Raw genomic sequence first — 57,671 nt, 5'->3', positions numbered from 1 at the left:
GCTGGGTCATCTGGCAGCGGGTATGGCCCATGAAATCAACAACCCCATTGCCGTGGTGTATTCCAACATTGCCACGCTGAGTGAATACCTGACCGAATTGATTGCACTGGCTGACCAGTACCGCACCGCCGAAGGCGGCATTGCCGACAAGGCACTGGCACAGGCGCTGATCCAGATGCGTACGGCCATTGATCTGGATTTTGTCCGTGACGATGCGCCGGATCTGGTGCGTACCTCCAAACAGAGCCTGGAACGGGTCCGTAATATTGTCAGTGAGCTGCGTACCTTTGCCATCAGCGAAAATCAGCAGAAAGAAACCGCTTCGCTGGATGAGTTAATGCAACAGGCCATGGCCGAGCAGAACATCAGCCAGCGTGACGACTTGCGCGTATACAGCCATCTGCAACAGCTGCCGTTGGTGCCCTGTATTCCAGAGCAGGTGCGGCTGGTGTTCAACAACATTCTGCATAACGCTGCCGACGCCATGCCCAGTGGCGGCACCGTTGAAATTGCCGGTGACATGCAGGACGAATGGGTGGCGATCATGGTAAAAGACTCCGGCACCGGCATGAACGAAGAAGACCTGAGCTGCGCGATTAACCCATTCTTTACCCGCAAAGAAATCGGTCAGGGTACCGGCCTGGGTCTGACCGTTGCCTATAACGTGATGGTGAATCACGGCGGTGAGCTGTTAATCGACAGTTCTCCGGGCAAGGGCACCGTCGTTACCCTGCGTTTCCCGCGCCACTGATTCTTTATTTGCTTTTCACCAACGTCTTTTCATGCCGTTCTTATGCCTCGGCCATGCGCTGAGGCTCATCCATCGTCACCAGCTCCTGCAGTAATTCCCGTAACCAGCGGTGTGCCTGATCGCGCTCGCGGCTTTGATGCCAGATCAGCTGTAACGCTACCGGCGGGCAGGCAAAGGGCAGCGGAGCCATTTGCAGTTGCTGCTGCCATGGGCTGTGTCTGACCAGCCGCTCCGGCACCACCGCAATAAGATCGGTACTGGCAACCACCGGCGGAATCGACACAAAACTGCTGACCCAGAGCTGCACCTGGCGTGGCAGATCTTTATGCCCCAGCAGTTGCTCAATCGGTGTGCCCTGACGGTTGCGCGGTGACAGGCTGACATGTTGCAGGGCGATAAAATCGTCGTAGCTGAGATCGGGGCGGAACTGCGGATGGATACGGGCGGCAATCACCACCAACGATTCCTGCAGCAGCGGCGCATGGCACAGCCCAGGTTGCGGCTGATCAACATAATCGATCGCCAGATCGAGGCGGCCATCCTGCAGGCGCTGCACGATCTCCGGGCTCTGATCGGTTTCTATCTGCAACGCCACACCCGGTGCGCGCTGCCGCAGTTGCTGCATTAGCCAGGGCGCGGCCAGATATTCCACCGCACCATTGGCGCATAAGCGAAAATGGCAGCGACTGGTGGCGGCATCGAAGCTTTGCTGGTCGGCCCAGCCCTGTTCAATCAGTTCCAGCCCGTCACGGACTTTGGCATACAGCTGTATCGCGCGCGGAGTCGGTTTCAGGCCGCTGGCGGTGCGCACAAATAAATCGTCACCCAGTTGCAGACGCAGACGTTTCAGGGCGTTACTGACCGCCGGCTGGCTGAGGTGCAGGCGTTCAGCCGCGCGGGTCAGATGCTGTTCTTCCATTAATGCAGCAAACAGCGGCAGCAGATTCAGATCGAGGGAACGCAGGCTCATGGCTTTCTCACGCATTATTCATAATGGTGATAATACATTTTTTAATTATTGATTGGCCTTTATTTATCGGGCGGCGATAGAGTGGTGGCAGCTTAAAAATAATAACAACAGATATACGACAGGAGATGCTTATGGCCTTTGATCATCTGGCCTTCCGCGCCCGTTACCGTGCCTCTATTGCCAGCTTTTATTCCGGCGGTCTGCATGCGCTGGTGGTCGCGGCTACCGGACTGGCTGTCATCATTTACAGCTTCAGTCAGGTGGAACAGGGCACTGTCGGCGAGTGGCTGTTACTGCCGCTGACTATGGTGCTGGTGAATTTCGGCGAATACGCCACCCACCGCTGGCTCGGACACCATAAAACCGGCATTGGCCGGCTGTTTTATTCGCGCCATACCGGCGACCACCACAGCTTTTTTATTGAATCGGCCATGCCCTTTGAAAGCGTGCGCGACTGGCGTGTGGTGCTGTTTCCGGCCTGGCTGATTTATGTGTTTTTAATATTTCTGATTATTCCCGGTACTTTGCTGCTGCAATGGCTGTGGTCGGATAACGCCGGCTGGATTTATGCCGCCGCGGCGCTGTGCGGTTATCTGTTTTACGAGGTGATGCACTTCAGTTATCACCTCCCGGCAGGCAGTTTTGTTGAGCGCACGCCGATCTGGTGGCGGTTGCGGCATCTGCATCAGTTACACCATGAACGCGAGCGTATGGCGCAGTGCAATTTCAATATCACCCTGCCGTTATTTGACTGGTTACTGGGCACGCTGTACTGGCGTGCGCCAGCGAAAGCCGGGGAGAAAAACTAATGAAACACACACTGTTTGGCCTGGCCGTGATTCTCGGCGCGCTCTATATCCTGCTGTGGCCGTTGCACCCGTACCCGCTCAGCTATGCCCTGAAAGCCAGCCCGCTATTGCTGCTGGCGGGTATTGTCTGGCAGCAATATAAACATGCCGGTCTTAGCCTGCGTGCAGCGCTTTTGTACAGTCTGGCGATGCTGACTTCAGCGGCCGGGGATGTGTTTCTCGACTTTGACCGCAGCCTGTATTTAAAGCAGGCGCTGGCGGCGTTTTTACTGGCGCAGCTGAGTTATATTGCGCTGCTGTGGCCATTGCGTCAGAGCCGCCGTGGGGATGCGCTGCGGGCCGGCTTGCCGGCGCTGTTTGCGGCCTTTCTGCTGTGGCAGTTTTACCCCAATACCGGCGCGCTGTGGTGGCCAGTCGTGGTGTATGTGCTGTGTTTATGGGGCATGGCAGTACTGGCGTTACGCAGCGGCAACCGCTGGATTGCCGCCGGCGGTGTGTTATTTATGCTGGCCGACAGCCTGATTGGCGTGAATCGCTTCTGGCTGCCGTTTGAGCACTCTACACCGGTGATTGTCAGTATCTATATCAGCGCTCAGTTACTGCTGGGGTATGGCCTGTTGCTGGCGGCGGATTCACCTCTGCTGAAAGCAGCAACAGGCAGGCAGAAAAGCATGGCGGAATCCGCTCCGGCAAGCTGAAATCCGTGATTGCGTCAGGGCGGTGGATGGTTTAGTTTGCCGCTTCTTTACGGTCATTATTGGCCAGTTCTGTCGCATAGCAGTGTGAGTGTTCCCATGGCAAAAAAATCTTCTTCCGGTGGTCTGGTGTATTCAACCGAGTTTGGCCGTGCCTGTCCTGAGTGTCGCGAACCTCAGGATCAGTGCCGTTGCGGCGAACCAGAAGTACCCGCCGGAGATGGTATTGTGCGCGTCAGCCGCGAGAGCAAAGGCCGTGGCGGCAAAGTGGTAACCATTGTCAGCGGTGTGCCTTTGGCAGGCGCCGAGCTGAAGACGCTGGCCAAAGAACTGAAGCAGAAATGCGGCGTGGGTGGCGCATTAAAAGACGGACTGATTGAAATTCAGGGCGATCAGCGTGACCTGCTGGTCAGCGAGCTGAGCAAGCGCGGTTTTACCGTTAAAAAAGCAGGTGGCTGAGATGCAGGCAACCTCTGCTGGCACTCAGGCCGATTTACCGGCACCACGTGCGCTGATCGTTTACGCCCATCCCCAGCATCAGCATTCCTACGGCAACCGCGAATTACTGGCGGCTGTGCAGGGGCTGGAGCAGGTCACCGTGCATGATCTGTATGAAGAGTATCCCGATTTTCATATCGACGTGGCGCGCGAGCAGGCGCTGCTGCTGGCCCACGATCTGATTATTTTTCAGTTTCCGCTGTACTGGTACAGCGCCCCGGCCTTACTGAAAGAATGGCAGGACCGGGTGTTCGACTTTGGCTTTGCCTATGGTCAGAACGTACAGCAGGAACAGCAATCTCAGGCGCTGGCGGGTAAGGCGTTGTGGCTGGTGATTACCGCCGGTGGGCCGGTGAATTCATTCCGCGACGAAGGCATTAACCGCCGTCCGCTGAACGATTATCTGCTGCCCTTTGAGCAGAGTGCGGCGCTGTGCGATATGCGTTATCTGGAGCCGTTTGCCGTGTACCGTATCCGCAAGCTGACCAAACCTTATCTGCAGGAACGCGCCGAAGAATACCGTGCCGCGCTGTTGCAGCATCTGCGCGATCTGGATGCTCCTCACCCCCATCCCCAGGAGAATGCCGATGCATGACAGCGGCTTAATGCAGCAGGCTTTTGTCTTTCTGCTGTCGGCGGTAGTGGCGGTGCCCGTGGCCAAGCGTCTTGGTCTGGGCTCGGTACTGGGGTATCTCTGTGCCGGTGCGGTAATCGGCCCCTTTGCGCTGGGCTTGATCGGTAACGACGTTGAAGGCGTGATGGCCTTTGCCGAATTCGGCGTGGTGATGATGCTGTTTCTGGTCGGCCTCGAACTCGACCCGTCGCTGTTATGGCGTATGCGCGTGCCTATTTTAGGGCTCGGAGGCCTGCAGGTGGTGGTCACCAGTGTGCTGATTCTGCTGGTCGGCGTGCAGCTGGGTTTTCCCTGGCAGCAGAGTCTGGCGGTGGGCATGATTCTGGCGATGTCATCGACCGCCATCGTGTTACAGACCCTGAATGAAAAATCACTGCTGAAAACCGAAGCCGGGCAATCGGCCTTTGCCGTGCTGCTGTTTCAGGATATTGCCGTGATTCCGATGCTGGCGATTCTGCCGCTGCTGGCACTGGACAGCTCGCTGGTGGCTGCGGCTTCACATACCGGTTTGTCCGGCTGGCAGAAAACCCTGCTGGTACTGGCGGTGGTGGCCTCCATTGTGATTGTTGGCCGCTGGGTCAGCCGTCATCTGTTCCGCATTATTGCCAACACCCGTATGCGCGAAACCTTTACCGCCACCGCACTGGCGCTGGTGGTGGGTATTGCGCTGCTGATGGAGCTGGTCGGGTTGTCACCGGCACTGGGCACCTTCGTTGCCGGGGTGGTATTGGCCAACAGTGAATACCGCCACGAGCTGGAAGCGGAGATTGAGCCGTTTAAAGGCCTGTTGCTGGCGCTGTTCTTTATTTCCGTCGGTGCCAGCATCGACTTCGCCTTGCTGGCGGCCAAACCCTGGCTGGTGCTGGAGCTGGTGCTGGGGCTGATCATCATCAAAATGCTGGTGCTGATTGTGCTGGCGCGGCTGTTTGGTCTGTCGGCGCAGAGCAACGGTATCTTTACCTTTGCCCTCGCCCAGGGCGGTGAGTTTGCCTTTGTGCTGTTCACCTTTGCCGGTAATAACCAGATTCTGCCAGCGACGATGATTGAGCCGCTGGTGCTGGTGGTCGCGCTGAGCATGGCCGCCACACCGCTGCTGATTATCCTTAACGAGCGCCTGATTCTGCCGCGCCTGTCGGGCAATAACAGCAAGCGTCCGCACGATCAGATCGAATCGGAAGAAGCGCGGGCCATTGTGGTCGGCTTCGGTCGCTTCGGCCAGATTGTTGGCCGTCTGCTGCGAATGAACGGCTTTGCCATTACGGTTCTGGAACACGATGCAACTCAGGTGGATACCGTGCGCCGTTTTGGTCATAAGGTCTTTTACGGCGATGCCGCGCGCCTCGATCTGCTCGAAGCTGCCGGACTGGCTGACGCCGAACTCTTGGTCGTCGCCATCGATGATCACGAACGCTGTCTGCAAATCGTCGAAGTGGTACGCCGCCATTACCCGCAGCTGCGCATTATTGCCCGCGCCCGTGGTCGTCGTCAGGCGGCGGAAATGCTGCGTGCCGGAGCTGATCATGTGGAGCGAGAAACCTTTAACTCAGCGCTGGCGCTGGGCCGTGAAGCATTGCGTTCGCTTGGCTTTCGCGCCTATCAGGCACAGCGTGCGGCGGAGCTGTTCCGTCACCACGATGAACTGAATGTACGCTCGCTGGGAGAAGTGCTGGACGACGAATCGGCCTTTATTAACCGCGCGCGTCAGCATGCGGTCGATCTGGAACAGGTGCTGAAAAACGACCAGAAGGTTGATGCCGAAAGTGGTGATCAGGCCTGGGACCGGGACTAGCTGGTATCCCAGGCGGTAGCCGAATGAGGCGATAGAACAGGCACTTACAGCGCCTGTAAGTGCTCGCTCAGCTGGGCACGGATAGGCTCCGGAATCGTCACTGATTGCTTGGCGTCGTGATCAAAATGCACCATCACCGCCGAGCCGCGGGCACCCATTCGGCCTTCCTGCCAGGCTTCGTGGGCAATCACCATCGAGCTGTTGCCCAGTTTGGTGAGGTAAGTGCGGATCTCCACATCTTTGCCGTAAAACAGTTCACCAACAAATTCGACTTCGATTTTGGCGATGATCAGATGCCAGTTGTTGATATCCAGATCCGGGGTAAACAGCCGGAACAGCGGCGTGCGGGCATCTTCAAACCAGACCGGTAAAACGGTGTTGTTGATATGACCCAGGGCATCGGTTTCCACAAAGCGCGGGCTCAGGTGGTGCGTCCACATAATATTATTCCTGTTATTAGTAGGTCACTGATTGTACCTGCTGAATCTGTCAGCGGTACTGGCAAAGAGTATAAAATGACAATGAGTATACAATGGCAAAGAGTATAAAATGCCCGGCGCCCTGAGCCATCCATTCACGATTTCAGTCAGATAATACGAGGCCACTTTGCCAGATTCCGCGACGCACATCAGTAACGACGAGCAGGGCATGCAGCTGGCACTGGCCGAAGCGCAGCGCGCCTACGATGCCGGTGAAGTGCCGGTGGGCGCAGTGGTGGTGCTGGATGGCAAAGTGATCGGCCGTGGGTTTAATCAGCCGATTACCAGCCTTGATCCCAGTGCTCATGCTGAGATGGTTGCCGTTCGTGATGCCGCCAGAAATATCGGTAATTACCGCCTGCCGGGGGCCACGCTGTATGTCACCGTGGAGCCCTGTACCATGTGTACCGGTTTATTAATTCACAGTCGCATTGCACGGCTGGTTTATGGCGCGACCGAACCAAAAGCCGGTGCGGTGGAAAGCGCGCTGCAGTTACCGGCACAGCCTTTTTATAATCATGTGATGGAAATTGAGGGCGGGGTGCTTGCTGAGCAGTGCTCCGCTATGATGTCATCCTTCTTTGCCATGCGCCGCGAAGCGAAAAAGCGTCTGAAGCAGGCGGTGCCTCCGGCGGCAGACTGACCGTCTGGGCAAAAAAATAATAAAAAGTAAGAACAAAAATAATAAAAAAACGACCAACCATTCCTACTCACGACGACCCGTACCAAACATAAAAAACAACCAAAACAATTAAAAACGCTTACCGGGAATACGTTTATGCCTGTTTTACGTTCAGTGCTTCTGGCACTGCTGTCACTGCAATTACTCGCCTGCGCCAAAATGCAGGACACCCTCTTTGAAACCGGCCTGAAAGCCGAGCGCGCGCTGTCGGCGCTTAACCGCCATGAGCTGAACGTGGCGGGTCATCACTGGGTGTATCTCGATTCAGAAACCGCCGATGCGCCGGTGCTGCTGATGCTGCACGGCTTTGCCGTCGATAAAGACAACTGGCTGCGTTTTGCCCGCCATTTTAAAGATTACCGGGTGATCGCGCCGGATTTACCCGGCCACGGTGAAAGCTCTTACAACCCGCAGCTGACCTACGATTTTGCCGCCCAGGCCGGTTGGCTGGCGGAGTTTGTTGACGCGCTCAGGCTCACTCAGCCCGTACACATACTGGGGAATTCTATGGGCGGTGGTATTGCGCTGCTGTACAGCGCCGCGCATCCGCAGCAAGTGGCTTCCATTACGCTGATTGACGCTGCTGGTGTGTATCCGCCGCAGCTGAGCGAATTCCAACAGATTATTGATAACGGCGGACGCAATCCTCTGGTGGTGAAAACCGCTGAGGATTACGACGCGCTGCGCAACTTTGCCATGGTGCAGCAGCCGTTCCTGCCGTGGCCTGCACCGGCTGTGCTGGCGCGCCGCGCGATGGCACGCAATGCGATTAATACCGACATCTTTGCCGATATTCATACAGTGGCCGAAGCGGCACGCCACAACGACGATAACCTGCGTCTGCTGGAGCAGATTCAGCAACCGGTTCTGATTCTCTGGGGTGAGCAGGATCGCGTGCTTGATGTCAGTTCAGTGGGCGTGTTTGAGCAGCATCTGGCGCACAGTCAGAGTCATATTTTTGCCAATGTGGGTCATGCGCCAATGCTGGAGGTGCCGGATGACAGTGCCGAAGTGGTGCGTACATTCCTGCAGGAATTGCCGCCTCAGCAGCAACTCCTGCAACCGTCGCAGACGGCTCAGAACGGGGAATAAAAAAAGCGGATAAAAACTTATCCGCGAAACTCACTATTGCTATAGGAGTGGAGGAATAACGGTAATCAGTGATGATGACAGCATCAGAGCATTTTCGTCATCGCTGAATGTTTGACTCTGCTCTTCGTTCCAGACCAGAACATCGTAGTAACGGCGGATATTCTGCACGTAATCAACCGGCTCCTGGCCACGGGCAAAACCGTGGCGGGTGTGGCGGTAGTAACGTTTCTGGCTCAGCAGTGGCAGGGCGTCTTTAACGTCCAGCCATAAATTCGGATTGCCGCCCATCTGTTCGGTAATTTTGCGCGCATCGCGCAGGTGGCCGAAGCCCACGTTATAAGCGGCCAGTGCCAGCCAGGTACGGTCCGGTTCCTGTACTTCTTCACCCAGACGCTCACGCAGCTTGGCCAGATAACGGCTGCCACCAAAAATACTCTGCTTAGGGTCGAGGCGATTTTTTACGCCCAGTTCGCGTGCGGTGTTGCGCGTCAGCATCATCAGGCCACGGACACCGGTAAAGCTTTTGGCGGTCGGGTTCCAGTGGCTTTCCTGATAACCCACCGCAGCCAGCAGACGCCAGTCAAAACCGTGATCAGCACCGGCTTTCTCAAAATGCGGCTTGTAGGTATCCAGCTTGCGGCTGGTCTGACGCAGGAAGCGTTTGGCACCAACATAGTCGAGTTTATCCAGATGGCCGTAGTAGCGTTCTTCCAGACCAGCCAACAGGGCGGCATTTTCTTTATTGCCGAAAAATTCATTCGCGGCCTGATGCAGGCTGTCGTCGCGGCTGTGACTGAACGCCCAGGCAATGTTTTGCTGCTCGCTTAAATCAAAGGCGATGGCGAGGTTAGGGAAGTAAGCCTGCAGCACATCAAACTCGTTGGAATCGACCACGGTAAAGTCGATATTGCCGCTGGCCACCATCTGCAGCATATCGGCCACTTCCAGATCGGGGGTTTCGCTCCAGGTCAGCTCAGGAATCTGGCTGTGTTGCAGCGCGCGCAGGCGTTCTGCATGGCTGGAGCCGGAAGCAACGATTAACTGACCGCTGGCCAGATCGGTCACTTCACGCGGGCGCAATGCCCCACGGCGGTAGATAACCTGCTCGGTTACCTGCATATAAGGCTGCGAGAAGCGGAACCAGCGTTCACGCTCGGCGGTATGAGTGAGACCGGCGGCCGCGAAGACCGCCTTTCCTGTCTCGAGGGTGCTGAAAATGTCATTCAGATTATCGGCCACCACAACGTTAAGGGTAACGCCGAGATGGTCGGCAAAGGCGCGGGCCAGTTCGAATTCGTAGCCAGCCGGGCCGCTGCGGTCTTCATAAAAGCTGGTCGGGCTGTTACGCGTTACCATGACAATCTCACCATGCATCCGCACCTGTTCCAGGTTGTTCGGACGCACGCTGCCGGTCAGTGCGGTTAAGCACAGGGCTGCCATCGAGATGGTTGTAAGTAGACGAGTTATGCCAGATCGCATTCAAATATCCCGTAATTATGCACTATTTTAGTGCATTTCGTGAAATCTTGGCTCATTGTAGCGTGGTGATCGCTTAAAAAACAACCGACCGGCGGGTGATGTTTGCAAAATGATGACTATTTCGTGTCGTTATAGTGACCTAACCCGTTGAAACGCTTCTGTTTTTTCTGTAGGCCTCAGCCGTTTGGGTTGGTCAGCAACGCACTGTTGCTGATTTTGCAACGATGATCCGCTTTTAACGCTGGCTTCTCCGTTTGTTGCAACCAGAGCAGACAAGTGAAGCAGGTTGCAGCCAGGTGCTGGCAGATTACTGCCACAGGCCTGGCTGAAGACCGCACAAATCTGGTGTGAACAGGCACTCTCCGGTATCATTCGCGCTCATTTTGACCCACCTCCTTACGTTGGAGTTTTCCCCCGATGCTCGAGCTGCGTGGCGCACCGGCGCTTTCCGAATTCCGTCAGAACAAAGTCCTGAACAAACTGCAGCAAGTGCTGCCACAGGTCAGCGGCGTGTATGCCGAATTTATGCACTTTGCCGAGCTGCACGACGCTCTGGCCGATAACGAGCTGGCGGTACTGCAGCGTATCCTGCGTTACGGCCCTAAAGCCGAGGTAAAAGAAGGTAAGGGCGAACTCTTTCTGGTGGTGCCGCGTTTCGGCACCATCTCACCGTGGTCTTCCAAGGCCACCGACATCGCCCATAACTGTGGCCTGAACAAGGTACAGCGTCTGGAGCGTGGTATTGCTTACTATGTAGAAGGTATCAGTGCAGCTGAGCGTGCAGCGGCTGCGGCTGTGCTGCACGACCGCATGGTAGAGGTGGTGCTGGAAAACAGCGCCGCGGCTGCTGACCTGTTCTCCCACGCAGAACCTGCGCCACTGAGCACCGTCGATATTCTGAGCGGTGGCCGTGATGCGCTGATCGAAGCTGATAAGAACCTGGGCCTGGCACTGGCCGACGACGAAGTGGATTACCTGGTCGAGAACTACAACATTCTGGGCCGTAACCCGACCGACGTTGAGCTGATGATGTTCGCTCAGGCGAACTCCGAGCATTGCCGCCACAAAATCTTTAACGCCACCTGGACGCTGGATGGCGAGGAGCAGGACAAGTCCCTGTTCCAGATGATCAAAAACACCTACGAGTGTTACAACGAAAATATTCTGTCGGCCTATAAAGACAACGCCTCGGTGATTGTTGGCCCGCATGCCGGTCGTTTCTTCCCGAACCCTGACAGTCGTGCCTACACCTACCATCAGGAAGATATGCACATCCTGATGAAGGTCGAAACCCACAACCACCCGACCGCCATTGCACCACACTCCGGTGCGGCTACCGGCTCCGGTGGTGAGATCCGTGATGAAGGTGCGACAGGCCGTGGCTCCAAGCCAAAAGCCGGCTTAACTGGTTTTACCGTATCCGACCTGAAAATTCCTGGCTTCGAGCAGCCATGGGAAAGCCAGTACGGCAAGCCAGACCGCATTGTGTCGGCCCTCGATATCATGATCGACGGCCCGCTGGGCGGCGCTGCCTTTAACAACGAATTCGGCCGTCCGAACCTGTGCGGTTACTTCCGTACTTTCGAACTGCAGCACGATGGTGAAGTTCGTGGTTACCACAAGCCCATCATGATTGCCGGTGGTTACGGCAACATCCGTGGCGAACACGTGCAGAAGGGCGACATCCCGGTGGGTGCCAGTCTGATCGTACTGGGTGGCCCGGCCATGCAGATTGGTCTGGGTGGTGGTGCGGCCTCTTCTATGGCCTCTGGCCAGTCGAATGCCGACCTGGACTTTGCTTCTGTGCAGCGTGAAAACCCGGAAATGGAACGCCGCTGTCAGGAAGTGATCGACCGCTGCTGGCAGCTGGGCGATAAAAACCCGATTGCCTTTATTCACGACGTCGGCGCGGGCGGTATTTCCAACGCCTTCCCGGAGCTGGTGAACGACGGCGGCCGTGGCGGTAAGTTTGAACTGCGCAACGTGCCAAACGACGAGCCGGGCATGAGCCCGCTGGCGATCTGGTCGAACGAATCCCAGGAACGCTACGTGATGGCAGTGGCGCAGGAAGATATGGCGGCGTTTGATGCCATCTGTGCCCGTGAGCGCGCGCCTTATGCCGTCGTGGGTTATGCCACCGAAGAGCCGCATTTAACCGTAACCGACAGCCACTTCGACAATAAGCCGGTTGATCTGCCGTTGCAGGTTCTGCTCGGTAAGCCACCGCGTATGCACCGCGAAGCCAGTCGCCGTAACGCCGCCGGCGATGCCTTTAATGGCGCCGGTGTCGATCTGGCCGATGCCGCTGCACGCGTGCTTAAGCTGCCAACCGTGGCGAGCAAATCTTTCCTGATCACCATTGGCGACCGTTCTATTACCGGTACCGTGGCGCGTGATCAGTTTGTTGGCCCATGGCAGGTGCCGGTGGCTGACGTTGCCGTAACCACCTCTTCTTATGACACCTACGCCGGCGAAGCCATGGCGATGGGTGAGCGTACGCCGGTCGCCTTGCTGGATGCGCCGGCTTCCGGTCGTCTGGCGGTGGCCGAAGCCATTACCAACCTGGCGGCAGCGCCGATTGCCAAACTGGCTGACATTAAACTGTCGGCTAACTGGATGTGCGCGGCAGGCCACGACGGTGAAGATGAAAAACTCTACGCCACGGTAAAAGCCGTAGGTATGGAACTCTGCCCTGAGCTGCAGGTGACCATTCCGGTGGGGAAAGACTCGATGTCGATGAAAACCCGCTGGACCGATGTTGATGAAAACGGGAATGGCACCGATAAAACCGTTACCTCGCCCATGTCGCTGGTGATTACCGGCTTTGCTCCGGTAACCGATGCCCGTGGTGTACTGACGCCGCAGCTGAAACTGGATAGTGGTGAAACAGACCTGATTCTGGTTGACCTTGGCCGTGGCCAGAACCGTATTGGTGCTTCCTGCTTTGCCCAGGTATTCGGCAAAGTGGCTGATGTACCGGCTGACCTCGACGACGCCGAAGACCTGAAAGCCTTCTTCGCCGTGGTGCAGGGCTTAAACAGCGACAATAAACTGCTGGCCTACCACGACCGTGCCGACGGTGGTCTGTTCGCCACCCTGACCGAAATGGCCTTTGCTGCGCATTGCGGTGTGGATATCTCCATGGATCTGCTGGCCGATGACGAAGCCGGTCTGGCCGCTGCACTGTTCGCCGAAGAACTGGGTGCGGTGCTGCAGGTTCGCCGCGACGATCTGGAAGAAGTGCTGACCCAGTTTGAAGCCGCCGGTCTGGGCGATTGCACCGCCGTAATCGGTAAGCCGAACTTCGACGACCAGATTACCTTCAGCTTCCAGGATGAAGAATTCCTCAGTGAAAGCCGTGTGAACTGGCAGCGTCTGTGGAGCCAGACCAGCTACGAAATGCAGGCGCTGCGTGATAACGCCGACTGCGCCAAGCAGGAATTCGACACCCTGCTGGATGCTGAAAACCCGGGCCTGCACGCTGAGCTGACCTTCGATATTAATGATGACATCACCGCCGATTTACCGGCTTCCGGTTCTGAAAACAGCCCGAAAGTCGCGATTCTGCGTGAACAGGGTGTGAACGGTCAGATCGAAATGGCAGCCGCCTTTGACCGCGCCGGTTTCACCTCGGTTGACGTGCACATGAGCGACATTCTGTCGGGCAGCGTAACCCTGGAAGGCTTCCGCGGTTTAGTTGCCTGTGGTGGTTTCTCCTACGGTGACGTACTGGGCGCCGGTGAAGGCTGGGCCAAGTCCATTCTGTTTAACGACCAGGCGCGCAGCCAGTTTGAAGCCTTCTTCAAACGTGAAGACACCTTCGCCCTCGGCGTGTGTAACGGCTGTCAGATGCTGTCAAACCTGCACGAACTCATTCCGGGTGCCGAACACTGGCCGCACTTTGTACGTAACATGAGCGAGCAGTTTGAAGCCCGTGTTGCCATGGTCGAAGTGCAGGAATCCGACTCGGTATTCCTCGCCGGTATGGCTGGCTCACGTATGCCGATTGCCATCGCCCACGGCGAAGGCCGCGCCGAATTTGCCGACGACAGCGCCATTGACGAACTGGCTGGCCAGATCGCCCTGCGTTACGTCGACAACTACGGCAACGTCACCGAACAATACCCGGCGAACCCGAACGGTTCACCACAGGGCATCACCGGCCTGACCGCCAACGATGGCCGTGTGACCATTATGATGCCGCACCCTGAGCGGGTATTCCGCGCGATTCAGAACTCTTACGTGCCAGCTGGTCCTGAAGGGGAGAGCTGGGATGAAGATGGCGCATGGATGCGGATGTTCCGGAATGCGCGGGTCTGGGTTGAGGAGAACTAAGGAGTAAGCCAAAGCTGGCTCACTCGATCTGGCGTTGTTAAATGTGACCTCAAAATGCTCACTGGCAACGCCAGAACGCCGCAGGCGGCCCGAAGGGTGAGTGAAGCGAATCTTTACGATTTGTAAACTGCGCTTTTTCGGTCACATTTGCCTAGCCAGCTCATCGCCGCCGACGCTTTGGCAGTACTCCTTTCCTGAAAACTAACTGGTTAACGTTTTCAGGTGAGTGCTTTGCATCGTAGGGTGGGCACTGCCCACCTGATCATCGCGGGCCAATAGAGAAAGCCGCTGCTCAGCAATGAGCAGCGGCTTTTTTGGTAGATGGTAATCCGTACTCCGTAGAGGTGGATCACATCCACGACAGCGTAGAGAGGACGTCGCTTTCGGTTCTTTTCAGAACAAGTACAAGGGGTTATGCTCGGAGCATGGAAAGGAAGTGGAGCTTTGAAAACCATGTTTTTGCATGGCATGTTCTCTCCTTATAAGCACTTCAGTATTATGAGTAATGGTTGCAGGGAAGTGGTATATGGAAAATGAAATGGAGCAGGTTCAGGTAGGCTTAATGCTTCCCGGTTCTAAACCTTTTAATGACAATAACAATATAAATCCCACATACAAGTCCCATGTACAAACACATGAAGGTGTAATTCAGGCTTATGTTAAGCTCATTCCGAATAGAGAAATCTATGTGGAATGTGTGTGTGGTGTTATTGGTCGATTCCTAGGTTTACCTATACCTAAACCGTTAATTGTAAAGGTTGATCATGAATCTCTAGACTCTATAGAGCCTGGGAGGTTTTTATTAGCCTTCGGTTCAGAAGACTCAGTATATCCAAGCCTTAAGAGGCGAGGGTTAGATGAGCATCTCATTAAAAAACTGGAAGATTTTTCAAAAACATTAGATGTTGGTGTTTTTGATGAGTGGATAGCAAATCCAGATCGGCATGGTGGAAATATTTTGTTTGATGGTTCTGATAATTTTACTTTTATTGATCATGGACTATCTATTCCCGAAGATCTATCTTTTGATTCTCCGGCCAAGGCTAATATCATAGTGGAACAACTCTATACAATAAAAAGTGAATTTGAGAAGTACAAGGCAAATAGAGAAGCTCAGTCGACAATATCTCCTATGTATTTCGATATTCCAATCTCACTTTTATCCGAGAAAACCTATGCAACATCATATCTGACATCGGATGACGTTATTTCGGTCATTAATTTTCTTAGAGAAAGATTGGCAAAGTTGAATGCTTTGTTTGAAAGGCGGCTAGATCTTAATCAGAAGGGGTTGGCCCTATGAATATTTTGGAAAATATGTTCCCAGATAGCCCTTCGCTTAAAGGTGTTTGGCATGCGATTTATCTTGAGCCGATTATAGGTTCTGGTGAACGAATCACTGTCGCGGTGGCCGCAATAACATCAGGTTCGGAATTTAGTGTAGTTCAGGCCATACGTAGCGAGTTGCTGGATTGTCTGTATGGTATGCAAGCTCAAAATATACAGAATATGATTAATTGGCTAGTAAGCTCAGCCAGAGAGTTTATAAAGTCATCCGGAGGTTTAGATGGTTGGCGAGCTCCATTTGAGGGGGTGGTCTGTACTGATGCTACTCTTGCTTCTGATAGTAGTATTGATGGTATTTTAAAACAGGCAATACGCTTTTCTGCTAGCTTGAGTACATTATCTCTTGATGCTGATAGAGATGAAGATGACCAGCAACCGAGAAAGTATACATCTCGATGGGCTACTCATATTGCAGATGAGTTGAAGTTAATAAATCCACATCTAATACCTTCCTTGAGATATAAAATTAGTATTGGTGGTAGTGGTATTCAGACTACTTTCGGGTTTTTAAATGATAAATATGTATCTAATTTCTCTCTGCTAATGCCTTTGAATTTGTCATCTTCATTAACTTCAGTGAAAGCCAAAATACTTGATTTGGAGAATTTAAAAAAATCTCCGATGCTAATAAGGCCGGAAAGGTTCGAATTAATTGTTGGTGTGCCTTCATTCACTGATCCAACATTGTCAGATAGGTCATTGGCCAATTTAAGAAAAAACATTGAATTGGTTATAGAGCTTGCTGGGCAAGAGGAAATAACGGTTTTTAGTGCAGACAATGCAAATAAAGCAGCTCAAAGGATTCATGATTCTGCTGCGTGAGGCTGGTTCTAGAAAAATTAATTGTTATTGCTAGGACGCCCATTCTAAGTGCTAGGGTGGGTGTCCATCAGGGCTCCATGAAGGCGGGGACTAACGGGACACCCATCTCAGGGAATATCAGTACATACATCTCTGTATTTTTATAAGTGAACTAACGAGACACCCACCATAGTGATCCGGAAAGTTCGCCAAAAGACAGTCCTCCCTGACGGTGAATCAGGAGGGTCAGGCAGCCAGAATCAGTCTGGATAATTAAATAGGGGTGTTTTTAGAATTTTCACTGAACGTCAGGAACGAAAAAACTCAGGCAATACCTGAGTTTTAATTGGATAGAATTTAAAGATTAACCAAACGCGGCTTTGCAGCGGTTCAGTCCGGGCGGTCGCTGGTAATACAGTTTTTCAAAGGCATTACTCTTTAGGCGTCTGTTGGCCTGATTCTTCCTGCTGGGCAACCTTGAAGGCCATTCTGACTTCGTCAATCTCTTTTAAAAACTCAGGGATGCTGTCGTAGGTTTTTGTATTAAGATAGGTCTTACGTTCCGGTGACATCGTGTGATTTAACACTTTTCCGTAACGGTCGAGAGCGACTGTGAACGTTACGTAGTTATAGCTTAAGTTTACGCTGTACTGATCGGTTATTGATATCTTCAGGTCGTAGGGGTGTATAAATACAAATAAAATCCGATCGAGGTTATCTTCTTTTTTCGTGCCTTTTGCAACCTGGCCCGGGTAGTAAATCTCCGTCACTCTGCTCTGTAGCACGCTGGTCCCGTAGGTATTAAGTAACTTTTGCCAGGCATAAGACTGCATTGTCGTTTGATCAAACTGGAACAGTAATGTTGAGCGCGAACTGGGTTGAGTGCTGCATCCTGATGCAAACAGAAGAAGAGCGATAACACTCAGGCGAAGAATTTTCTTCATTTTTAAGATCCGGAATCTTTTTGGGCTGGGAAAATGGGCATCTGGTCAGTCGTGATGTTAACAGAATTGTGAACCCATCAGATACCCATAATGACGAGCAGGTACAACAAATAGACACCCATTCTAAGAGCTTTGATTTAAAGGTTGACATTACCGGTATAATGCCGTGAAGCTACGCCTGCTGGCATGTCCTGAACTAATCGGGTTGCTCACTGATCCTCCTCCATTTTGCTATTTCTTTGCCCCGCGGCGACTGGCGATACCATCGGCAGCAGGCGCTGGGTCACTGAGGTGGCGTCGCTCTATCCCATCAGTAGGCCAACAGCAGCCCAATATCGGTAATGGCTACGCTGTGTTAAGGTGGATGTCAAAACAGGTTTTTCAAATAGACTCTGGTTGGAAAAATGGAACTTTTGAAGATTTCGACGCTGTCTGCTGCAGATGCGCAATCCCTTTATAAAACTGACAAAGGCTTTCGGAGAAAGGCTTACTTTAAATGGTGGGTTAAGCATATTGCAGCCATCGTTATACTTGTTTCTCTCTTTTTGGCAGGTTTGTTTATTGGTCAAATACTGAGCGATCACTATAATCACATTATTTGGGTTGCTATCCCGCCGCTATCACTCTGCATCGCCTTATATGCAAGCTACAAAATTGCAAATCCTTTTATATGCAGTGCATGCGGTAGCGATTCGGTTCAGATTGGGCAGTTTACAATTTATTGCCGTTATTGCGGCATGTCATATCTTTTCTCATGTCTGGCTAAGAAAATGTATAAAAAGGAAGAGGAAAGAAAGAATGCCTGGAAAAATCTTGAAGAAAGGAAAAAGCCAGTAACTCAATTAGCAATAACTGAGTGGGAGTCTTTCTTTAGTGTTGCAATGCCCGAAGAGCTGAAAGACCTTCTGCTTCAGGAGAATGGGATTTCAGCACCTATTATCAATAGCTCAGATATTATAATGTTATTCAGTGCAGAGATGGCCTTGGCGATGTATGACACACATAAATTTCGGGAGTATTGCTCAAACGCAATTCCTGTAGCAATGCACTCAAGTGGAGATTTAATTGTATACAAGACTCTTGGCGGGAGGGTGGAGAATACTTACTTGATGAAGACCACTAACCCGGACTGGAACAGCTCGACCCGGATTAATATCGATTTTTCGTTATTAAATTAACGGGCGAGAACAGCTAATACCTCGTTCTAAGACTCTCTGATTCGAAGGCTGAATTTCAGTCTTTGTGGTAAGAATCCGGGGTGCTAATCGGAGGGCGCTAATTGAAGGTGCTAACAGGATGCCCACCCTAATGCCATATTGAAGAGTTAATAGGACATAGTTATAGATAATAGGCCGCCCATCTTGGCAACCGGTTATTCTTATAAAAATCAGTAATCCTTTTCTGCACTTTAAAGCCGTAGGTTGGTCACGTCAGACTTTGAATGAATTTTGAAAATTTTTGGCGAGGGGCTTTATATTCAGAGAAATTTCAGGTGCGACCAAGCCTCAGGTTTATCCTGATATATTCAGTTTTTACAATCCATAGCTGAATACTCCATTACCTCAGCCTGAAATGTTTGAACAGCGCCTGCCGCACTTCCATATAGTTAATATTCCCGTTCGGTGCGGGCATATCATTAAAGCGGTAATCACTGCCGCGGTATTCCACCTTTACATCGCATATTTTTATTGCTGGGCCGCTGGGGGCGCCGCTTTTGCTTTTGGCTCTTACCCATTCGCAGTCGATCACAGAGATATGTTCATGGCTTATTTTTTCATAAGAAAGCCCGGCGGTACTTTCAATCCAGATAAACGCGGTTAACAGTAGCAGTAGTGGTAAGCACAGGTAGGCATGGCGCAGTACGGTTTTATCATAGCGGAATGCCAGCCAGGGAGCGGCGACCATATTTCCGACAATAAGTACAAACAATGCGTTATCGCCCAGCATCAGCAATAAGCGTGTATCGCTGAGCGCCATCAGCAGCATGGGTGCAATTACCAGAACTTCCAGAATGATGGCGCAGCTGACACGGGTACCGGGGTTGTATGCAAAAAGAGCGAGCAGAACAAGGCTGCTGCCGAGATACGCCAGGGATAAAAACACCGGTATCGCCAGCGGTGAAATGGCGACCAGGAAAATAGTTTCACGGGCAATATCCAGTGCTGGGATATTCACGATAATCAGCGCGCTGAGATAGAGAACGAGCAGAATAATCAGGCTGGCCCACGGAGCATTGAGCATGGCCATAAGCATCCTGCCCAGTACACGGTTGCAAAGGCCGGTGATGTAACTGACTGGTGGCAGCATGCGCAGGTCTGTGGTGTCCTGATCAGTAGAGCTCTGGCCAGTCGAGTTCTGATCCGGGGGTTGTTTCTTTTTCTGTTGCTCAGAGAAATCGGTGTTCATTGTTGTGTTCTTGGCTGAATGTTAGTCGTATTGTCCGAACGCCGTTTAAACCGGATCTGGATATACATGAAACTACAAAAAATCCGGTTTGCTGTCAGGTTGGCGTAATGGGTATTAACAGGCCTGCGTGATTATGACAGCAGATGTTGGCGGTAAGTGCGACAGCCATCGCAAACTGCTTGGTAAGTTTGGCTTTTGTCGGATCTTATCTTTACCTCTGTCCGTTAAAACTCTTAAAATCCCCGGGCATTTTTTTGAGTACAGGATAGCGGATGTTCAGATTCTCTCAGGTTGTGTTGATCGGTTTAGCGGCACTTTTAACCGGTTGTGACCGTGACTTTGCCGAACTGAAGTTTGGCAGCTCTGTGGTGTCCGATAAGGTTGATTACAGTAACGGCAGTTGGATTAAAGCGGTATACCTCCAGGAGATTGAGAGTATTCTCACCGCAGCTGGTGCTGATCCGGATCTAGTAAAAATACACCATGATAAAGATGATTACCGTGGTCAGACCATACTGCTGAGTACACCAATGTTTGGTGGTATTACAACAGGGCAGAAAACAGCCATTAAAACAGCACTGGATACCATTATTGCTGGCAGAAGCAACCGCCTGAATGTTCGTTTTACCCCACATCTGCAAGCGCTGGACAGTGAGATAGCGGACACTGAAAACGAGAGCTACCGCGAGGCAATTGCCTCGCTGGAAGCAGAATACAACACGCAGTTGACGCTTGATGATGTGGCGATTGGTATCGCCTATAACCTGAGCGATACTTATATGGCTGCGCTGCAGGGTAACAGAGAAAGCAGCGGCGAGGCGCTGTGTACCGTCAGCATGACGCTGTCGCCGTTATTACCTTTCAGTGATATTAAGGTTCTCCAGAAGGATGGTCATGTCACCGGCTTTGCGTTGGTAAAAGCGATGAATCGTGGTTTTATCAGCTACGATATTCCGGCGGATATCCATGTTGATTATCCGCTGTTGCAGACCCGGCTGGACAACAAAGAAGCTTTAATCTCTACCGAGCTGACCAACAGTGATCAGTCGCCGTTAAACCGCCTTACCATTAAAACACTGGAAATTCAGGTAGGGCCGATAAAAGAGGTTAAACATCAGCTTGGCAAAATGAATAATATGTCGATTTTTGCTCTTAAAGATACATGCCGGACCATGGCTGCAGAGAAACTGGGGCGGCCCTTTACCTACAGTATGGGAGAGTCGTTTGACCGCCTTGAGTCTGTCCGCTTTTTATAGCGGACGATAAGCGCGCATGAAACAATGTGATCTGTTTTTTTCATGGCTGAAAAACACTTCAACGAAGCCAACAATCTGCCTGTCAATTTATGGTAGAGTTTTGCCATTAATTCTGTCGGGATGGAAGTAAATATGATCAGAACAGGTGTAATGATGCTGGCTCTGTCGCTGCCTTTAAGCGGTTATGCGGCAGATAAAATCAGAGTGCTGGCAGAAGGTGAGGAAGCATCCTGTGAGCTGGTATCCAAGCAGGTGTGCTCAACTACCAGTATGAATCCGGAAGAGGAATGTCTGGCCCGGCATAAAAAGCAGGCAGCTGATGCCGGTGCTGATGCTCTGCTGATTCGTGGGTCAGAAGATTCGCGCCGTAATAAGCCTTCGCTGACCGGTATGAAAACCGTGGTTACCACCAAAGTGTCGGCAGATTATTACCGTTGTGCTGCAGCGGCTACCGCTGCGGAAACTGTCGTAAAAGACTCTGAGGGCTGGAGTACCGTAGAGAAGCGTTTACTGGTGCTGGAATCGCTGAAATCCAAAGGCCTGATTTCGGATGCGGAATACCAGTTAAAGCGTCAGGATATTCTTAAAGACCTGTAATTTCTAACGTCAGTTCGCCGTGTTAACAGGAGGCTAACACGGCGGGTTAATGATGCTCTTTTTTATTGCCTGCAATACGCTGCCCATTCCTTCAGTGCTGTCAGCACCAGCGGAAAGGGCAGGGTCGCCGGGGTCAGGTTGTCGCCCGGATATAAACACTCCAGTAAAAAGCCTTCCGGGCAGCATTCAAACTCATAGCCGTTACCACAGCCGGAAAATTCTTCAATTTTGCCTGTGATATAGCGCTGTATGCCCGTTATCAGTTCTTCGGTCTGAGTCGCGGAGTGCTGTACGTCCAGAACCAGAAAGCCCTGTAACGCCTGATGCGCGGGGCTGTCATCGTAGCCGCTCCAGCGGAAGGTTTCGCTGTTCATTAATTTTTGTTTGCCTTGTAAATCGGAAAGCCGGTATTGATTTTGCTGTTATCGTCCGGCAGAACAGCGGTGGCGATTTCGAAATGCTTTGCCGGGAATCCTTTACAGTATTTATTGCCGTTATCGTTATCCGGTGCGTTTGGGCCGCATTTTGCCCAGCCCGGATTTGCACAGTTGCCGCTGGCGTTTTGCTGTGAATATACAATAGAAGCATTGACCTGAGCCTGGGTGCAGTGATCAGGGAACATGGAACTGAACGATTTAATATGGGTATTTTTATTAAAACTCAGGGCAATTCTTTTCAGGGTGTAGATGCCGGAGGCATTGGGAGAATCCCCTTTCTGCGAACTGATGTAATCACTGGGTGGCTGGTTTTGCGGCATGGAATGAAAGCCTTTGGCATTATTTCCTTTCGCCGGTTCACCACAAAAAATATGATGCTGATTAACCTGCATGCCTTCTATCGGAGCACTCCACTCATTGAGGCTGTTACAGTTAATGCCTTCGGCCATCGACAGGGCTGGCAGTATCAGGGCTGATGTGAAAAGCAGTATTTTCATAGAACCTTCCTTGGTGTGTCTTAATATTATCCGGGAGCTTTGCCGGTTGTTATGTATCCGTTTCCCTCCGGACAGGCGGCGGCCATAAGGCGATTCAGGCACAGACCGCATGCAGGGAATATAGCCCTTTTCTGCGAACAATTTAATCTCTGCCGGAGTTTTAACGCGGCTTTCGGCCTGCAGGCGGGAAAAGAAGCAGGATCAGGCTGGCAGGCGGCCGGGAATGTCTCATTTCACCTCCTCAGAGGCCTAATCAGCCAGAATTGGTCGTAATACTGAAACAGTTTGGCTACAAAACCTCTGTTTACACCGAACACATTACCGTTAGACTGTGCCCCTTTCCGCGCTTTTTACTTCAGGTTTTTTTATGTCCAAACAACAGAAAATCAGCATTCTGGTCGTCGTTCTGCTGCTGGCCGGTGGTTATTGGTGGTGGTGGCATCAGGGCCGTGAAGATACCGATAATGCGTATGTTAAAGCCGATATTGTGTCGCTGATGAGCCGCGTTGCCGGCACAGTAACAGCCACACCAGCGCCAGCTAACCGTCTGGTCGCCGAAGGTGATGTGCTGTTGCAGCTGGATCCGGCGCTGTATCAGGCGCGTCTGGATGAGGCCAGGGCGGTGCAGGCGGAAGCAGAAGCGCGTCTGGTGCATCTGGCCGACCGTGAAAACGCCCAGCAATCGCAGATTGTTGCCGCCCGTGCCAGCGTGGCTGCCGCCGATGCCGAATGGCGTCGCACGGTGCAGCAGGCTGATCGCTTGTTGCAGTTAATGGGTAAACAATATGTGTCGCAGGATGATCTGGATGCCGCAGAGCTGAACAAAGCCGCAGCGCAGGCTCGATTGAATCAGGCTAAAGCACAACTGGCGGCTCAGCAGGCGAATCTGGTGACGCTGACCGGTGAGAAACCACAACTGGCGGCGGATGTGGCCAAGGCGGCGGCGGCGGTTAAACGGGCGCAGCTGGAGTTGGATTACACCACCATTCGTGCGCCGCGTGCGGGGATTGTGACCAGCCGTCAGGTACAGGTGGGGCAGAGTGTTGAGCCGGGTATCCGCTTGCTCAGTCTGGTGACTCAGCCGATCTGGGTGTACGCCAACTTTAAGGAAACCCAGGTTGCCGATATGGCGGTTGGTCAGGCGGTGGATATTCATGTGGATGCGTTGGGTGGCAAGGTACTCAAAGGCCATATCGACAGCTTCTTTGCTGCCACCGGCTCTGAATTTGCGTTGCTGCCGCCGCAGAATGCCACCGGTAATTTCACCAAAGTGATTCAGCGTTTGCCGGTAAAAATCCTGTTTGATGACGGTCAGGACCTGAGCGCGGTGCGTCCGGGCATGTCGTTGGAAGTGACGGTTTTTACTGAATGAGCGAGCGCTTTCCCAAGCACTGGCTGGCCATCAGTGGCGCTCTGTTGGGCGCCTTTATGGCCATTCTCGATATCCAGATTACCAACTCATCGCTGAAAGATATTCAGGCGGCGCTGGGCGCGACGCTGGAAGAATCTTCCTGGATTGCGACTTCGTATCTGGTCGCCGAGATGATCGCTATTCCGCTGTGTGGCTTCTTTGCTGCCTGGCTGTCGCCGCGGCGTTATCTGCTGTGGAACGGTACTGTATTTATTCTCGCCTCGCTGGCCTGTTCCTTTGCCTGGAACCTGGAGTCAATGATTGTCTTCCGCGCCGTGCAGGGCTTCAGCGGCGGCGCGCTGATTCCGATGGCCTTTACCCTGATTATTACGCTGCTGCCGCTGGATAAGCGTCCTTTGGGCATGGCGTTATTTGGTGTTACCGCGACCTTCGCACCAACCATTGGCCCGACGTTGGGTGGTTGGCTGACGGAAGCCTTCAGCTGGCATTACATCTTCTATCTGAACGTTATTCCCGGTATTGCCGTATTAATGTTGCTGGCAGCGGGTCTGGATAAAGAAGAAGGTGATCCGGGGCAGCTTAAAAAGATCGATCTGTTCGGCATGCTGACCATGGCGCTTGGCCTGGGTTGTCTGGAAATTATGCTGGAAGAAGGCGCACGCGACGATTGGTTTGATGCCGAATATATCCGCTGGCTGGCGCTGGTGTCGGCCATGAGCCTGTTTTTGTTTGTGCGCAAACAGCTGACCACCGAGCACCCGCTGGTGGATCTGCGCCTGTTCCGCAGCCTCGATTTTTCTCTGGCTTGCGTGGCGTACTTTGTTCTGGGGGCGGGTTTATTCGGCTCGGTGTATCTGGTGCCTTTATATCTGGCCTCGGTGCACGACTATACGGCACTGGATATCGGCCTGGTATTAATGTGGGTCGGTTTTCCGCAGTTGCCTTTCTTTCCGCTGATTCCGCGTCTGCTGAAATTTATTGACGCCAAATATCTGGTAGCGTTCGGCTTCTTTGTGGTCGGCGGCAGTATGTGGATGAATATGCATATGAGTATCGACTTTAATGGCTCGTATCTTATTCCGGCACTGTTGGTTCGTGCATTGGGTCAGCCTTTTATTATGGTGCCGCTGTCGATTATGTCGGCGCAGAATCTTGATCCTAAAGACGCACCCTCGGCATCGACGCTGTTTAATGTGATGCGTAATCTGGGTGGTGCTGTGGGCATTGCCTTGCTGGCCACCTTGCTCTCAGAGCGTACCGATTACCATCTGGCTGAACTTAAGCAAACGCTGGTCAGCGGCAGCCAGAACGTTATCGAATATATGCGCCTGTTAGGCGGTGCACTCGAAAGTGGCGGGGGTAGTGCCGACCAGAGTTATGGTGTGCTGATGAAAGAGGTCACGCAGCAGGCGATGGTGATGTCATATAACGAAGCTTTCTTTGTACTCGGCCTGGCGCTGATGGTGGCGGCGTTAGCATCGTTGGGTATCCGCTCAGCGGACAAGCAAGCCGCCGGAGCTGAAGCCGCCATGCACTGAGAATACGTTATTAATATTGGTACGTTAATACCAGCCGGCAGCACTACTGCCGGCTTTTTTATGGGCGCTATACCGTCGCGCCCGGCACTGTGGTCAGAAACTATTAAAAGACGGAGTGCCTTTTCCGCTTGCTTCTTCAGGCTGCTTTGTCTCTCTTGCGACCGTGACGATTACTATCGTTACATTCTCTGGTGGTTATATATTGCTTCCCTATGATGGCGTTAATAAGTGGGAGGAAGTGGAAGTAATGGCAGCAATATGAAAGTCGCTCTGATTCCTAAGTGTTAAGTTTATCATCTGTATTGACTTTGATATTAATAGTGTGTCCTGAATGGTGAGTTAATTTGGCTTTATGAGTGATTGCAATTTCAGTATTTTTTGCAATCAGCAACTATTTGTCGAATAAGTTACACAAATGTAACTTTTTTAAGATCTGCTTCTGGCCTTAGTGGAGAGCTCTGGTTAATATCCGCGCCGTTGAGGACATTGTTATAACGATTATTCTAAAGCCGCTGATGGCAAACGATGTACCAGGTCTGCTCATTCGGATTTCTCAGATAAGTTAAATCCGGGCGACAGGTCCCCAGTTTTTTAGCAGGGCTAAAAGGATTTTATCGTGTCATTCTCACTGCGTTATCCATGGGCGGTTATTGTTACCGTTATGGCGTTAATTATCGGGCTGGCAGCAGGTGCAGGAAAACTGTCATTTGTGTCAGATTTTCGCGTTTATTTCAGTGCGGACAATCCGCAACTATTAAGCTTTGAGCAGCTTGAGCAGGATTTTAATAAGCAGGATACGCTGACGTTTCTGCTGCAGCCGACATCGTCGGCCACTGTGCTGGATTCCCGTGCATTAAATGAAATTGCACAGCTTACCCAAGCTGCCTGGGAAATTCCCTACGCCCGTCGGGTGGATTCCCTTACCAATTATCAGCGTATTCAATCGGCTGGCGATAATATTACGATTGATGACTTTTATCGGCCAGAGCAAGCGTCTGCTTGGGATATGGCGAGCGAGTTGGAATATGTCCGTACGCAACCCGATTTACTCAATCGTCTGGTTAATAAAGATGGCGATCTGGCGTTAATTATTGTCAGCCTGTCATTACCGGACGGTGATGAAAAAGCAACCGCCGAACTGGTCGCCTATACCCGTGAATTACTCGCTGAAACTGACCTGCAACATCTGGATGTACAGTTGTTTGGTACGGCGATTATTAACCTGGCACTGGCTGAAGCGGTAGAACGCGATATGGCAGCGTTAATTCCAGCCAGTTATCTGCTGATTTTTGCCGGCATCTTTTTTCTGACCCGCTCTCTGGCCGGTACGGTTCTGGCATTAACGCTGACCTTGCTCAGCGTGGTGGCTACCTTTGGTGCGTTGGGCTGGGCAGGAAGTCTGGGGCTGACCACGGCACGCCTGACTCCGGTGGTGGGTGTTGTGCCATCGATGATTATGATTATTGTCATTGCCGACTGTCTGCACATTCTGGCGACTTACCAACACGGCCTGCGCAGCGGTATGAATAAAATACCGGCGTTGCAGCAAGCGGTTACATCCAATATCCGTCCGGTGTGGATTACTTCTATTACCACTGCGCTTGGTTTGTTGTGTCTTAATTTCAGTGAATCACCACCGTACCGCGATCTGGGTAATTTAGTGGCTTTTGCCGCATTGCTGGCGGCGGTGCTGAGTCTGACGCTTTTTATTGCCGCCCTGCGGGTACTGCCGCAACCGAAAATACAGCCTGGGCGTGCGCTGGCCCATCCCGGTCAATGGCTCAGTGGTCTATTGCTGACATTCTGGCAGCGGGTACTGCAGCCGCATCCGCGGGCGTTGCTGCTGGGGGCCGTTATTGTGTCGGCTATTCTGGCCGCTGGTGTCAGTCAGCTTAAATTTAATGAGCAGTGGCATCAGTATTACGATGAGTCGTTTGCAGTGCGGCAGGCGCTGGATCTGCAGAACGATAAACTGAACGGCGTTAATTTTATTCAATACCGCATCGCGGCACAGGATGGCGGCTCGCTGTACCGTAGCGAACCTATGCAACAGTTGCAGCAACTGGCTGAGCATCTGGAAACCTTTGCCGAAGTCGGTTTTGTTGACAGCCTGCATCAGCCTTTACTGACGCTGAATCAGGCGTTGCATGATGGCGATCATCATTACTACAAAATCCCCGACACCGATCAGCAGGTTGCTCAGGCAATGTTGCTGTATGAAATGTCTTTGCCATTTGGCATGGGGCTGAATGAACGGCTGAATATTGATCAGACCGCCAGCCGTTTTACCGTGCATTTATTTAAGCGTACCTCGCGTGAATTGGTGGCCTTTGATCAGGCACTGCTTAACTGGGCGGCAGAACATACTCCGGCGCTGAGTATCGCTCCGGGCAGTGGTCTGGATATGGTGTTCGCCCAGATTTCTGACCGCAACAGCATCAGCCTGTTTCAGGGCACATTACTGGCGCTGGTATTAATTTCGGCCGTTATGATGCTGGTGTTGCGTTCGGTGCGTCTGGGGCTGATCAGTCTGGTGCCGAATTTACTGCCGGCACTGCTGGCTTATGGTATCTGGGGTTATATCAGTGGCCATGTCGATCTGGGGCTGAGTATTGTTGCCTGTATGAGTCTTGGCCTGGTGGTTGATGACACCGTGCATTTTCTTGCCAAGTATCGCAGCGCCCGCGCCAGAGGGGAAAGTACCGAAGCGGCCATCGAATACGCATTTTCTACCGTTGGCGTCGCCATGATTATTACCAGTCTGGTGCTGGCTGCCGGTTTTGCCTTGTTGCTGTTGTCACCTTTCTCGCCGACCTGGGGCATGGGTGGATTAATGGCGCTGACGGTTATGGTCGCCTTACTGGCTGACCTTATTCTTTTACCTTTGTTGCTGATGCTGTTGGATCGCGACTGACTTTTTCTGATTTTCCTGTTTATTAAAATTGAACTGAGAGCTCTCTATGACTAACTCTGCTGTTATTGCCGGCGAGCCATTGCTGCGCCGTATTCGTGCCTGGATGGACGAACGTTTCCCGTTTGCCAATGCTTTGCTGTTTTTTATTCTCTACCTGGTCACCGCCACTGTGGTTCGTGCCAGCCAGGGTGAATGGTTTTTTAACTGGAGCGATATTGTTGCCTGTCTGATTACCTGGTCGTTATTTTTAACCATCCGTATTTTTGATGAACATAAAGATTACGAGCTGGATGTTAAAAACCATCCGCAACGTGTATTGCAGAGTGGTCGTATTACCCTGATGCACCTGAAAGGTCTGGGCATTATTGCTGTAATTGCCCAGCTGCTGTGGAGCCTGTTTCTGGGTACCGATGCCCTGATCGTCTGGGCCGTGATGTTTGTTTACCTGTGTTTAATGGGCGCAGAGTTTTTCTGTGGCGCCTGGCTGGAAAAACGTTTGCTGCTGTATGCCCTGAGTCATATGGCGATTATGCCGCTGATCGTGCTCTGGCTGGCGGCAATGGCGCAACCACAATTGCCGGTAATGCAGTTACTGAACTCGGCACCTTTAATGGCCATGATGAGCCTGGCGTTTATCAGCGGCTTCTGTTTTGAAATTACCCGTAAAACCCGTGGCCCGGAAGAAGAGCGTGACACCGTTGATTCTTACTCGCGCATTCTTGGCGTGCAGGGTGCGGCCAATCTGGTCATCGTATTGGTCTGCGCCATGGTGGTTAACCAGCTGGTATTGTTGTGGCTGCTGGACGTTGCAGTATTAGCCGTTTATGCCGTGCTGCTTATTCTGGTATTGGCGTTAGCACTGAAAGCCATTATTCAATTCAAAAAAGCACCCCATGAGAGTGGTCGCGAAAATAACGAAAAAGCCGTGGCATTAACCATGCTGCTTGGTTATCTGGTGGTCATTATCGCCGCTGCATTACACATTCACCTGCTGGGAGCGAGCGCATGAAAAAAGCACGCGTATATACCACACAAGCCCGTTATGAATTCAGCAATGAACATCAGGCAACCGTCAGCCTGCAATGTGGCGAAAACTGGCGTAACGCCGAAGCGGTAGATGTTTCCAAAAGTCATTTATGCGTGTTGGCCGAGCCCTGCGAACAATGGCAGCTGGATGCTGCCTTTACCACGGTGACTCTGGTTCTGGCTGACAAAGAGTATGTGCTGCGCGATTTAATCATCAGCAAACTGGAGGTCGCGCAGAATTCTAAATTATGGCGTCTGGTATTGCGTAACGATACCGATGGTGAAAACGCCGCCGAAAACAGTCGCCAGTTATGGCAGCTCAGCTACGCCCTGCGTCAGCGTGCAGCAGAAGATGATGGCCGTTTATACGACGAACTGACCTTGCCGAAAGTACCGGCGCGGGGGTTATACACCGAAGACGCCCGCCAGGAACGGCTGAGTTTTGTCCGTAATGAAACCGGTGCGGCGATGGAGCGTGTGGCCGATATCACCCTCGATCCGAAAGCGCTGGTCAGTAATATCGAAGCGTTAATCGGCACCGTCGAAATTCCGGTGGGTGTGGCCGGGCCACTGCATATTCGCGGTGAGCACGCGAACGGTTTATTTTATGCGCCGATGGCAACCTCTGAAGGCGCACTGGTTGCATCGGCTACCCGTGGTGCAACGGCTATTTCCCGTGCCGGTGGTGTCAATGTGCGGGTACTCGGTCAGCGTATGTTGCGTGTACCGATCTTTGTATTAAGTGATTTATCCTCGGCGTTATTTTTTGCCGAATGGGTCAAAGATCATCAGCACGAAATTGCCGCCCAAACCCGTAAATATTCAAACTACGCCAATCTGGTGGAAGTGCATACCGAATTAATGGGCCGCACGGTGCACGTACAGTTTGTGTATGAAACCGGTGATGCTGCGGGTCAGAATATGACCACCACCTGCACCTGGCAGGCATGCCAGTGGATTCTGGCTGAAATGCGTGCCTTTGAAGGCATCGAGTTCGAAAACTTTATGGTTGAGGCCAACCTCTCCAACGATAAAAAAGTAACTTATAACTCTTTTCTGCGTGGCCGTGGGGTGCGGGTACTGGCTGAAACCGTACTCAGTGATGATGTCTGCCGCAAAGTATTAAAAGTCAGCGCGCGTGAACTCTTTACCGCTTATAACCACTTCGTTGGCGGCAGTATTGCGTCCGGTATGGTTGGCCTGAATATTAATATCGCCAACGTTATTGGTGCGATGTTTACCGCTACCGGTCAGGACATTGCCTGTGTGCACGAATCGGCCATCGGCCAGCTGCATATGGAAATGACCGATGATAATGCGATTTACGCCACGCTGCGTCTGCCAAGTCTGGTGGTCGGTACGGTCGGCGGCGGCACCAGTTTGCCGCAGCAGAAAGAATGCCTGCAGATGATTGGCTGTGCCGGTCCTGGCTGTGCGCATAAACTGGCTGAAGTGATTGCCGGTTACTGTCTGGCGCTGGATTTATCCACGCTGTCGGCCATTGCCAGTGATCAGTTTGCCCGTGCTCACGAAAAACTCGGCCGTAACCGCCCGGTAGAATGGTTAAAACTCGGTGATTTAAATCCGGAGTTTTTCAGCCGCGCATTATCACAGGGTTTAAACCGCAACGTGCAGGTCAGCGCGCAGCAGAGTCTGACGTTGTCGGGTAAAGGCAGCAGCATTATTACCGAACTGACAGCGCATAAAATTAATAAGCTGGTTGGTCATTATCCGTTCCGCCTGACACTGGACGATGCCGATCAGACACTGGATGTGATGGTAAAAGTAAAGCCGCTGGATGACGAAGTTATCCTGATGCTTAACTCTATGGCGTCGATGTGTGATGCGCGTCTGGCGCATGCCTATAACGAATTCCGCAAACATGTCGGCTTCCGTGGTTGTCATGTGCGTGAGCTGGAAGTGATGGCGCAGCAGGATGAACGTTTCCGCCGCGTTGCTCCGACCACTTATATGGCCTGGGCCGATGCCTCACGTGAAGCCTATGTCATTGTGCAGGAATATCTCGACGGTCTGGAATTAATGGATTCCGCCGACGATACCTCCGGCTGGACGGCCGAGCATTTTAATGCCGCCGTGGATGGCATTGCTCAGGTTCACAGCATCTGGCTGAACCGTGAAGACGAACTGCTGGCGCAAGACTGGATTTGTGATGCACCGACCAGCGCCAATATGCTGGAAAAAACCCGTCTGTGGGAAATGCTCGGTGCGCACGCGCAACAGGAATTTCCGGAATGGTTCAGCGCTGATGATATGGTCCGTTTCCGCGATCGGGTGTACAGCATGGAGCAGTGGTATCCCGAATTGGATGCGTTGCCAAAAACGCTGATCCATAACGACTTTAACCCACGCAATATTGCTTTCCGCCGTCAGGGTGATGAACTGACGCTGTGTGCTTATGACTGGGAACTGGCAACCGTTCAGGCCCCGCAACACGATCTTGCTGAGTTATTAACCTTTGCACTGACGCCGGATTTTGATCCGCAAATAGTAGAAGATCTGATCGAACGTCACCGGGTGCAGCTGGAGCAGGCGGCGGGCGTGACGCTCGATGCCGCACAATGGCGTTACGGTTTTACTCTGTCGCTGTGGGATTTAACAGTTAACCGTATGCCGATGTACATCATGGCGCATACCTTCCGCCATTATCCGTTTATGGAGCGGGTGGTAAGTACTTTCCGTCGTCTGCTGGATCTGGAAATTCAGCGTCTGCAAAACGGAGATCAAAGCCTGTGAAAAAAGACACTGTAAACAGCCCGGCTAATTATTGTCTGGACGCGCTGCAGGCCGCAGTGCTGAGTGCCGATCAGATCGGCGGTAAAGCCTTTAATCTGGCGTTTTTAAGCCGCCAGACGCTGGCCATTAATAGTCTGCAGGTGCCGCAATGGTGGGTAGTTCCGGTTGCTGCTTTCCGTGCTCAATTACGTTCGCTGAATCTTGAACAGTGGATTGAAACTGAACTGGCATCACTGGGCGATAAGCCCGATAGCAGCGCATTGGAACAGGTTGCCCGGGGTATTCAGCAGAAAATCCGTGAGGGTGGTTTATTAATTGCCATTGCCGATGACGTGCGCACGGCCATTGGCAGCGAAGCATTGGCGCAGGGCTTCTGGGCGGTGCGTTCATCGGTGGTAGGTGAAGATGCCGAAGGCGCGTCTTTTGCCGGACAAATGGACAGCTGCTTATATCAGCGTGGTGAAGAGCAGATTGCCGCGGCCATTATTACCGTCATGCAGAGTGCCTTTAATGCCCGTGCGTTGGCTTATCGCATCCAGAAAGGTCTGGGCCTGACCGACATTAATGCAGCGGTTATTATTCAGCGCATGATTGATGCTGATGTGGCCGGTGTGATGTTCACCGCCAACCCGGTGAATGGTGATCGCGGTGAAGCCTTTATTTCGGCCACCTGGGGTTGTGGTGAAGGTTTGGTTTCCGGCCACTGTAATGCCGATGAAATCAGCGTGCGTTTAAGCAGCAATGAACTCAGCGTACAGGTGAATGATAAAGACCTGTGTCTGGTGCAGGATACTGAACAGGGCGGCACCCGTGAACAGGAAGTGGCCGCCGATAAACGTGCGGTTGCCTGCTTGACCGACACACAGATTTTTGCCCTGCGTGATCTGGGGCGCAGCATTGCGGAAGCCTATTGCGCACCGCAGGATATTGAGTGGTGCCTGAAAGACGGTGCGTTTTATATTCTGCAGGCGCGTCCGGTGACGCGCTTGCCGGAACAGAACCCCGATACTGATCGCCTGCAGGTCTGGGATAATTCCAATATTCAGGAATCCTATTGTGGTGTTACCACACCGTTAACATTCAGCTTTGCTAACCGCGCTTATAAAACCGTTTACGAGCAAACCCTGCGTTTATTGGGTGTGCGTGAAAACGTTGTGCAACAGCATCAGGATATGCTGGAAAATATGCTCGGCCTGATTCGTGGCCGGGTGTATTACAACATTAATAACTGGTATCGCGGGTTATTATTCCTGCCATCTTTCCGTACCAATAAAGCCGATATGGAACGCATGATGGGCCTGACCGATCCGGTGGATCTGATTCAGGACCGCGAGCTGAGTGGCCGCGAAAAACTGGCACGCCTGCCGCAAATGTTGCGTGCCTTGTTTGCCATGCTCAGCCGTTTCCGCCGTATGGATGATCTGGTGGCTGAATTCCGCGCGCACTTTGCCGCTGAATATGCCCGGGTCGAGCGCAATAAACTGCACAGCCTGAGCATGGATGCATTAATCAGCCTCAGCCGTACGCTGGATAAAACCCTGCTGAATAACTGGACCACGCCCATCGTTAACGATTTTTACGTCATGATGATGAATGGCAAGGTGCACCGCTGGCTGGAAAAACTCGGTGTAGAAAATCCGGCACTGGTGCAGAACAATTTGCTGTCCGGTGAAGAAGGCATCGAAAGTACCGAGCCAACCAAATTCCTGCTGCGTTTATGCGATGAAGCGCGCACACAGCCAGAATTGCTGGCGTGTTTAAAAGATCAGCCAAACGATCAGCTTCTGGTTCTGCTGCAATTAAAATTCCCGGATTTCCACAGCCGCTGTCTGCAGTACATTGAACTGTACGGCGACCGCACCATGGGTGAGCTGAAGCTGGAATCGGTAACGCTGCGTCAGGACGCATCCTTTATGTTTGCGGTGCTGAAAAACTTTTTAAGCCGTGACGATCTGACCCTGGCGACGCTGGCCGAAAACGAAGCCCGTTTCCGCGCTGAAGCAGAGCAGGCGGTATTACCAGCATTGCAGAAGCAGTTCGGTCGCCGGGGCTTAAAAAAATTCCAGCGTGATTTAAGCCGCCTGCGCGATGCCATCCGTAACCGCGAAAACATGCGTCTGGCGCGCACCCGGATGTTTGGTCTGTACCGCGATATTTTCCGTCAGCTCGGTGAGCAGCTGGCGTTTTATTCGCAACTGGAACAGGCCGAAGATATTTTTTATCTGACCCTGGAAGAAATCTACGCCTATGCCGACGGCCGTTCTGTGACTGCTGATTTAAAACCGCTGGTGGCAATCCGTCGTGCGGAGTTTGCGTCTTACGAAGCGGACGAACCACCACATCATTTCCACACCCGTGGGCCACTGTACTGCAATAACCGCTTTGAATATCCGCATGCTCAGGAAGAAACCGCAGCCGCCGATGGCAGCCTGCAGGGCACCGGTTGTTATCCGGGAATTGTTGAGCAGAAAGTGCGGCTGATTTTCTCGCCGGATGATGAACTGAATTTAAATGGTCAGATTCTCTGCACCGTGCGAACCGATCCGGGCTGGGCACCGTTATTCCCGACCGCTGGCGGTATTCTGGTGGAGCGTGGTTCTACCCTCAGCCACTCGGCGGTGGTGGCCCGTGAACTGGGTATTCCTGCGGTGGTGGGTATTCCGGGGTTAACCAAATTACTGGCCGACCAGGAGCTGGTGCGCATGGATGGTTCCAGTGGCCGGGTTGAGCGGCTGGAATTTAATGCCGCCGAGTCTGTGGCTGCTGCCGAGGAGTCGGTGGCATGAACAGCATCCCGCAACTGAGTGATGAGTTTTTTCGTATTGCCCGTGAGCGTTACAGCGACGATGCCTTCTGGCTGGGTGAAGACGAAGCCGCAGTGCGCCGTCAGTTCAGTACGGCAAATGATTATTTCCGCACTGGCCGTGCCTGGGCAGAAACCGCAGAAGGTTGTCGTTTAGCCGGTTTTTTTAATCCCGAGCAGCGTATTAATGATGAAGCCGTTGCCTATTTCGGGTTCTGGGAAAACAGCGGCGACAACGACACGATACTGAATGCACAGCGGGATTTATTCGCCCGCTTTGAGCGCTGGGCTGCGGAGCAGGGCGCGGAGCGTATTTACGGGCCGATTAATTTTAATACCTACGGCCCCTACCGTTTGCGCCTGGCCGACGAGCAGGGCGGTATGCCGGGGCCGGTATTTGCCGGCGAACCCTATAATCCGCTCAGTTATGGCGAACAATTACAGGCACTGGGTTACGACATTCATTACCGCTATTACACCCGCATTAATAATAATTTACCGGCACTGGCGCAGCAGATGGAAAAACCACTGGCGCGAGCGTTACAGCAATTACAGGGAGAATTTATTGTCAGCCGTCTGGATGGCGACACCTGGATGAATAATCTGCCGGAGCTGTATCCGTTAATCGACCGCATGTTCCGCCAGAACTTTGCTTACAGCCCGATCAGCGAAGCACAGTTTGTCGCCGCCTGTGGTGAGCCTTTTGCGCGCAAGCTCTGCCCGCAGTCGTCGGTACTGGTGCGGCATAAAAGTGGTGCTATTGCCGGCTTTTTCCTGTGCTATCCGGATTACAGTCCGCTGCAGGTGCTCTCTTCGGTCTGTGGCTCATCGGTGAAGGCTGCGGATATCAGTTACGACCAGCATGCGGCGTTGTTGCCTGAGCCGCGTCTGGCGCTGGCGAAAACCGGAGCTATTCATCCCGATTATCGTCAGGCTGGTCTGTTCACCCTGATGTCGATGCAGCTGACGTGCTGGGCGGCACCGCATTATCAGCGCGTGGCAGCGGCTCTGGTGCGTGAAGATAACCCTTCACTGCGTTATGCCCACAACGGCGAAGAAGTGCGGGTGTATGGTCTGTTTACCAAACAGCTGGCCCGCGCGGCTGCTCAGGAAGGCTGATATGAGCGGGCTGAATTTCTGCCGTCATGTGCTTGAAGAGGCGCAGCGTAATCCGCAGCGGCTGGCGCTGGATATTCCAATGATGCAGGGGCGTCGTTGTCTGGGCGCTGAGCAATGTAGCTATGGCGAGCTGATGCAGCGTGTTGCCGCACTGCAGTCGTTGTGGCAGCAACAGGGGTTGCAGCCCGGTGAGCGGGTGGTGGTGATCGCCCGGCCTTCGGTTGATCTGTATGCAGTGGTGCTGAGTCTTTTGGCCTCCGGTCTGGTGGCGGTGTTTATCGATACCGGCATGGGGCGTAAAAAAATCCGTATGGCACTGGCCGATGCCCGCCCGGTGGCGATTGTCAGTATGCAGGCGCTGCTGCGCTGGTTCTGGCTGATTCCTGAGCTCTGGTCTTTAAAGCGCTTCAGTATTGACCGGAAAACCCTCGGCAGCCGCTCGCTGAATAAAGCGCTGGCGGCGTTTAAGGGCAGCCAATGGCCGCAGCTGGCGGCGCCTCCATCAGGAGATCACGGTCTGATTTCCTTTACCTCCGGCAGTACCGGTCGGCCAAAAGGCGCCGACCGTACTCACGCCAGTCTGGATGCGCAGCATGCGGCGATTCGCCATCACTGGCCGGATGCTGATGGCGAACGTGACAGTCCGTGCTTTCCGGTCATGGTGTTGCATAACCTCAGCTGCGGTATGAGCAGCTGTTTGCCACAGGTGGATCTGGCTGCTCCGGCAAAGGTGGATGCGGCGGCGGTACTGACACGCTGGCAGCAGCAGGGGGTTACCCGCATCAGTGGTGCGCCGGCCTATTTCCGCGCCCTGTGTGATGAGCTGTTACTGCGTAAGGCGACGCTGCCGCAGATCACCAGTCTGGTGATTGGTGGTGCGCCGGTCAGCCAGTTGCTGGCGCGCGATCTGTTGCAGGTATTCCCTGATGCCTATGCGCGTATTGCCTATGGCTCGACAGAAGCGGAGCCCATTGCCTCGCTGCGGTTGCAGGATTATCTGACCGCTGGCGATCAGCCCGCTGTGGCCGGTTTGCTGGTAGGCGATATTGCCGAAGCCACCGATGTGCTGATCTGCAATTTGCCTGAAAACAATGAACGTCTGGTTAATGAAAGTCACCTGCTCGACGGTCGCTGTGGCGTGGGCGAAGAGGGCGAAATTCTGGTGGCCGGCAATCATGTGCTGCGTGGTTATTACCACAACCCTCAGGCCGATGCGGAAAACAAAATCCCGCGCGCCGATGGGCTGGTCTGGCACCGTACCGGCGATACCGGCTGGCTCGATGAGCAGGGCCGGCTGTGGCTCAGTGGCCGGGTAAAAGATGCGGTGCAGCTTGGCAGCCAGCGCCGTTTGCAGCCGCTCTGGCTGGAGCAACAGCTGGATGCGCTGGCCGGTGTACAGCGCAGCGCGCTGATTGGCCATGAGCAGCAGGGCTGGTTATTTGTCTGCTGTGATGAGCCACTGGAAAACCTTAAAAGTGCGTTGCTGGCCTTGCTGCCAGCCGGCGAATGGCAGGTTGCCCGGCTTAAGTACATGCCGGTGGATGGCCGCCACAACAGCAAGATTGACCGGCCGTTGCTGCGTCAGATGGCGGCTGCAGGCCGTACCGACAGGGTGGTTACCTGGAACAAAACGGAGAGTACATCACTATGAGCAGTTTACCGGCCGGTGGCTGGATTATCCGCCTGAACCGGGTTGATCTGATCACCCTGAGCAGTGTTCCGCTGACCTTGCTGGCGCTGTTTTTTACCCTGCAACAGGAGTTGCTCACGGCGCTGGCGCTGTTGTTTCTGGCGATGACCGCCGATGCGCTGGATGGCTTGTTAGCACGGCGCTGGGGGCTGACCCGTGAGTTCGGGCGTTACCTTGATGGCTTTATGGATGTGCTGATTTATCTGGTCAGTCCGGCGCTGATTCTGTTGCAGTGGGGTTTTGATGGTATTTATGCCGTGGCCCTGGTGACTATGGTCGCCGCAGGCTGTATCCGCCTGTCGGTATTTAATCAGACCGGCAATATCGAGGACGCGAGTAAGGGCAGCGCCCGTCCTGCCTATCTGGGCATGCCGGTATTCTGGAGCCTGCTGATTATTGCGCCACTGGTGTTGCTGGAGCACTGGCTGGGGGCCAGCGCCTTTATTAAAGCTCTGCTGGCGCTGGCGTTGCTGTGGTTCTCGGTACAGATGCTGCGCGCCCGGCCTTTCTTTAAGTTCACTTCTCTGGCGCAGATGCTGTGGATTACCCTGGGTGGATTTTCACTGCTGTGCGTTACTACGCTGGTGGCTCAGGGCGCACAGGCGCCGTTGCATCCGCTGCTGATGGCGCTGTATCTGCAGGTGCCGGTGGTGATTGGCGGCGTGGCGCATATGTGGTGTGTCAGCAATGATGTACTGCCGTCTTTTGCCCGGCCGGTGTGGAAATCGGCCTTTGGTAGCAACAAAACCTGGCGCGGCGTTTTATTAGTGCCGCTGCTGACGGCGCTGGGCGCGCTCTGTCTGTGGCCACTGGAACAGGTCTTTCAGGCGCTGGGCTGGCCGACCGTGTGGAGTGGTTACTCACTGCTGCTGGCCGGCGCAATGGCTGGTGTTGGTTATATTCTTGGCGAATTGCCCAATTCCTGGTTTAAGCGTCGGTTGGGGATTGCACCGGGACAGGTGCCGGAAGAACAGCGTTACTGGTTTATCGCGCTTGATCAGATCGACTCGGCCGTTGGTGTCGCTCTGATACTCGGCTGGTGGCTCGATTTGAGCGCGGCCGTGGTGCTTTTGTACATACTGACCTTCCCGCTGACCGCGCTGCTGGTTAAACAGTGGTTGTACCGTAACAAACTCAAAGACAGTGCGGTCTGAGGGCGATATCGCGTTGGTGAATGAATGCTTGTGGCAACAGGGCAGATTTTATACACTACGCGCCCTTTTATTAGGTCTCGTCTGGATGGGTGCCATCTTTGCGTGCACAGCTGTGCCGCTTTGAGCATTGGGACAGATGAGTTTGATGAACGGCAGGCGATCCCAAAACCTGTCCCTTGATAAAACGATCGGAGTGATCTGAAACTATGGTAGTAATCCGTTTGGCCCGTGGTGGCTCTAAAAAACGTCCTTTTTATCACATTAACGTAGCTGACGCGCGTAGCCCTCGCGACGGTCGCTTTATCGAGCGCGTTGGGTTCTTTAACCCTGTTGCTCGCGGCCAGGAAGAAGCTTTGCGTATCGACGCAGAACGCGTTGAATACTGGTTGGCCAAGGGTGCTCAGCCGACTGATCGCGTAGCCAGCTTACTGAAGCAAGTCAAAAAAGCTCAGGCTTAATTGACGACGACCGGAGTTCTGATGTTGAACGACCAGATTGCGGGTGAGGAAATCACCGTCCTCGGAAAAGTAACCACCGCATTTGGTATTAAAGGCTGGGTGAAGGTGTATTCGTACACTGATCCTATGACCAATATCCTGGATTACCCGACCTGGCTGTTACGTATTAACGGACAGTGGTGTGAATTCAAGGTGACCGACAGCAAGCTCCAGCCGAAAGGGTTGGCCGTAGCTCTGACAGGAATTACCGACCGTGATGCCGCTCTGGCGTTGTCTCAGGTTGAAATCGGTGTTCCAACCTCGGAGTTACCGGAACTCGAAGAAGACGAACATTATTGGTTCCAGCTCGAAGGCTTGAAGGTGGTTAACACCGACGGCGTGTGGCTGGGCCAGGTGAAGGAACTGTTTGATTCCGGCGGCGGTAACCAGGTGATCAGCGTAAAAGGTTGCGAAGGCAGCATTGATAAGCGTGAGCGTCTGATTCCATACGCAGAAACAATCGTTCTTGAGGTTAATCTGGATAACGGTGAAATCCAGGTTGACTGGGACCCGGATTTTTAAGCCCGGTGTTGTAACGATGTGGTTTGGGGTTATTTCCCTATTTCCTGACATGTTCCGCGCACTCACCGATTACGGTGTCAGCGGGCGGGCAGTCAAACAGGAAAAAGTAAGTATCGAATGCTGGAATCCCCGTGATTTCGCCTACGATAACTACCAGACCGTGGACGATCGTCCATACGGCGGCGGCCCTGGCATGCTGATGAAAATTCAGCCTCTGCAGGATGCCATCCACGCAGCCAAAGCGGCTGCCGGGGAAGGCGCTAAGGTGATTTATTTATCACCTCAGGGACGCAAGCTGGATCAGGCCGGCGTGTTAGAGCTTGCTCAGCGCGACAAACTGATTCTGGTGGCCGGACGGTACGAAGGTATTGATGAGCGTTTGATTGAGCGCGAAGTCGACGAAGAGTGGTCTCTTGGCGATTTTGTTCTCAGTGGCGGTGAACTGGCCGCGATGACGCTGATGGATGCCGTGATCCGATTGGTACCTGGTGTACTGGGGCATGACCAATCGGCACAGCAGGACTCCTTTATGGAAGGCTTGCTGGATTGTCCACATTACACCCGCCCGGAAGTGTACGAAGGGCAGGCTGTACCGGACGTGTTGCTGAGTGGCAACCACGAGAAGATCCGCCAGTGGCGACTTAAACAGTCACTGGGAAGAACCTGGCAGCGCAGACCGGATTTACTGGAGGCGCTGGAACTGACAAACGAGCAACAAAGGTTATTGACAGAGTATCTGCAAGAGCTAGAACAGAACTCAGCAGACTGTTAAGGAGCGAACAATGAGCAACAAGAACCCAATCATTCAGCAGATTGAAAATGCGCAGCTGAAAGACAATATCCCTGCATTCAGCACCGGTGATACCGTTGTTGTACAGGTTAAAGTAAAAGAAGGTAGTCGTGAGCGTCTGCAGGCGTTCGAAGGCGTTGTAATCGGTAAGCGTAACCGTGGCCTGAACTCTGCATTCACTGTACGTAAAATCTCCCACGGTGTGGGCGTTGAGCGTACTTTCCAGACTCACAGCCCGATGATCGACAGCCTGGCTGTTAAGCGTCGCGGTGATGTGCGTCAGGCGAAACTGTACTACCTGCGTGAGCGTAGCGGTAAATCTGCACGTATCAAAGAAAAGGTTTAATCCTTCTCTTGCTGAAAAAACGGGCCTCTGGCCCGTTTTTTTATGCCTGTTTTGCGACTGTTTTTGTGATCATAGCCCAGCTTGTCATCTGTATGGCATGCATGGCTGGTATACTGCTGCGCAGATGTACGGGGTCGGTGATTCTGTATTCTTGACACTGGCAGGCGCATTTGAAAGGGTAGGGCCCGGAACAAACCATGGGCTCTGGGCCTCCAAGCCTGAATGATGACGTAAAGGTTGCAGTAATGAAAAAAACACTTTTAGCCGCCGCGCTGGGCCTGAGCCTGACGTTACCGGTAATGGGCGCAGATGCCGCTAAAGCGCTGCCGCTCGATAAGCAGGTCGAAGCCAAGCTGGTGCAGGCTTTTGGCCCGCGTCTGCAGGTTCGGGAAGTTGCGCCTTTGGCGGGCAACCAGATTCTGGAAGTGGTTCTGATTGACGGTTCGGTGATGCACATGACACCGGATCTTAGCCACTTTATCTACCGTGACGAATTATACGAACTGGGTGCCGAAGGCCCGCAGAATATTACCCAGAACCGCAACAACCCCAAACGTGCTGAGCGTCTGGCGGCGGTTAGCGATAATCAGACCGTTGTCTTCCAGGCAAAGGGTGAGCAGAAAGCGCTGATCAATGTCTTTACCGATATTGACTGCGGCTATTGCCAGAAGCTGCACCAGGAAATTCCACGCCTGAACGAACTGGGCATTACCGTGCGTTATCTGGCGTATCCGCGTGCCGGAATCAAAGACCCGCGCAATGGTGAGCTGACCGATTCCTATCGCAAGATTAACTATGTTTGGTGCCAGGCAGATCGTAAGGCGGCGATGACCAGCATGAAGAACACTCAGCGCGATATGAACATGCTGGGTCAGCGTTTGCGTCAGTCCGGTGGTTCCTCTGAGCTGGAAGATCAGTACCGTGCCTTGCAGGGACAAGTTGTGGCGATGATGGACAAGAGCAAAGACTGTGGTGCGCCGATTGCCGCCCAGTACGATCTTGGCCAGGAAGTCGGTGTCACCGGTACTCCGGCGATAGTGGTTGAAGACGGTCGTCTGTTTCCGGGTTATATGCCGGCGGATGACCTGGCCCGTCGTCTGGGTGTGATGTAGTTCAGGGCCTGTTTCCTGTTTAACGGGTGTTGACAGGCTTTGCAAGAAACCTCCTGCGGGAGGTTTTTTTATGCCTGCTCTTATGTTGTCTGTCTGCACCGCATAAGAGCAGGGTTATACACATTCATATCGGCGGGTAATCACCGTTCATACAATAATGAATACTTCGCGGTTAAAAATATCTAACCAATTGTTTTATATAAGAAATATTACAATACGTCGGCGCGTAAGCGAGGCCCTTCCGGCATGGCCGGAGTCTGATTGGGCGACTTTTTCAAGATTTGCCCCCAGTCTTATCCACAGATAAATAGACATAAGTAGCTGCTTACCTTGCAGGCCTTACATTTGAAGGGCGTCGTCAGGTGCCCAATCGGGTTCACTGGACGGCTTCATTTTGGCGCATCGTGAACTCAGATGATGCATCTTATGCACATCCACAGCCAGCCCGGTTCAATCTCAGTCAATTTGGCCTGAAAATAGGCAAATGGACTATTGATTTTTATAAGTTATTGAAAAATAAAGACTTTCCAGTGTGGTTAAAAAATAACCAATTTGAGAGGAGGCCGCTGTTTATGCGAAAAACAGCGACTTTTAAAGTGCTTACCCACAAAGTTATTCACAGTTTTTGTGGATAGTATGTCAGCCTGTCCGGGGTGGCACTGAGGACATTTTTGGGCTCTCTGGCGTTGTTTTGCTCTTGACATAAAAAATATTGCTCAAAGCGGTTATGCACATTGACAGGCCGCGCTTTTTGAACGGACATTCAAAAGTCAAAAAACTGAAACAAATCAGAATGCAGTAGATAACTCATTGAAATATATAAGATTTGGCTTTTGTTGCTATTTCAGCCAATCTGAACTGAAGCCGCATGAATACTGGATTCAGGGCAGTTATCAGAAACTTACCCAAAGAATTATCCACAGAAAATGTGCATAACCACGAGAAATCCAGAAACGGCGCGCTCCGGCGCCGTTGTGGATGATTCTGATAGCCGCTCAGGCGCTCTCTTCGTCGTCTTCATCCGTGATATTAAGGAAACAATCCAGCGATGGATGCGGCACATCCTGTGCGTCAAATTGCAGTGCCGACGGTAGGGCATCAAACCAGCCAAACTGTTCGATCAGGCGGCGCCAGATCGCATCCAGAGGGGCGTTGAAGGTCAGTGTTTCGCCGCTGACCGGATGGCTCATGGTTAATTGGGCGGCATGCAGCAGCAGTCGCGGTGCCTGCAGCTGGTCGCGGAAATAGCGGCTGTGGCGGCCTTTACCGTAACGGGCGTCACCGATGATCGGATGGCTCAGGTGTTTAAGGTGACGGCGCAGCTGGTGCTTACGGCCGGTGTGCGGAATGCATTCCACCAGCGAATAGCGTGACTGCGGGTATTTATCGATATGCACCGGAATCTCGGCGTTGCCCAGTGCACGGAAGTCGGTGATGGCTTCCTGCTCGGGTTTGATTCTTTCGTGTTTGGCGTATTTGTCGACCGGTGGAGCCATGGGTTTATCGAGGTGGATGAACTCCGGCATCCAGCCACGCACGATGGCCAGGTAGCGTTTGTCGACCGCCCGCTGACGCCATTGATCAGTAATCAGGCTGGCCATTTCCTGGCTCAGGGCAAAGGCCAGAACACCGGAGGTTGGTTTATCGAGACGGTGTACCGGATACACCCGTTGCCCCAGCTGGTTACGCAATAATTGCAGGGCAAAACGGGTTTCATGGCGGTCTATCTCACTGCGGTGTACCAGCAGGCCACTGGGCTTGTTAATGACCACCAGCTCGTCATCAAGGTAAATAATATCAAGTTCCACTGCATGCCCGGTGTTGTTACCGGCCCCCGGATAAAACGCGGCACTTTACCTTATGTGCTGCATGGCGGGTAGGCAGGAGCGGTTTATGGCTGAAGCGATTTTTCCCTTGCGCGGCGATCTTTGCTACTTTGTGCCAGCGCGAATGACTGTCTGTTCAGATTAATAATAAAAAGGAGTTGTCATGCTCAGCCGCTGGATGACCGTAATGCTGCTGTTTGTTGTCGCTGTTCTGCTTAGCGTACGCCTGGTTTATGTTGAGAGTGCTTCTTTCCCGGACCGCAGCGCTGCTCCGCTGCTGCCATCGACTGAACTGGAGAAGATGGTCAGTCTGCCGCTGCCGCCGGGGAATCTGGCGGTGGCTGATGATCAGCGGATCTTTTTTACCTTCCACCCGGAAGCGTCACCCGATATCAACGTCGCCGTCTGGGCGAATGACGAAGTCCGTGCCTTTCCCGCGCCGGAGTGGCAGCCCGGTGGCAGTGCAGAGCATGCACTGAACGAAGTACTGTCGCTGCGCCTGCACAATAATGAATTGTGGTTGCTGGATAATGGCCGCCACGCGCTGAACAGCGTACGTCTGCTGGCGTTTGATATTAACAGCCGCGAGTTGCTGCACAGTTATCGTTTTCCGCGCGATGTGTTTCCGTTGGGCGCGCACGCCAATGATTTCCGCATCAGCGCCGATGGCCGTTATTTCTTTATTACGGATGCCAGCCTGCTGGCGCGCACCCCGGCTCTGGTGGTGTATGACCGTGCTGAGGGTATCAGTCGTCGTGTGCTGCATAACGATGCCAGTGTCCGTGCCGGAGCGTTTGAACCGGTGGTACAGGGGCAGGCGATGACGCTGTTTGGTTTGTTTACGGTGAATCCCGGTGTCGATGGTATTGCGCTCGATGACGCCGGGGAGTGGCTGTATTTTGCCGCCGTGGCCGCCGATCAGGTGTATCGCATCCGTGTCGCTGACCTGTTAAATGCGGATTTACCCTACGCCACTCTGAGTGCCCGCGTTGAAGCGCTGGGGCCAAAAACCATGACCGATGGCATGGCGCTGGATGCTGCCGGAAACCTGTATTTTTCTGACCTGGAGCATTCGGCCATTGTGCGTCGTACTCCGGCTGGCGAATTGCAGACACTGTTGCGCAGCGTTGATCTGCGCTGGCCCGATGGCTTCAGCCGCCAGGGCGACTATCTTTATCTGACCTGTTCTGCTTTGCATCAGGTGATTGGTCACAGCCGTGAAGATATTCTGGCTGCGGGTCCTTATCCGATTTATCGGTTCTCCCTGAGCAAAGCTGAGTCTTACCTGAATCCCTGATGCACGAGGCCGTCGAATGAAATGTGTATACCAGGCAGCCGATACGCTGGAAGCCCATCTGGTGCTTGGCCTGCTCGAGCAGCACCGTATTCAGGGATTTATTGAAGGCGCGCATCTGACCGGCGGGTTAGGAGAATTACCGCTGCAGAATTACGTGCGGGTACTGGTCAATGATGTGGATTTTGATGCCGGGCGGCGGCTGATGCTGGAATACGATCAGGCCAATGCGGTGACCGATCCGTTACCGCCGCCGATGTTTCGGCACTGGGGCTGGTTTGTGCTGGCGCTGCTGGCCATTATTGCCGCCGAAAGTCTGCGCTTTCTCTGATGTTCACGATGTTGTGCCGGAGCCTGGCGGCTTTGCCGGCATGCCTTTACCATTTACCTCTACCAGTACACCTTTGCTAAAACCTCTCTGCCAGAACACCGGATGCAGAGCGCTTCTTACTGCCGCGCTCTGCACGATGGGTCAGTAGAAACTCACTGCTGTCAGCCGGTCGAGGGAATCGCCCATATGGTAGGAAAAAGGTCGCCCGGCCGCAGCGGCCATCTGCCGGCATTTTTCTTCCAGTTTACCGTGGGTCAGATAGCCGACCTTGGTGTGTTCATGGGTAATTTCGCCCAGCGTGCCCAGCTGCAGTTCAAGTTCTTTGGTTCCCTTGCGGTTTAAATGACCGGCGGAGCTGTGGGTTATGTCGGTGGACATCTGTATCTCGTGGCTTGCCAGTTTTGCCTGCAGTTCGGGTTGAGCAATCACAATACCTACGGGAATACTGTAGCGGGTGTAGGCATTCTTGTAGGTCTTAACCAGAGCGTGAGTGGGTTGTCCGTCTGCGCTGGTTATGACTTTTAAATCGACAAAAGGAAGCTGCGGATCCACCGTCATGCTGACACTGCAAAAAGCTTCGCCTTTATTTTCTTTGGAACCCGCCATGACCGAGTTCAGCATATCGGCAATGCCATAGGAAACGCCGATCTGTACGTCTTTAACCTGAAGATTCGTTGTATATTCCTGCACTAAGGCCGCGGCATCTTGACGATACTTGGCGGATTCTGTCTGCATATCATTCGGGCGCAATGTGAGATGAACGCCCAGCGGCGTGGTACGTCCGACAATAATATTCTGCAGTGCCTGTTTTATCATCCCTTGCTGCTCAGCACTGATGCCGCCGAAAATGGGCGTGCTCAGTACGACAGACAGACCGCGCGAAGCCTGATCAGCGCGCATATCGACCAGCTCCGGGTCGATACCTTCCGCCCGCAGCAGCGCGTCCAGATGGTCACGGTATACGGGTTTTATGGTATTACCTGAACCGTTGTAGACGCTGCGTTCCGTGGTCACCGACTGACCAAATTCCAGTGCTGCAAAATCATTATCGCAACCGCTCAGTAGTATGGTCAGTGCGACCAAACAGGATTTTACCGTGGTGTGCATCCTTGACGTCCCTTGCCTTTGTCCGGATTAAATGAGCGCGCGAGTCTAATGACTTTATTGATAACAGGCAAAGCAGAGAAGCGCTCGGCTGATGTGATTTTGTCACCAGGCTGTCGCCACAGGGAATGAGCGTTACCGTAACAGAGAGCGCGTTAAACACGAGGCTATTGTGGCTGAGGCGGATGTTTTATCCGGCGTTGATGTCAGCCATCGCGGCTATTGAGTAAGTTCTGAAACACGGCCTGACTGTCGGCGCCATCATCACGGTGAAAATCAATTAACAGCATGGCCAGGTGCTCGGCATCTTCCAGATGCGGGAAGTGTCCGGTTTTTATCCGCTGAACTGTGTCCTGCTGGCGGCTGCGTTTGCTCAGTGGATCGTATTCCCCGTTGATGTGTTGCTGAGCGGTCCGGTTGGCGGTTGCGGTTATGAGCCGTTTTTCGTTGCTCAGTGGCAATTCGTAGCGGTATTGCAGCAGCAGAGGCAGAATTTGCCGCCCCTGATGGGCGCACAATAATTGCCATAAATCCTGGCGTGTCTGACTGCTGATGGGCGTATAGGGGCCGCTCAGGGTTTCCAGATAACGACCATACAGACCTTCGGTAATGCAGTGGCTGAACAGCAGACCCAGCGGTCCGGCTAACAGCAGCTCACGCCAGAGAAAGTGTTTTGCCTCGCCACCAGAGCGGGCGCACAGCCAGCTGCAGCGGCTGATATGAACGGTGCCGGGGTTGGCCAATAGTTGCTGGCCAACACTGGCGCCGTAATCGTGGCCGATGATCTGGCATTGCCGGATATCAAGATGATTCAGCAGATCCATGACCCGTTGTGCCTGATCCTGTAAGCGGTAGCTGTGCTCGGCGGGTTTGTCGGAGTCGCCACAGCCCAGAAGATCCGGGCATATCAGGCGGAATTGGCCGGTCAGCATGGGCCACAGCCGGTGCCAGTCCCAACTGCTGCCCGGCAGGCCATGCAGTAGCAGTAAGACCGGGCCTTGTCCTTCATCGTGAAAACCGATGCGTTGGCCGTGCCAGTGATAATCTCGCTGCTGGCTGCGCCAGATATTGGGGTTTAGCACGGCTGCTCCTTAGCGTTTTTTATTGTTGTTATAGGGTCTGACGGTTCAGGTTTAATCCGTTAAATCAGGGGTGAACAGCAGATCCGTGACGCCGTAATCCACTCCCAGGCGGCTCAGTTCTGCGGTGATTTGACCGCGGTGGTGGGTCTGGTGGTTGAAAATATGCTGCAGGATCAGATCCAGCGGTTTGGCGACGTCTTGCCCCAGGCTGTTGGTAAATACGAGGACATCGCGGGCATCATCGGCGCGCAGCAGGTCGCACCAGCGGATATAAATATCATCGAGGCGTTCGCGCAGTGGGCGCAGGGTAGTCAGATCGTGGGCGAGCTGGGTATTAAATGTGGCTGGTGTCGGCAGGTCACGCAGCTCTTCCAGTATTGGAAAAATAGCGGACAAGCGGTTGAGCCAGTAAATGTCGGTCACTAACAGATGGTTCCAGGTGCCCAGCAGGGAATCAAAATACAGGCCGCAGGATTGGTTCAGTTGCCCGTGCTGCAGGGTGGAGCAGGCGTCCAGCAATTGCTGGTTCATGGCCCGGTTGTAGCGGGCGTAGCGGCGGTATATGTCAGACCATGGCATGCGGTGTCTCCCGGCGGGTGAATTCCGTGTTATCGCAATCGGGGATAGGCTTATCGGTTTAACGGTGCATTTTTCTGTGTGTTCCCTCTGGCCGTTTTGCCGAAACAGAACTCTGCTTAAGGCGGCCACAGATTCCTACTCTATGCCAGCCCAATCCATGCGGCAAGCGGCGTGATACGGTTGTTGTTGTCATGGTTATCGGCTATTTTCGGGCAACTAATTTCCAGGGAATCCGGATGATGAACCGCGTTTCAGCTCATCGCGCTTTACTGTTTTTATTGTTAATAATTTTGAGCCGACAGGCGCTGGCCATTCCTGCGGCCTGGGATCGTTCAGATACCGACTGGCAGACGCGTACCTCCGCGCATTTTGAGCTGCATTATCCGGCCCGTTACGATCAGATGGCGCGGCATGCGCTGAGCATTGCCGAGCGGGTACACGCTGAGCTGGTACCGTTTTTTCAGCAACAGCCGGACGAACGGACGCAGATGGTGCTGGTGGATGACTACGACTACTCCAATGGCTGGGCCACGCCGTTTCCTTTTGCGCAGATCCGTTTGTTTGCCAGTCCGCCGGAAGACGTGGGGGGGCTTGAGCATATGGATGAGTGGCTGCATGGTCTGATCCGTCACGAATACGTGCATATTCTGCATATGAATATGAGCCGTGGCGTTACTCGTAGTGGCCGCAACGTGTTTGGCCGCTTGTTCTGGCTGTTCCCGCATGTGTTCACCCCGTCGATGTTTACTGAAGGGCTGGCGGTGTATCTGGAAACCAACCGTAAGCTTGGCTATGGCCGTTTGGACAGCAACAGCTATGCAATGCGAATGCGGATGGAGCTCGACAGCCATCAGGGTGATGATCTGAATCAGGTGGTGGTGCCGCTGCGCGATTGGCCACGCGGCAAACACTATTTATACGGTGCGTATTTCTGGCAGTACCTGGCGGATACCTACGGCGAAGCCAGCATGAGCCGCTACCTCAACCAGTACAGCAGTCAGTTGATTCCTTATGTGATGCAGAATCGCGTTGCCCGCAAAGTTTTTGGCAAGTCATTCCCGGCGTTGTGGAACGATTACCGCCAGTGGCTGCTGGCCGGTTTTACCCCGCAGATTGAACAATTAAAAGCGCATGACGTGGCCGGTGTCGCTTTACCGGTACTGCCTGGTGATCAGCAGATTACCACGGTGCAGAACGACACTCTGCTGCAGGTGATTGATAACGGTGAAGACCGGGCCGAGATCAGCCGCTGGCAGGTTGCGGCAGGAGAAGGCTGGCAAGCGCAGGCACTGACGCCGGTGAAAGGCGTCAGCGATGTGGATATCGCCGCCGATGGCACGCTGGCGGTGTCACGCTTAATCCACCATGCCAGTGGCCGCGACCTGAATGACGTGTTTCTGTGGTCGGAAAGCGCGGGCTGGAAACGCATCAGCAAAGATCTGCGCTTGCGCAAAGTACGCTGGTTACCCGATGCCCGGCAGCTGATTGGCAGCCGTAAGGTGCATGGTCTGAGTGAATTATGGTTGCTGCAGCGCGACGGCGATGCCCGTATGTTGTGGCAGAGCACCGACACCACCGTATTGGGCAGCTTTGATGTGGCACCGGACGGACAGTCGCTGGTGGCGTCAGTCAAGCGACCGCAGCAGGGCTGGAATCTGGAAAAGCTCGATCTGGGCACGCTGCGCTGGCAGGCCTTAACCGATACGCGGGCGATTGAGCATCAGCCGGAGTTTCTGCCCGATGGCCGTATTCTTTACAGTGCCGACTACGACGGCGTGTTTAACCTCTATGTGCTGCAACCGGCAACCGGCATGGTGGAACAATGGACGCAGGTACTCGGTGGTGCCTTTCAGCCGCGCTGGCTGAACGGTCAGGTGGCCTATCAGGATTACACCAGCGAAGGCTACCAGCTGAAAGTTCTGAACCCGCGAGCGCTGACCAGCTTCAGCATTGCCAGCCGTCAGGGGCGCTACGATTATCCGCCGTCAGTCAGTGAGACTGTGCCCTCTGAACGCAGTGATTACTCGCCCTGGCCAACCCTGATGCCCAGATACTGGCTGCCGCTGTTCAGCTTCGACGATTACTCTTCCGCTTTGGGTCTGGCGACCAGTGGCAACGATGCGGTAGGGCGTCATACCTACAGCATTGCTGCCTTATGGGACTTTAATCAGGACTGGGCCGATGTCTCCGCCACGTATCTGTATGACACCCGCTGGTCCTTGTTGTGGAACCGCAGCCACAGCTACACCGACCTGAATACCGGACTGGATGATGATTATTACGCCAAACGTGAAGACCTGCTGATTGCCCGCCGTGACCATGTAGTGGATGCCTTGGAAGATCAGCTGCAACTGCATCTGGGTCTGGTTGCCGATCACGAAAAAATTGAACGCGCACCGGCCGGAATCGATCGTGGTGAAGGCTTTGAAGAAACCCTGGCCGGTGTCGCCCTGAGTTTTGATAATCGCGAGCTGTACCGCAATGTTCCGGGTATTGGCTGGGGCACCTATGCTGATCTGGTGTACGAGAGCAATGATGTGCTGAACAGTGATTACAACGGCGACCAATGGCAGGCTCGTGTTAACCACACTTTTGATCTGCCGGGGCGTAATACCCTGAGTTTCGGGGTTGCCGGTGGCGTCGCCGACCGTGGTGCCGAGCCTTTCAGTATTGGTGGACAGAATGGCGAAGACGCGCTGTTGTTCGGCCGTGATCAGTTTGCCTTACCGGGCTATGAAGACAATGCCCAGATTGGCCATAAATACTACAGCGGTATGCTGCGACTGGATCGCTGGCTGACACGGGTTGAGCGCAACTGGGGCATGATGCCGCTGGGGCTGGGCGATATCTCAATGGGTGTCTGGGCACAAACGGCCAATGCCTGGTTCCGCGGCCAGCACCGGCCGCAGTTGAGTGCGGTTGGTGCTGAGCTGGGTGTGGATGTGGTGCTGGGCTACAACCTGGTATTGCCGGTCGCGCTTGGGGTAGCGCACGGGTTGGATGACGATCTGGGTGAAACCAAAGGCTACCTGCGCACCGCCGTCTTGTTTTGAATAAAGCCGCTGCCCTGTTTGGGCAGTCTGCGCTCCGCACGCAGGGCCTGACCGGTGTCAGGCCGCGGGTTTTCCGGGCACGCTATACTGGGTGCCGTTTTCTGAGCAGTAACAGGATCTTGCATGGATTATTTGTGGGTATTGGTGGCCTTCCTTTGTGGTTTTGTCGTCAAGCAATTGGGAATGCCGCCACTGGTGGGCTATCTGCTCGCCGGTTTTGGTCTGCATGCGATGGGTGTGCAACCGGTGGGCAGTCTGCAGGCGCTGGCCGATCTGGGGATTACCCTGATGTTGTTTACCATCGGCCTGAAGCTGAATATCCGTGCGCTGATGCAAAAGGAAGTGTGGCTGACCAGTGTGCTGCACACCGGCGTCTGGGTGGTGTTGCTGGCCGGTGTATTGTTACTGGCAGCCTGGCTGGGACTGAGCCATTACTTCGATATTCCGCTGACCGCTGCGCTGCTGGTGGCCTTTGCCCTGAGCTTTTCGTCCACCGTTTGTGTGGTGAAAATGCTGGAAGAAGCTTCCGAACTGAAAACCCGCCACGGCAAAATCGCCGTCGGTATTCTGGTGATTCAGGATATTCTGGCCGTGGTCTTTCTGGTGGCTTCTACCGGTAAAACCCCTTCGTTGTGGGCCTTCGGATTATTTGGCCTGTTTTTGGTCAAGCCGCTGTTACACCGTTTGGTCAGTCAGGCCGGGCACGGCGAATTACTGCCGCTGCTGGGCTTTTTTCTCGCCTTAGGTGGTTCAGAGTTATTTACTCTGGTGAACATGAAAGGCGACCTGGGCGCGTTGCTGGTCGGCATGTTGCTGGCATCCCACGCCAAATCGGCCGAGCTGTACAAAGTGCTGATGAACTTCAAAGATCTGTTTCTGATCGGCTTTTTCCTTTCCATTGGTTTTACCGCGTTGCCAAGCCTTGATATGGCGATGACGGCATTACTGCTGACCGCTCTGCTGGCGGTGAAGTTTGTGCTGTTTTTTGGTTTGCTGGCGCGCTTCAGTGTGTCTGGCCGATCGTCGTATCTGAGTGCTCTGGCGCTGACGAATTACAGCGAGTTCGGTCTGATTGTCGCCAGCCTCAGTGTGAACCGTGGCTGGCTGAGCCAGGACTGGCTGGTGATTATCGCGCTGGTGATGTCGCTGTCGTTTATTCTCAGCAGCTTTATTTACCGCCGTGCGCACCATATTTACGCGCTGCGCAAAGACAGCATCAACCGCTTTGAGCGGCCCGGAACACATCAGGGGTTTGAACAGCCGAAAGAAGCCAAAGTGCTGATTCTCGGTATGGGCCGGGTGGGCAAAGGTGCATATTGTGCGCTGGAGCGGGAATACGGCAGCCGGGTCTGGGGAGTGGAGTCGGATGCTGAGCGTGTCGCCGCGCTGAAAACCGAAGGTTTCAATGTGGTGGTCGGCGACTCCGATGATATGGAGTTCTGGCAGAAAGTGAGTACTCAGGGAGTTCGGCTGGTGATGCTGGCGTTACCGTCGCAGACCGAAATGCGCAGCACACTGGAAATGCTGAAACTTGCCGGTTATCAGGGCAAGGTCGCGGCGGTTGCGCGTTATGAGGACGAGCGTGCCGAGCTGTTACAGCTCGGCGTGGATGTGGCTTTTAACTATTATTCCGAAGTCGGTGCGGGCTTTGCCGCAGAGAGCCGTCATCTGCTGAATGAGGGTGAGCCATTGGATGTTGCGCAGCAGGTTTAAATCAAAACCGTTTTAAGTGTCAGTGGCCGCCCTGCAGGCTGGCGAGTAGTTGCTCCGGAGTGCTGGCGCGCAGTAGTTGTCGTTCTCCGTGGGCAAAGCCTTCCTGCTGGACATGGCTGAGCAGATCAAACAGTGGCTGCCAGTAGTTATCGACTTCATAACAAGCGCAGGGTTTGCTGTGTGCGCCCATACCGGCCCAGCACCAGATTTCGATCAGTTCATCCAGTGTACCGATACCTCCCGGAAGGGCGACAAAGGCATCGGCCAGTTCCGCCATCAGCGCCTTACGTTCATGCATACCGGCGACATGGTGCAGGGTGCTGAGTCCGCTGTGAGCGATTTCACGCTTGTGCAGGGCATCGGGAATCACACCGATCACTTCTCCACCTGCCGCCAGCGCGGTATCGGCAATAATCCCCATCAGGCCGCTGTTGCTGCCACCATAAACAATACCAATGCCTTGCTGCGCCAGATAATGGGCCAGTTGTTCGGCAGCCTTAGCGTATTTTGGGTCGTTACCGCTGCGCGCACCGCAGTAAATGGCGATTCGTTGCATAACATCTCCTCAGGTGATCGCTATGAAGTGTAACAGCGCTGTTTTATAGCTTCCTGCTCTTTTGCCTGAATTGATTAGGTTGTATGTGTCTATGTGCTGGCTTTCACGCGGTTTTTTCCTGTCTCTGGGTTAGGCTCAGACAACAGACTGAAGAGGAGGGCCGCGCTATGGCTAAGATGTCATTCCGTTTTACCACCGAAGTGGAAGTCGAGCTGCATGGCGACAGCTACGAGGAAGTGTATCTGATGCTGAAAGATATGATGCGCGGAGTGCGTCCTATCAGCACCCAGCGTCAGGTGAAAATTTTTCCGCCGGAACAGAGTGCTATGTTCTTCAGCATGGAAGGTGAGCATGAGCTGCATGAAATTCCGATGTTTAAAGGAGATTTCAAACGCGACATTCTGGAACACTGACAGCCGCTGGCAATGCGTTACTGATACCCACCAATAAAAACGCCCGGTGCTTGCGCGCCGGGCGTTTTCTGTTGAGCGTATGGTGGCCTGAGCCAATCAGAACCGTGCTGGCTCTAACGATTGCCGCTCAGAACAGTTGCAGCACTAATGCTGCCTGTTCGCAGTGATCTTTTTCTTTCAGATCGTTTTTCTGTTTTGCCTGGCCGGATTTAATCCAGGTGTAACTGCTGGGCGAACCTTTGCAGATGGTCAGACCCAGAACGTTATTTTTGGATTTTACAAATAAATTCATGTTCACCAGACCGCGGGTGCGCGAGCGCAGGTGAATTTTTTTCGGCGAAATGGTGAAAGAGCGCAAGCCATCTTTAGCGGTCACATTCATGCTTTCGCCGGCTGGCGCATTAACAAAGGCCGCATCATCGCGGATTTCAATGCTGGTCCAGTTGGAATCGGTTTCAAATTCCAGTTCGTAGATTGTTTCTTCTGCCGGGGCAGCAACGGTGCTGGCAGACAGGGCAGCCAATGCGGCGAATACAAGTGCTTTCATAATATGGACCTTCCGTGGATCTCTCCGGGATGGTGAATTTAGGGGCGATAAAAAGGGCTTTGATTCATCGGTGAATGATCAAAGCCCAGTTAGTTATATAGTTCAGACTTCTTATATCGTCAAAGTTCTGATGCTCAGCAGTTCCTTAATAACCGTTATAAATGGGTCTCCGCATATTCCGCCAGAATCGAGCGTGGCGAGCCCTCCAGGTGAATGGTGCCGCCGCTGCTGAACTCTTTAAAGCGTTCGATCAGGTAGGTCAGTCCGGAGCTGATCGGGTTCAGATAGGGTGTATCAATTTGTGCCAGGTTGCCCAGACAAACAACCTTTGAACCGGCGCCGGCCCGGGTGATGATGGTTTTCATCTGATGTGGCGTCAGGTTCTGGCACTCATCAATCAGAATCAGACTGTGCTGAAAACTGCGTCCGCGGATGTAGTTAAGGGATTTAAACTGCAGCGGTACTTTCTGCAGAATGTAATCGACGCTGCTGGTGGCGTGTTCGTCGTCGTCGTGCAGTGCTTCGAGGTTGTCGGTGATGGCGCCCAGCCAGGGTTCCATTTTTTCTGCTTCGGTACCGGGCAGGTAGCCGATGTCTTCATCCAGCCCACGCGTTGAGCGGGTGGCGATAATGCGACGGAATTGTTTGGTGGCAACGGTCATTTCGATGGCTGCAGCCAGCGCCAGAATAGTTTTACCGGAGCCGGCCTGGCCGGTCAGGGTGACCAGATGCACATCCGGGTCCATCAGCAGGTGCAGCGCCAGTGCCTGCGGAATATCGCGCGGCGTCAGCCCCCAGGCACTTTGTGACAGCAGCTGTTCGGCGGGCAGGTCCTGCAGCAGGGCTGTGCCTTCTTCGATCAGCACCACGCGGCCAATAAAGCCTTTTTCATCGACAATAAAACGGTTGACGTAGAGTTCGTCGGGCAGGTTTTCCAGCGGAATACGGTGGTAGGTTCCGGTTTCATCGTGGAAGGTATCCACCTGCGATTGGGTCTCCCAGAACGAATCGGCAAAGGCGTGATAACCGGTTTCCAGCAGGGATACGTCACTCAGCAGCTGGTCGTTCTGATAGTCCTGCGCACCAACGCCACAGCCACGCGCTTTCAGGCGCATGTTGATGTCTTTGGTAATCAGCACCACATCACGGCGCGGGTATTTTTCCTGCAGCCCTACGAGGCTGTTGATGATTTTGTTGTCATTCAGATCGGGCGGCAGCGAGCGGTTCGGCGCCTCGAAATTATCCAGCAGAATCGATAAATGACCCTGCACCGAGCCATCCGGCCGGGCAATGGGCACGCCTTTGGCAATTTCGGTGGGGGTGGCATCACCGATGATATGGTCGATTTTACGGATGGCCTCACGGCAATCGGTGGCAATGGACGCTTTGCCCATTTTCAGTTTATCCAGCTCCTCCAGAACGGTCATAGGGATCACCACCTGATGTTCTTCAAAATTCAGGATCGCAGCCGGATCATGAATCAGAACATTGGTGTCCAGAACGTACAGCTTGGTTGCGGATTTACTTGCGGCCATATAAGCACTCTCCTGGTTGCAGGTTGGGCTGATCAGAAACAGAAATGGCGGAATGCCACTGTGTGCGCGTCGGGCGCAGAGGTTCAGGCTTGCGGTGGTTGGCAGCTAGGGTTGGTTGATGGACAGGTGTTTGAGCAGAAGGGCGTTGAGCGGCGATGGCAGGGGAGTGGACGTTGCAACTGAGGTTCAGCGTCGTTGGTTGCGTACTGTGCGTGCACTGGCCTGAGCGGCCTGTCGGCACTGTGTGTCTGCCATATCCTGGCAGGTTGATACTGCTCTCGGGTAGCAACTTACCCTCCCTCCGTGGGTGATCGGTACGCTCTGCGGCCACGGAGTGTGTATCACTCATGCGGCCGCAAAAACACGCCTTCAGTTACTATGGCGTTACGCAGACTTCTTGCCAAGTGTTTGTTTTATGACAGCACTTTGTCGGCAATGATCAACGGTCTGACCTGATGCTGGCATTCCATTCAGCTTTTCAGCCGCGCCAGAAACTGCGCCAGATCGGGCAATAGCTGCAGATAAACGCCGAGACGACTGGCCAACAGAACACCGTCTTTGCTGGTCAGCTTCTCCTTTGCCTGCTGCACCGTTTGTTGCAGTACCCGGCGCGCGCGCAGGCGGTTCATGCCCCATTCAACTCCCGGTGCCAGTAGTGGCGACAGCAACAGAGCAGAGAGTACGCCGCTGCCAATACCGACCCAGCTGACCCAGGCCGGTACGCCAAACCAGCTGGCCCAGAAAGCCCCCCACCAACCCTGTTGACCCAGATACACACTGCCGGCAACGGTGCCGCCCAGACTGGCGGCACTGCTGAGCATGGCTTTATCTCCCAGTAAGCGGCCGGTCAGCATGATGGTCAGAGCCAGCATACCTTCGCGCAGTCCTTCGCTGGGCAGATGCAGGCGCACCAGCTGATGCTCAACATAATGCTCAAATTCCTGCCGTTGCGCCGGGGTCAGGGTTGGCTGATCTGCAAGATCCAGGCGGTAGTGCTCAATGATCTGTTCACAGTAATGCTGCAGGCTGGCTTCAAGAGCGGGCAGATCGAGCAGTTCCTGCTCCAGAATGCGGCGCATTTCCTGTTGCTTTCCACTCGGGCTGGCAATGCCACCCGGACGGCGGTGCAGCAGGCCCAGTAAGGTGCGCGGCAGGGCCAGCAGATCACCGGGAATGTCACGGCGGTGACGCCAGTGGCGGGCAAAAACCGCTCTGGCCGGAGCGAAGTGGCGTCGATAGACCGCATCCACCCGTTGTCCGGCCAGCGCGAAATGCTGGTCGAGCAGTTGCTGCAGTGCATCTGTGTGTTCAGAGGCCGCTACAGGGCTGTTTTGGGTACGATTCTGACGCTGCGGTGAGGCTGGCTGTTGGCGCATTTTAACCTTTCTAAGACCCTGGATTGACTCTATTGTCGCGGGCCCGGTGGCGGCTGGGCCAAGCTTTTATGTGGCTTAAGCGTTAGACTGGGACCGGGCTTAACCTGTGCCAGACACGAAGGTAAGA

At 53.5% G+C, this 57,671-nt stretch carries 48 protein-coding genes (1 of these 48 running past the window's edge); 33 read left to right on the top strand and 15 right to left on the bottom strand.

Annotated features, from left to right (window positions below):
- Positions 1-751: the final stretch of a sensor histidine kinase gene (locus tag NYR02_RS01115; RefSeq protein WP_260974554.1), read on the top strand. The gene continues 872 nt to the left of window position 1, outside the view; the window shows 751 of its 1,623 coding nt (coding positions 873-1,623); its start codon lies off the left edge, out of view; the stop codon is at positions 749-751.
- Positions 752-791: 40 nt separating this feature from the next.
- Here the strand turns inward: NYR02_RS01115 and NYR02_RS01110 are convergent, their stop codons facing one another.
- Positions 792-1,721 carry a LysR substrate-binding domain-containing protein gene (locus tag NYR02_RS01110; RefSeq protein ID WP_260974553.1) on the bottom strand — a complete coding sequence of 310 codons (930 nt, stop codon included), beginning with the start codon at positions 1,719-1,721 and terminating at the stop codon, positions 792-794.
- A gap of 131 nt (positions 1,722-1,852) precedes the next feature.
- On the opposite strand from NYR02_RS01110, the gene NYR02_RS01105 reads away from it, so the two are divergent.
- The 5 genes from NYR02_RS01105 to NYR02_RS01085 all read left to right on the top strand — a co-directional run bounded on the left by NYR02_RS01105 (position 1,853) and on the right by NYR02_RS01085 (position 6,146).
- Positions 1,853-2,530: a sterol desaturase family protein gene (locus tag NYR02_RS01105; protein ID WP_260974552.1), complete on the top strand. Its 678-nt coding sequence runs from the start codon at positions 1,853-1,855 to the stop codon at positions 2,528-2,530.
- Positions 2,530-3,228 (top strand): lysoplasmalogenase, encoded by a 699-nt coding sequence (locus tag NYR02_RS01100; RefSeq protein WP_260974551.1) that lies wholly within the window; start codon positions 2,530-2,532, stop codon positions 3,226-3,228. Before NYR02_RS01105 ends, NYR02_RS01100 begins: the two co-directional genes overlap by 1 nt.
- Before the next feature lie 96 nt (positions 3,229-3,324).
- Positions 3,325-3,684, top strand: a complete 360-nt coding sequence (locus NYR02_RS01095; RefSeq protein ID WP_225693383.1) for a translation initiation factor Sui1 — start codon at positions 3,325-3,327, stop codon at positions 3,682-3,684.
- Between the two features lies 1 nt (position 3,685).
- Positions 3,686-4,318, top strand: coding sequence for an NAD(P)H-dependent oxidoreductase (locus NYR02_RS01090; RefSeq protein ID WP_260974550.1), 633 nt, complete (start codon positions 3,686-3,688; stop codon positions 4,316-4,318).
- Positions 4,311-6,146: a monovalent cation:proton antiporter-2 (CPA2) family protein gene (locus tag NYR02_RS01085; RefSeq protein ID WP_260974549.1), complete on the top strand. Its 1,836-nt coding sequence runs from the start codon at positions 4,311-4,313 to the stop codon at positions 6,144-6,146. The genes NYR02_RS01090 and NYR02_RS01085 overlap by 8 nt, the downstream gene beginning before the upstream one ends.
- A 44-nt stretch (positions 6,147-6,190) precedes the next feature.
- On the opposite strand, the gene NYR02_RS01080 is transcribed toward NYR02_RS01085, so the two are convergent.
- Entirely contained in the window at positions 6,191-6,586 is a 396-nt protein-coding gene (locus NYR02_RS01080) for an acyl-CoA thioesterase (protein WP_145465948.1), read from the bottom strand.
- Between the two features lie 166 nt (positions 6,587-6,752).
- On the opposite strand from NYR02_RS01080, the gene tadA reads away from it, so the two are divergent.
- Together tadA and NYR02_RS01070 are read left to right on the top strand one after the other, a co-directional pair.
- Positions 6,753-7,268: a tRNA adenosine(34) deaminase TadA gene (tadA, locus tag NYR02_RS01075; RefSeq protein ID WP_260974548.1), complete on the top strand. Its 516-nt coding sequence runs from the start codon at positions 6,753-6,755 to the stop codon at positions 7,266-7,268.
- Between the two features lie 135 nt (positions 7,269-7,403).
- On the top strand, positions 7,404-8,399 hold the full coding sequence (locus NYR02_RS01070) for an alpha/beta fold hydrolase (RefSeq protein WP_260974547.1): 996 nt from the start codon (positions 7,404-7,406) through the stop codon (positions 8,397-8,399).
- Between the two features lie 39 nt (positions 8,400-8,438).
- Here the strand turns inward: NYR02_RS01070 and mltF are convergent, their stop codons facing one another.
- A complete protein-coding gene (mltF, locus tag NYR02_RS01065) occupies positions 8,439-9,878 on the bottom strand; it encodes a membrane-bound lytic murein transglycosylase MltF (RefSeq protein ID WP_260974546.1) in 1,440 nt (479 codons plus the stop codon).
- 417 nt (positions 9,879-10,295) lie between these two features.
- Here mltF and purL point away from each other — a divergent pair, with 417 nt between their 5' ends.
- The 3 genes from purL to NYR02_RS01050 all read left to right on the top strand — a co-directional run bounded on the left by purL (position 10,296) and on the right by NYR02_RS01050 (position 16,382).
- Entirely contained in the window at positions 10,296-14,213 is a 3,918-nt protein-coding gene (gene purL / locus NYR02_RS01060; RefSeq protein ID WP_260974545.1) for a phosphoribosylformylglycinamidine synthase, read from the top strand.
- Positions 14,214-14,739: 526 nt separating this feature from the next.
- Positions 14,740-15,516, top strand: coding sequence for a HipA family kinase (locus NYR02_RS01055; protein WP_260974544.1), 777 nt, complete (start codon positions 14,740-14,742; stop codon positions 15,514-15,516).
- Positions 15,513-16,382: a hypothetical protein gene (locus tag NYR02_RS01050; protein ID WP_260974543.1), complete on the top strand. Its 870-nt coding sequence runs from the start codon at positions 15,513-15,515 to the stop codon at positions 16,380-16,382. Before NYR02_RS01055 ends, NYR02_RS01050 begins: the two co-directional genes overlap by 4 nt.
- Positions 16,383-16,792: 410 nt before the next feature.
- Here the strand turns inward: NYR02_RS01050 and NYR02_RS01045 are convergent, their stop codons facing one another.
- Positions 16,793-17,305, bottom strand: a complete 513-nt coding sequence (locus tag NYR02_RS01045) for a hypothetical protein (protein ID WP_260974542.1) — start codon at positions 17,303-17,305, stop codon at positions 16,793-16,795.
- Positions 17,306-17,709: 404 nt separating this feature from the next.
- Here NYR02_RS01045 and NYR02_RS01040 point away from each other — a divergent pair, with 404 nt between their 5' ends.
- Entirely contained in the window at positions 17,710-18,483 is a 774-nt protein-coding gene (locus NYR02_RS01040; RefSeq protein WP_260974541.1) for an SMI1/KNR4 family protein, read from the top strand.
- Positions 18,484-18,862: 379 nt separating this feature from the next.
- Here NYR02_RS01040 and NYR02_RS01035 read toward each other — a convergent pair whose 3' ends face one another.
- On the bottom strand, positions 18,863-19,711 hold the full coding sequence (locus NYR02_RS01035) for a hypothetical protein (RefSeq protein WP_260974540.1): 849 nt from the start codon (positions 19,709-19,711) through the stop codon (positions 18,863-18,865).
- 272 nt (positions 19,712-19,983) lie between these two features.
- On the opposite strand from NYR02_RS01035, the gene NYR02_RS01030 reads away from it, so the two are divergent.
- Together NYR02_RS01030 and NYR02_RS01025 are read left to right on the top strand one after the other, a co-directional pair.
- Entirely contained in the window at positions 19,984-20,967 is a 984-nt protein-coding gene (locus tag NYR02_RS01030; protein WP_260974539.1) for a hypothetical protein, read from the top strand.
- Positions 20,968-21,099: 132 nt separating this feature from the next.
- Positions 21,100-21,564, top strand: a complete 465-nt coding sequence (locus NYR02_RS01025) for a hypothetical protein (RefSeq protein ID WP_260974538.1) — start codon at positions 21,100-21,102, stop codon at positions 21,562-21,564.
- A 62-nt stretch (positions 21,565-21,626) separates the two neighbouring features.
- Here NYR02_RS01025 and NYR02_RS01020 read toward each other — a convergent pair whose 3' ends face one another.
- Both NYR02_RS01020 and NYR02_RS01015 read right to left on the bottom strand, forming a co-directional pair.
- On the bottom strand, positions 21,627-21,938 hold the full coding sequence (locus NYR02_RS01020; RefSeq protein ID WP_260974537.1) for a hypothetical protein: 312 nt from the start codon (positions 21,936-21,938) through the stop codon (positions 21,627-21,629).
- Positions 21,938-22,498 carry an EndoU domain-containing protein gene (locus tag NYR02_RS01015; protein ID WP_260974536.1) on the bottom strand — a complete coding sequence of 187 codons (561 nt, stop codon included), beginning with the start codon at positions 22,496-22,498 and terminating at the stop codon, positions 21,938-21,940. The genes NYR02_RS01020 and NYR02_RS01015 overlap by 1 nt, the downstream gene beginning before the upstream one ends.
- A 367-nt stretch (positions 22,499-22,865) precedes the next feature.
- Between NYR02_RS01015 and NYR02_RS01010 the strand changes: the two genes are divergently transcribed.
- The 14 genes from NYR02_RS01010 (at position 22,866) to NYR02_RS00945 (ending at position 42,135) form a co-directional block, all read left to right on the top strand.
- On the top strand, positions 22,866-23,870 hold the full coding sequence (locus tag NYR02_RS01010) for an HlyD family secretion protein (RefSeq protein ID WP_260974535.1): 1,005 nt from the start codon (positions 22,866-22,868) through the stop codon (positions 23,868-23,870).
- Positions 23,867-25,408, top strand: coding sequence for a DHA2 family efflux MFS transporter permease subunit (locus NYR02_RS01005; protein WP_260974534.1), 1,542 nt, complete (start codon positions 23,867-23,869; stop codon positions 25,406-25,408). The genes NYR02_RS01010 and NYR02_RS01005 overlap by 4 nt, the downstream gene beginning before the upstream one ends.
- Positions 25,409-26,024: 616 nt before the next feature.
- Positions 26,025-28,322: an efflux RND transporter permease subunit gene (locus tag NYR02_RS01000; RefSeq protein ID WP_260974533.1), complete on the top strand. Its 2,298-nt coding sequence runs from the start codon at positions 26,025-26,027 to the stop codon at positions 28,320-28,322.
- A gap of 46 nt (positions 28,323-28,368) precedes the next feature.
- Positions 28,369-29,331 (top strand): UbiA family prenyltransferase, encoded by a 963-nt coding sequence (locus tag NYR02_RS00995; protein ID WP_260974532.1) that lies wholly within the window; start codon positions 28,369-28,371, stop codon positions 29,329-29,331.
- Positions 29,328-32,102: a phosphotransferase gene (locus NYR02_RS00990; protein ID WP_260974531.1), complete on the top strand. Its 2,775-nt coding sequence runs from the start codon at positions 29,328-29,330 to the stop codon at positions 32,100-32,102. Before NYR02_RS00995 ends, NYR02_RS00990 begins: the two co-directional genes overlap by 4 nt.
- On the top strand, positions 32,099-34,888 hold the full coding sequence (locus NYR02_RS00985; RefSeq protein WP_260974530.1) for a phosphoenolpyruvate synthase: 2,790 nt from the start codon (positions 32,099-32,101) through the stop codon (positions 34,886-34,888). Before NYR02_RS00990 ends, NYR02_RS00985 begins: the two co-directional genes overlap by 4 nt.
- A complete protein-coding gene (locus NYR02_RS00980) occupies positions 34,885-36,024 on the top strand; it encodes a hypothetical protein (RefSeq protein WP_260974529.1) in 1,140 nt (379 codons plus the stop codon). Before NYR02_RS00985 ends, NYR02_RS00980 begins: the two co-directional genes overlap by 4 nt.
- A 1-nt stretch (position 36,025) precedes the next feature.
- A complete protein-coding gene (locus NYR02_RS00975) occupies positions 36,026-37,675 on the top strand; it encodes an AMP-binding protein (RefSeq protein ID WP_260974528.1) in 1,650 nt (549 codons plus the stop codon).
- Positions 37,672-38,868, top strand: a complete 1,197-nt coding sequence (locus NYR02_RS00970) for a CDP-archaeol synthase (RefSeq protein WP_260974527.1) — start codon at positions 37,672-37,674, stop codon at positions 38,866-38,868. Before NYR02_RS00975 ends, NYR02_RS00970 begins: the two co-directional genes overlap by 4 nt.
- A gap of 206 nt (positions 38,869-39,074) precedes the next feature.
- The gene (gene rpsP, locus NYR02_RS00965; RefSeq protein WP_260974526.1) at positions 39,075-39,326 is read left to right on the top strand and encodes a 30S ribosomal protein S16; all 252 of its coding nucleotides are present in this window, start codon (positions 39,075-39,077) and stop codon (positions 39,324-39,326) included.
- Positions 39,327-39,347: 21 nt separating this feature from the next.
- Positions 39,348-39,887, top strand: coding sequence for a ribosome maturation factor RimM (rimM, locus tag NYR02_RS00960; RefSeq protein ID WP_260974525.1), 540 nt, complete (start codon positions 39,348-39,350; stop codon positions 39,885-39,887).
- Between the two features lie 16 nt (positions 39,888-39,903).
- Positions 39,904-40,659 (top strand): tRNA (guanosine(37)-N1)-methyltransferase TrmD, encoded by a 756-nt coding sequence (gene trmD, locus NYR02_RS00955; protein ID WP_260974524.1) that lies wholly within the window; start codon positions 39,904-39,906, stop codon positions 40,657-40,659.
- Between the two features lie 10 nt (positions 40,660-40,669).
- Positions 40,670-41,023 carry a 50S ribosomal protein L19 gene (gene rplS / locus NYR02_RS00950; RefSeq protein WP_260974523.1) on the top strand — a complete coding sequence of 118 codons (354 nt, stop codon included), beginning with the start codon at positions 40,670-40,672 and terminating at the stop codon, positions 41,021-41,023.
- Positions 41,024-41,268: 245 nt separating this feature from the next.
- Complete coding sequence (locus NYR02_RS00945; protein WP_260974522.1) at positions 41,269-42,135, top strand: DsbC family protein; 867 nt, start codon at positions 41,269-41,271, stop codon at positions 42,133-42,135.
- A 995-nt stretch (positions 42,136-43,130) separates the two neighbouring features.
- Here the strand turns inward: NYR02_RS00945 and NYR02_RS00940 are convergent.
- Positions 43,131-43,943, bottom strand: coding sequence for a pseudouridine synthase (locus tag NYR02_RS00940; protein ID WP_260974521.1), 813 nt, complete (start codon positions 43,941-43,943; stop codon positions 43,131-43,133).
- A gap of 181 nt (positions 43,944-44,124) precedes the next feature.
- Between NYR02_RS00940 and NYR02_RS00935 the strand changes: the two genes are divergently transcribed.
- Together NYR02_RS00935 and NYR02_RS00930 are read left to right on the top strand one after the other, a co-directional pair.
- Entirely contained in the window at positions 44,125-45,258 is a 1,134-nt protein-coding gene (locus tag NYR02_RS00935) for an SMP-30/gluconolactonase/LRE family protein (protein WP_260974520.1), read from the top strand.
- 16 nt (positions 45,259-45,274) lie between these two features.
- Positions 45,275-45,586, top strand: coding sequence for a putative signal transducing protein (locus tag NYR02_RS00930; protein ID WP_260974519.1), 312 nt, complete (start codon positions 45,275-45,277; stop codon positions 45,584-45,586).
- 141 nt (positions 45,587-45,727) lie between these two features.
- On the opposite strand, the gene NYR02_RS00925 is transcribed toward NYR02_RS00930, so the two are convergent.
- The 3 genes from NYR02_RS00925 to NYR02_RS00915 form a co-directional block, all read right to left on the bottom strand.
- Entirely contained in the window at positions 45,728-46,693 is a 966-nt protein-coding gene (locus NYR02_RS00925; protein WP_260974518.1) for a hypothetical protein, read from the bottom strand.
- A gap of 203 nt (positions 46,694-46,896) precedes the next feature.
- Positions 46,897-47,772 carry an alpha/beta fold hydrolase gene (locus tag NYR02_RS00920; protein ID WP_260974517.1) on the bottom strand — a complete coding sequence of 292 codons (876 nt, stop codon included), beginning with the start codon at positions 47,770-47,772 and terminating at the stop codon, positions 46,897-46,899.
- Between the two features lie 51 nt (positions 47,773-47,823).
- Positions 47,824-48,351, bottom strand: coding sequence for a DinB family protein (locus NYR02_RS00915; RefSeq protein WP_260974516.1), 528 nt, complete (start codon positions 48,349-48,351; stop codon positions 47,824-47,826).
- 236 nt (positions 48,352-48,587) lie between these two features.
- On the opposite strand from NYR02_RS00915, the gene NYR02_RS00910 reads away from it, so the two are divergent.
- Together NYR02_RS00910 and NYR02_RS00905 are read left to right on the top strand one after the other, a co-directional pair.
- Positions 48,588-51,404, top strand: coding sequence for a hypothetical protein (locus NYR02_RS00910; protein WP_260974515.1), 2,817 nt, complete (start codon positions 48,588-48,590; stop codon positions 51,402-51,404).
- 123 nt (positions 51,405-51,527) lie between these two features.
- Positions 51,528-53,117: a cation:proton antiporter family protein gene (locus NYR02_RS00905; RefSeq protein ID WP_260974514.1), complete on the top strand. Its 1,590-nt coding sequence runs from the start codon at positions 51,528-51,530 to the stop codon at positions 53,115-53,117.
- Between the two features lie 19 nt (positions 53,118-53,136).
- Here NYR02_RS00905 and NYR02_RS00900 read toward each other — a convergent pair whose 3' ends face one another.
- Positions 53,137-53,673, bottom strand: a complete 537-nt coding sequence (locus NYR02_RS00900) for an LOG family protein (RefSeq protein WP_260974513.1) — start codon at positions 53,671-53,673, stop codon at positions 53,137-53,139.
- A gap of 167 nt (positions 53,674-53,840) precedes the next feature.
- Between NYR02_RS00900 and NYR02_RS00895 the strand changes: the two genes are divergently transcribed.
- Positions 53,841-54,086 (top strand): hypothetical protein, encoded by a 246-nt coding sequence (locus NYR02_RS00895; protein ID WP_260974512.1) that lies wholly within the window; start codon positions 53,841-53,843, stop codon positions 54,084-54,086.
- Positions 54,087-54,213: 127 nt separating this feature from the next.
- Here the strand turns inward: NYR02_RS00895 and NYR02_RS00890 are convergent, their stop codons facing one another.
- The 3 genes from NYR02_RS00890 to NYR02_RS00880 all read right to left on the bottom strand — a co-directional run bounded on the left by NYR02_RS00890 (position 54,214) and on the right by NYR02_RS00880 (position 57,544).
- The gene (locus NYR02_RS00890) at positions 54,214-54,633 is read right to left on the bottom strand and encodes a hypothetical protein (protein ID WP_260974511.1); all 420 of its coding nucleotides are present in this window, start codon (positions 54,631-54,633) and stop codon (positions 54,214-54,216) included.
- A gap of 155 nt (positions 54,634-54,788) precedes the next feature.
- On the bottom strand, positions 54,789-56,168 hold the full coding sequence (locus tag NYR02_RS00885) for a PhoH family protein (RefSeq protein ID WP_260974510.1): 1,380 nt from the start codon (positions 56,166-56,168) through the stop codon (positions 54,789-54,791).
- 470 nt (positions 56,169-56,638) lie between these two features.
- The gene (locus NYR02_RS00880) at positions 56,639-57,544 is read right to left on the bottom strand and encodes a hypothetical protein (RefSeq protein WP_260974509.1); all 906 of its coding nucleotides are present in this window, start codon (positions 57,542-57,544) and stop codon (positions 56,639-56,641) included.
- Positions 57,545-57,671 lie beyond the last annotated feature (127 nt).

Source organism: Thalassolituus pacificus, from assembly GCF_025318105.1.
In the GTDB taxonomy this organism is placed as follows: Bacteria; Pseudomonadota; Gammaproteobacteria; order Pseudomonadales; family Oceanobacteraceae; genus Venatoribacter; species Venatoribacter pacificus.
The sequence above is the reverse complement of the archived record's forward strand: the minus strand, read 5'-3'. Positions and strand labels throughout refer to the sequence as shown.

Excerpts from the sequence above, each read along its gene's own strand:
- NYR02_RS00935 (WP_260974520.1), top strand. The coding sequence starts at position 44,125 with ATGCTCAGCCGCTGGATGACCGTAATGCTGCTGTTTGTTGTCGCTGTT.
- NYR02_RS00910 (WP_260974515.1), top strand. The coding sequence starts at position 48,588 with ATGATGAACCGCGTTTCAGCTCATCGCGCTTTACTGTTTTTATTGTTA.
- NYR02_RS00970 (WP_260974527.1), top strand. The coding sequence starts at position 37,672 with ATGAGCAGTTTACCGGCCGGTGGCTGGATTATCCGCCTGAACCGGGTT.
- trmD (WP_260974524.1), top strand. The coding sequence starts at position 39,904 with ATGTGGTTTGGGGTTATTTCCCTATTTCCTGACATGTTCCGCGCACTC.
- NYR02_RS00900 (WP_260974513.1), bottom strand. The coding sequence starts at position 53,673 with ATGCAACGAATCGCCATTTACTGCGGTGCGCGCAGCGGTAACGACCCA.
- NYR02_RS01015 (WP_260974536.1), bottom strand. The coding sequence starts at position 22,498 with ATGAAAATACTGCTTTTCACATCAGCCCTGATACTGCCAGCCCTGTCG.
- NYR02_RS01020 (WP_260974537.1), bottom strand. The coding sequence starts at position 21,938 with ATGAACAGCGAAACCTTCCGCTGGAGCGGCTACGATGACAGCCCCGCG.
- NYR02_RS01105 (WP_260974552.1), top strand. The coding sequence starts at position 1,853 with ATGGCCTTTGATCATCTGGCCTTCCGCGCCCGTTACCGTGCCTCTATT.
- NYR02_RS01085 (WP_260974549.1), top strand. The coding sequence starts at position 4,311 with ATGCATGACAGCGGCTTAATGCAGCAGGCTTTTGTCTTTCTGCTGTCG.
- NYR02_RS00885 (WP_260974510.1), bottom strand. The coding sequence starts at position 56,168 with ATGGCCGCAAGTAAATCCGCAACCAAGCTGTACGTTCTGGACACCAAT.
- NYR02_RS00890 (WP_260974511.1), bottom strand. The coding sequence starts at position 54,633 with ATGAAAGCACTTGTATTCGCCGCATTGGCTGCCCTGTCTGCCAGCACC.
- rpsP (WP_260974526.1), top strand. The coding sequence starts at position 39,075 with ATGGTAGTAATCCGTTTGGCCCGTGGTGGCTCTAAAAAACGTCCTTTT.
- mltF (WP_260974546.1), bottom strand. The coding sequence starts at position 9,878 with ATGCGATCTGGCATAACTCGTCTACTTACAACCATCTCGATGGCAGCC.
- NYR02_RS01025 (WP_260974538.1), top strand. The coding sequence starts at position 21,100 with ATGATCAGAACAGGTGTAATGATGCTGGCTCTGTCGCTGCCTTTAAGC.
- rplS (WP_260974523.1), top strand. The coding sequence starts at position 40,670 with ATGAGCAACAAGAACCCAATCATTCAGCAGATTGAAAATGCGCAGCTG.
- NYR02_RS01070 (WP_260974547.1), top strand. The coding sequence starts at position 7,404 with ATGCCTGTTTTACGTTCAGTGCTTCTGGCACTGCTGTCACTGCAATTA.
- NYR02_RS01100 (WP_260974551.1), top strand. The coding sequence starts at position 2,530 with ATGAAACACACACTGTTTGGCCTGGCCGTGATTCTCGGCGCGCTCTAT.
- rimM (WP_260974525.1), top strand. The coding sequence starts at position 39,348 with ATGTTGAACGACCAGATTGCGGGTGAGGAAATCACCGTCCTCGGAAAA.
- NYR02_RS00980 (WP_260974529.1), top strand. The coding sequence starts at position 34,885 with ATGAACAGCATCCCGCAACTGAGTGATGAGTTTTTTCGTATTGCCCGT.
- NYR02_RS00880 (WP_260974509.1), bottom strand. The coding sequence starts at position 57,544 with ATGCGCCAACAGCCAGCCTCACCGCAGCGTCAGAATCGTACCCAAAAC.
- NYR02_RS00945 (WP_260974522.1), top strand. The coding sequence starts at position 41,269 with ATGAAAAAAACACTTTTAGCCGCCGCGCTGGGCCTGAGCCTGACGTTA.
- NYR02_RS01035 (WP_260974540.1), bottom strand. The coding sequence starts at position 19,711 with ATGAACACCGATTTCTCTGAGCAACAGAAAAAGAAACAACCCCCGGAT.
- NYR02_RS01005 (WP_260974534.1), top strand. The coding sequence starts at position 23,867 with ATGAGCGAGCGCTTTCCCAAGCACTGGCTGGCCATCAGTGGCGCTCTG.
- NYR02_RS01080 (WP_145465948.1), bottom strand. The coding sequence starts at position 6,586 with ATGTGGACGCACCACCTGAGCCCGCGCTTTGTGGAAACCGATGCCCTG.
- NYR02_RS01095 (WP_225693383.1), top strand. The coding sequence starts at position 3,325 with ATGGCAAAAAAATCTTCTTCCGGTGGTCTGGTGTATTCAACCGAGTTT.
- NYR02_RS01050 (WP_260974543.1), top strand. The coding sequence starts at position 15,513 with ATGAATATTTTGGAAAATATGTTCCCAGATAGCCCTTCGCTTAAAGGT.
- NYR02_RS01040 (WP_260974541.1), top strand. The coding sequence starts at position 17,710 with ATGGAACTTTTGAAGATTTCGACGCTGTCTGCTGCAGATGCGCAATCC.
- NYR02_RS00915 (WP_260974516.1), bottom strand. The coding sequence starts at position 48,351 with ATGCCATGGTCTGACATATACCGCCGCTACGCCCGCTACAACCGGGCC.
- NYR02_RS00895 (WP_260974512.1), top strand. The coding sequence starts at position 53,841 with ATGGCTAAGATGTCATTCCGTTTTACCACCGAAGTGGAAGTCGAGCTG.
- NYR02_RS00975 (WP_260974528.1), top strand. The coding sequence starts at position 36,026 with ATGAGCGGGCTGAATTTCTGCCGTCATGTGCTTGAAGAGGCGCAGCGT.
- NYR02_RS00925 (WP_260974518.1), bottom strand. The coding sequence starts at position 46,693 with ATGCACACCACGGTAAAATCCTGTTTGGTCGCACTGACCATACTACTG.
- NYR02_RS00930 (WP_260974519.1), top strand. The coding sequence starts at position 45,275 with ATGAAATGTGTATACCAGGCAGCCGATACGCTGGAAGCCCATCTGGTG.
- NYR02_RS01055 (WP_260974544.1), top strand. The coding sequence starts at position 14,740 with ATGGAAAATGAAATGGAGCAGGTTCAGGTAGGCTTAATGCTTCCCGGT.
- NYR02_RS01090 (WP_260974550.1), top strand. The coding sequence starts at position 3,686 with ATGCAGGCAACCTCTGCTGGCACTCAGGCCGATTTACCGGCACCACGT.
- NYR02_RS00990 (WP_260974531.1), top strand. The coding sequence starts at position 29,328 with ATGAAAAAAGCACGCGTATATACCACACAAGCCCGTTATGAATTCAGC.
- NYR02_RS00905 (WP_260974514.1), top strand. The coding sequence starts at position 51,528 with ATGGATTATTTGTGGGTATTGGTGGCCTTCCTTTGTGGTTTTGTCGTC.
- NYR02_RS01030 (WP_260974539.1), top strand. The coding sequence starts at position 19,984 with ATGTTCAGATTCTCTCAGGTTGTGTTGATCGGTTTAGCGGCACTTTTA.
- NYR02_RS00995 (WP_260974532.1), top strand. The coding sequence starts at position 28,369 with ATGACTAACTCTGCTGTTATTGCCGGCGAGCCATTGCTGCGCCGTATT.
- NYR02_RS01045 (WP_260974542.1), bottom strand. The coding sequence starts at position 17,305 with ATGAAGAAAATTCTTCGCCTGAGTGTTATCGCTCTTCTTCTGTTTGCA.
- NYR02_RS01010 (WP_260974535.1), top strand. The coding sequence starts at position 22,866 with ATGTCCAAACAACAGAAAATCAGCATTCTGGTCGTCGTTCTGCTGCTG.
- NYR02_RS01110 (WP_260974553.1), bottom strand. The coding sequence starts at position 1,721 with ATGAGCCTGCGTTCCCTCGATCTGAATCTGCTGCCGCTGTTTGCTGCA.
- purL (WP_260974545.1), top strand. The coding sequence starts at position 10,296 with ATGCTCGAGCTGCGTGGCGCACCGGCGCTTTCCGAATTCCGTCAGAAC.